We start from the raw sequence: 57,671 nt of genomic DNA, 5'->3' as shown, positions 1-57,671 counted from the left end.
GAGGACGTGAAATCTCTGCCTTACCTGAAACTGGAAGAAGGTTCTGCTGAATACGATTATCTGCACGCTCGCCGTCAAGCGCTGAAAGGCTATATGCCGAAGCGTCTGCCGAATTTCACTCAGGAGTTTGTGACTCCGGAGCTGGAAGAGTTCAAACCGCTGCTGGATGAACAGAAGCGTGATATCTCTTCAACTATGGCGTTTGTCCGTACCCTGAACATCCTGCTTAAGAACAAGCAAATCGGTAAAAACATCGTGCCGATCATTGCGGATGAAGCGCGTACCTTCGGTATGGAAGGTCTGTTCCGTCAGATTGGTATCTATAACCCGCACGGTCAGAACTACACACCTCAGGATAAAGACATCGTTTCTTACTACAAAGAAGCGACCTCTGGTCAGGTTCTGCAGGAAGGTATTAACGAGCTGGGTGCAATGTCATCCTGGGTGGCGGCAGCAACGTCATACAGTTCAAACGACGTGCCGATGATTCCGTTCTACATCTATTACTCTATGTTTGGTTTCCAACGTGTGGGTGATATGGCGTGGATGGCTGGTGACCAGCAAGCCCGTGGCTTCCTGCTGGGTGCGACAGCCGGTCGTACCACCCTGAACGGTGAAGGTCTGCAACACGAAGACGGTCACAGCCACATCATGGCTGGTACGATTCCGAACTGTATCTCTTATGACCCGACGTTTGCTTACGAAGTTGCTGTTATTACACAAGATGGTATTCGTCGTATGTACGGTGAACAGGAAAATGTTTTCTACTACCTGACACTGATGAACGAAAACTATGCAATGCCAGCGATGCCGGAAGGTGCTGAAGAAGGTATCCGTAAAGGTATCTACAAGCTGGAAACGTATGCAGCTCAAGAAGAGAAAGGCCAGAAAGTTCAGCTGCTGAGCTCAGGTACTATCATGAATGAAGTACGCAAGGCAGCTCAGATCCTGGCTGAAGAGTACGCTGTGACTTCTGATGTGTTCTCTGTCACCTCTTTCAACGAGCTGACTCGTGACGGTCAGGCGGCTGAGCGTTACAACATGCTGCATCCGGAAGCAGAAGAGCAGGTTCCTTACATTGCTCAGGTTCTGGGTAATGAGCCGACTATCGCTGCGACTGACTACATGAAGAACTACGCAGAGCAGGTACGTGCCTTTGTTCCTGCTGATTCTTATAAAGTTCTGGGTACTGATGGCTTTGGTCGTTCAGACAGCCGTGACAATCTGCGTCGTCACTTTGAAGTGAACGCTGGTTATGTTGTGGTAGCAACACTGAATGAACTGGCGAAACGTGGTGATATCGAAAAATCAGTAGTAACTGAAGCGATTAAGAAATTCGATATTGATACTGAAAAAATGAACCCGCTATACGCATAAGACGCAGACAGAGATAGGAAAACACAATGGCAATCGAAATTAAGGTACCTGATATCGGTGCGGATGAGGTTGAAGTTACTGAAATCCTTGTAAGCGTTGGCGACAAGGTTGAAGAAGAACAGTCTCTGATCACGGTAGAAGGCGATAAAGCTTCTATGGAAGTGCCTGCTTCCCAGGCAGGTATTGTAAAAGAAATTAAAGTTTCGGAAGGTGACACAGTTGCAACTGGTTCACTGATCATGATCTTTGAAGCAGAAGGTGGCGTGGCAGAAGCTGCGCCGGCTGCTGAAGCTCCGGCTCCTGCTGCTGCACCTGCAGCTCAGGCTGAAGCAAAAGAAGTTCACGTTCCTGATATCGGCGGTGATGAAGTTGAAGTCACTGAAATCATGGTGGCAGTCGGTGATACCGTTGAAGAAGAACAATCACTGATCACTGTTGAAGGTGACAAAGCTTCTATGGAAGTACCGGCACCATTCGCTGGTACGGTGAAAGAGATCAAAATCGCGTCCGGCGACAAAGTCTCTACCGGCTCGCTGATCATGGTATTTGAAGTAGCGGGCGCTGCTGGCGCGGCTCCAGCTCCTGTAGCAGAAGCACCTGTAGCGGCACCGGCAGCTGCGGCTGCTCAAGACGTTAACGTACCGGATATCGGTGGTGACGAAGTTGAAGTCACTGAAGTGATGGTTGCGGTTGGTGATACGGTTGAAGAAGAGCAGTCACTGATCACAGTAGAAGGCGATAAGGCTTCTATGGAAGTACCGGCACCATTTGCTGGTGTGGTTAAAGAAATCAAAGTTGCGGAAGGTGACAAGGTTTCTACCGGTTCACTGATTATGGTATTTGAAGTCGCGGGTGCAGCACCAGCTCCGGCGGCAGCACCAAAAGCGGAAGCTCCTAAAGCGGCAGCCGCTCCGGCAGCTCAATCTGCGGCACCAGCCGCTACCGGTGATTTCCAGGAAAACAACGAGTACGCTCATGCTTCTCCTGTTGTTCGCCGTCTGGCCCGTGAATTCGGCGTTAACCTTGCGAAAGTACGTGGTACTGGCCGTAAGAGCCGTATCCTGAAAGAAGACGTTCAGAACTTTGTGAAAGAAGCACTGAAACGCCTGGAATCTGGCGCAGCATCTGGTAAAGGCGACGGCAGCGCACTGGGTCTGCTTCCTTGGCCGAAGGTTGATTTCAGCAAGTTTGGTGATACAGAAGTTCAGCCACTGTCTCGTATCAAGAAAATTTCTGGTGCAAACCTGCACCGTAACTGGGTGATGATCCCTCATGTTACCCAGTGGGATAACGCAGACATCACTGAACTGGAAGCATTCCGTAAAGAGCAGAACGCTCTGGAAGCGAAGAAAGATTCTGGTATCAAGATCTCTCCGCTGGTATTTATCATGAAAGCGGCAGCGAAAGCGCTGGAAGCATTCCCTGCGTTTAACTCTTCACTGTCAGAAGATAATGAAAGCCTGATCCTGAAGAAATACGTGAATATCGGTATCGCGGTAGACACACCAAACGGTCTGGTTGTTCCTGTCTTTAAAGACGTGAACAAGAAAGGCATCTATGAGCTGTCAGAAGAGCTGGCTCAAGTGTCCAAGAAAGCTCGTGGCGGTAAACTGACGGCGGCGGATATGCAGGGCGGATGTTTCACTATCTCCAGCCTGGGCGGTATCGGTGGTACAGCCTTCACTCCGATTGTGAATGCACCTGAAGTGGGTATCCTTGGTGTGTCTAAGTCTGAGATGAAACCAGTCTGGAACGGCGCAGAATTCGTTCCACGTCTGATGCTACCGTTGTCTCTGTCGTATGACCACAGAGTGATTGACGGGGCTGAAGGGGCTCGCTTTATCAGCTATCTGAATGCTTGCCTGTCAGACATCCGTCGGCTGGTGATGTAACCAATATGCGAGGAGCCCGTTATTGCTGAAGTAATCAGATAAGCCGGGCTCCCAATGATGTATAGCTCACAGGCTGTCAGTGTTTGCTTTTCATTCCATGAACATGTTTGTAGACTGAAAAGACTGTTTGTATCTGATGAAATTGGAAAAGCTCTGATAGCCTGTCAGGGATAATGACTATAAGAGGTCACAATGAGCAAAGAAATTAAAGCACAGGTTGTGGTTCTTGGTGCCGGACCTGCGGGGTATTCCGCTGCATTCCGATGCGCAGACCTGGGTTTAGACACTGTTCTGATTGAGCGCTATAGCACGCTTGGTGGTGTTTGTCTGAATGTCGGCTGTATTCCTTCTAAGGCACTGTTGCACGTAGCAAAAGTGATTGAAGAAGCAAAGGCATTGGCAGAGCACGGTATTGTATTTGGTGAGCCAAGTACCGATATCGATAAAATTCGTCTGTGGAAAGAAAAAGTAATCACTCAACTGACTGGTGGTCTTGGCGGTATGGCTAAGATGCGTAAAGTTAATGTAGTGAATGGCTTTGGTAAATTTACCGGTCCTAACTCTATTGAAGTTAATGGCGAAGATGGTCCAACCGTAGTTAACTTCGATAACGCAATTGTCGCTGCTGGTTCTCGCCCGATTGAACTGCCGTTTATTCCGCATGAAGACCCTCGTATCTGGGATTCAACCGACGCGCTTGAACTGAAAGAAGTGCCGGGCAAGCTGCTTATCATGGGTGGTGGTATTATCGGTCTGGAAATGGGTACGGTATACCACGCTCTGGGCTCGCAAATCGACGTTGTTGAAATGTTCGATCAGGTGATCCCTGCTGCGGATAAAGATATCGTGAAAGCGTTTACTAAGCGTATCAAGAATAAGTTTAACCTTATGCTTGAGACCAAAGTAACGGCTGTTGAAGCGAAAGAAGACGGTATCTACGTGTCAATGGAAGGCAAGAAAGCGCCGGCAGAAGCGGAACGTTATGACGCTGTGCTTGTGGCTATCGGTCGTACCCCTAATGGTAAACTGATTGACGGTGAGAAGGCCGGTCTGGAAGTGGATGAGCGCGGCTTTATCAATGTTGATAAGCAGATGCGTACTAACATCCCACATATCTATGCTATCGGTGATATCGTTGGTCAGCCAATGCTGGCACACAAAGGTGTGCATGAAGGTCACGTTGCTGCAGAAGTTATTGCCGGTAAGAAACACTACTTCGATCCTAAAGTGATCCCATCAATTGCTTATACCGAGCCTGAAGTTGCATGGGTTGGTAAGACAGAGAAAGAAGCAAAAGCGGATGGTATCAACTATGAAGTGGCGACTTTCCCTTGGGCGGCATCGGGTCGTGCAATTGCTTCTGACTGCCCTGATGGTATGACCAAGCTTATCTTCGATAAGGAAACTCACCGTGTCATCGGTGGTGCGATTGTCGGCACCAACGGTGGTGAGCTATTAGGTGAAATCGGCCTGGCTATCGAAATGGGTTGTGACGCAGAAGATTTGGCTCTGACCATTCACGCTCACCCTACACTGCATGAATCTGTAGGCCTTGCTGCCGAAGTGTTTGAAGGGACAGTTACTGACCTGCCAAACCCTAAAGCGAAGAAAAAGTAGAACGAACGCATGTAAAAAGGCGATGGTGGTTACCATCGCCTTTGTTGCTTTTATATAGCTTCTTTAGTTACAGCCAATAACGTTGTTATCTTTCTGTATAAATACATAGCATATTGAGTATATTATCAGCTGATTCTTCCAGAGTTTTTCGATCATCCTCACGGTTTGCCTGAATATAAATAGCATAAGTGATGCCGTGGAACATCCGTGAAAGAGCCTCCGGATCTCTGTCCGGGCATATCTCTCCGGTATCTGTACCGCTTTTGAACAGGCTTTGAAGCAACAGTAAGTTGTTTTTGTTCAGAGAAATATAGAGAGGCCATACTTCATCGCGTGTCGATGCGCTCCATTCAAACCAGACTCTCAACCAGTGCGTATCCTGTTTCACCAGCTCAATGATCTGATGACAGATGGTATTCAGGTTGTCTTTCACTGAAATTGAAAGGTTAACCGTTTCACTCAGGAATCCTGAGAATTGCCGCGTGACGTGGTGCAGTACTTCGTCCACAAGATCTTCTCTGGTGGGAAAGTAGTTAAATACCGTTGCCACAGAAACTTGTGCAATTTCAGCAATATCCGCATGTCCACCACGCCCGATACCCTTACGGGCAAATACTTCGAGAGCGATTTCCATTAACTGCAGCTTGCGTTTTTGTGGGGAAAGCCTGGTTCTGGGGCGTTTTGTGATCATATCCATAATGAATTCCTTGCCAACAGGTTGTATTTGTAAATTGACGTATATTTGAATGTCAGGTCATTTAGCCTGATTATTTTTATGGTGCTATAACGTATAGCATTTATGAGTATACGGGTGCATATCATGAAGTCAATCTTTCTTATTTATAACTATCTCAGTTGTTATTCTCAAAAGGTAATAAGTATATCGTTCTGACACAGCCGAAAAAGTTAAGGTCAGGGCGTGGTTGGAATGATAGAATACCCACAAACGTTACAATGAGATTTGTAACTAAACCAACCGTAAGAATAGAAACGAGAGCAGTATGAAACACACCGTTGAAGTCATGATTTCTGAACAGGAAGTTCAGGATCGAGTTCGTCAGTTAGGGAAAGAGATTACCGAGTACTATCAGGGCTCTGATAACCTGGTGGTGGTTGGGCTGTTACGAGGTTCTTTCGTCTTTATGGCGGACCTGGTGCGCACTATTGAGTTAACGCATTGCGTTGATTTCATGACAGCTTCCAGCTATGGCAATAGCATGGAAAGCACCAGAGATGTACGCATTCTTAAAGACCTGGATGATGATATTCAGGGCAAAGATGTCCTGTTGGTTGAAGACATTATCGATACCGGTAATACCCTGAGTAAGGTCTGTGAAATCCTGTCAATTCGTGAACCAAACTCTATCCAGATCTGTACGCTTCTGGATAAGCCATCTCGTCGAGAAGTTGAGGTGGATGTGAAGTGGATTGGCTTCGAAATACCGGATGAATTTGTGGTCGGCGTGGGTATCGATTACGCACAAAAATACCGCCATTTGCCTTATATCGGCAAGGTTGTCCCTCAGGAATAATTGCCTTCAGGTCTTATTTTTGAGATAAAAAGAAAGGGTTGCATATCAGGCAACTCTTTTGTTATTTGGCTCTTGTTCTCCGTGGGAATGCATACCAGGCTTGATAACGAGGTGAAGCTAGAGACGAGATCGCTTCGCTTCTAGAAACTATAAAACCCAATAATTGATCCGAACTGGTAATTATTGGGTTTTTTGTATTCTCAAAGCGTAGCGCTCTGTATTCTCTTCTAGTCTCTAGTCTCTAGTCTCTAGTCTCTAGTCTCTAGTCTCTAGTCTCTAGTCTCTAGTCTCTAGTCTCTAGTCTCTAGTCTCTATGGCGTCACTTCGCCGTTGGTCATCTCATGGATAGCGTTACTGAATGCTTTTTCCAGTGATGCATTATCGTGACAGCGCATGCCCAGATCGACCAGCTTGCCGTTATCAATACCATAGATGACACCGTGGATATCGACTTTCTGTCCTCGCTCCCAGGCACTCTGCATAATCGTCGAGTTGCCTATATTATAAACCTGTTCAGCCACATTGATTTCACACAGCTTATTGCCACGCTGATCTTCGGGTAGCGTGTTCAGCCATTTACGGTGTTTCAGGAACAGATCCCGGATGTGCAGCAGCCAGTTATTGATTAACCCTAACTGAGGGTTATCAATCGCTGCATTTACACCGCCGCATCCATAGTGACCACATACGATGATGTGTTTTACCTTAAGGACATCAACCGCATACTGAACAACGGAAAGGCAGTTCAAATCAGTATGGATAACCTGATTCGCTACGTTACGGTGAACAAATAGCTCACCGGAATTCAGACCCGTTAAAAGTTCTGCCGGAACCCGGCTGTCAGAACAGCCTATCCAGAGATAATCCGGACTCTGTCTATTGACCAGTCTTGAGAAATACTCAGGACTTTCCTCTATCATTCTGTCAGACCAAGCTGCATTTTTTTCTAATAGCTCTACAATATCTGGCATGTTTTTCCCCTCTGATTTCAGCCCACTATACCTGAGCTATGAGAATTGTTCTCCTCTTTATTGAGCATTTAATACCCGCAGAGTGACTGGTCAGATTTGTGTGGTTTTAATGCCCTTAATTCATGGGTGGTTATTTGGTGACCAAACATATCTTAGTGCCCAAGTGTTGTATTTCTCGTCTGTCACCCCCATGTTAATCAGTATGTCTTAATATAAAGAATCAATTATGTACGCACTGGAAATCGACAATTTAAAGAAAACTTATGCCGGTGGAGTCAAAGCTGTTAAAGGCATTAGCCTGACGGTAGAAAAGGGGGATTTCTACGCTCTTCTAGGGCCTAACGGGGCTGGAAAATCGACGACTATCGGTGTTATCGCCTCGCTGGTTAATAAAAGCTCCGGAACGGTGCGGGTATTTGGTCACGACATTGATACTGAGCTTGAAAGAGCTAAGCTGGAGCTTGGCCTGGTACCACAAGAGTTTAATTTCAGCATGTTTGAGACGGTAGAACAGATCGTTTTACAACAGGCTGGCTTTTACGGCGTACCAAGAGATCTTGCAAAGGAAAGGGCCAAAAAATACCTATCTAAGCTGGATCTGTGGGAGAAGCGAAGCGCTCGGGCTCGTGAGCTGTCCGGAGGAATGAAACGTCGCCTGATGATCGCCCGGGCACTGATGCATGAGCCGAAAATCCTGATCCTGGATGAGCCGACCGCTGGAGTGGATATCGAATTGCGTCGTTCTATGTGGGATTTTCTTCGGGAGATCAATCTTCAGGGCGTGACCATTATTCTTACCACCCACTATTTGGAAGAAGCGGAAATGCTTTGTCGCAATATTGGCATCATCAATAGTGGTGAGTTGATCGAGAATACGTCGATGAAATCGCTACTGAATAAGCTTCAGGTGGAAACGTTTATCCTGGATCTTGAACCTGGGATCGCCATCCCCGATCTGCCGGCTATACAAGATCTGGCAGGGGTTAACAGGGTGCTGACCAGTAACGGTTCTCTGGAGATCGAGCTGGAAAAAAGTCAGGGACTCAACGGAGTGTTTGCCCAGCTTAGTCAGCAGGGAGTCAGGGTGCTTTCTATGCGGAACAAGGCTAACCGACTGGAAGAATTGTTTGTCAGCATCGTTCAGGAGCAGAGAGAAAAATAATTATGATGTATAGCGTATATTGGACGGCATTTAAAAGTCTGGTTCTGAAAGAGATCAATCGGTTTACCCGTATTTGGGTGCAGACATTGGTTCCGCCTGCGATCACCATGACTCTGTACTTTATTATCTTCGGCAACCTTATCGGCTCACGCATCGGTCAGATGGAAGGGTTTTCCTACATGGAATATATTGTTCCGGGTCTGATCATGATGTCAGTGATTACCAACTCGTATTCTAATGTGGCGTCTTCTTTCTTTAGTGCCAAAATGCACAGAAGTATTGAAGAACTGATGGTCGCCCCTGTACCGCACTATGTGATTATCTGGGGATATGTCATGGGTGGCGTTGCCAGGGGGCTCGCGGTTGGCACTATGGTCACGGTAGTGTCACTGTTTTTTGTGGATTTGAATGTCCATCACTGGCTGGTGATTCTGGGGACGGTCTTCTGTACTTCGGTCGTCTTTGCTCTGGGGGGGTTGATCAACTCGATCTTTGCCAAGACATTCGACGATATTTCTATTGTACCGACGTTCGTGCTGACGCCGCTGACGTATCTTGGGGGGGTATTCTACTCTCTGAATCTGCTGCCTGAATTTTGGCAGGGGGTATCCAAAATCAACCCTATTGTGTATATGGTAAATGCGTTCCGTTATGGGTTTCTGGGTGTCTCTGATGTAAGCATTACGACGTCGTTCAGTGTATTGCTGGTGTTTATCGCTGGGTTATACGGTGTTGCGCACTATATGGTGTCGAGAGGGATAGGGCTGAGAACCTAAACAAGCACAGAAAAGCGACCAGATCGCTTCGCAGCCAGAAACGATAAAACCCAATAACTAAGCCGATAGGGAAGTTATTGGGTTTTTTGTACTCTTAAAGCGTAGCGCTCTGTATTCTCTTCTAGTCTCTAGTCTCTAGTCTCTAGTCTCTAGTCTCTAGTCTCTAGTCTCTAGTCTCTAGTCTCTAGTCTCTAGTCTCTAGTCTCAGAGCTTTCCTGCTCTGCTTCCACTTCCTGATGCACATGCAGATCAACAACCAGGTTATCGATCAGCCTGACACTGCCAAGAAACGCAGACACAAGGATCACGGCCTGAGTGGATATTTCAGACAGCGGAAGCAGGGTTCTGGCGTCGCGAATAAAGATCTCATCCGGTTCGATGTCGGCCGCTCTCAACTGATCACTGGCATCTTCAAGCAATGAGTTGTAATCATTTTTGCCGCTGCGGATCTGACTGCTGATCCAGCGCATCGTCCGGGCAAGCACCGGAGCACGTTGACGTTCATCCATGGTCAGACGACCATTGCGTGAACTCATGGCCAGGCCATCCATTTCGCGAACCGTCGGTACCCCAATGATCTCAATATCCATATTCAGATCGGTCACCATCTGGCGGATAAGAGCCAACTGCTGATAATCTTTTTCACCGAAGCAGGCGACGTCCGGCTGAACGATGTTGAACAGTTTGCTGACTACGGTGGATACACCACGGAAGTGACCGGGACGAGAAGCACCCTCCAGCATATATGAGATACCCGGAACCTCGACAAACGTCTGTTTATCTGCGCCCTCCGGATACATCAGTTCCGGTGTAGGCGTGAAGACAAAGTTTACCCCTTCACCGTTCAGCTTAGCCAGATCATCCTCAAGGGTACGAGGGTAGTTGTTCAGGTCATCAGCCCGGTCAAACTGCATTGGGTTGACAAAAATACTGACCACCACTACATCGGCATTCTCAAAGGCCTTTCGTACCAGGGTTAAATGACCTTCGTGCAGGTTTCCCATGGTCGGTACAAATGCGACAGTCCGTCCTTCACGTCGTATCTGTTTCAGCTGTTCTCGGAGAAGCGAAATTTCTGCAAAAGTCTGCATGGGGTATCCTTACGCAATAGTATGCTCTGAACCAGGGAAAGCACCACTTTCAACCTGTTCAATATAATTTGCAACCGCTTTACGGATGTCGCCGGTTTCAGCCAGGAAGTTTTTGGAGAATTTCGGCATGTAGTTAGCGGAAATACCAAACATGTCATGCATAACCAGGATCTGGCCATCGGTGGCGTTACCCGCACCGATTCCGATAACCGGAATATCTAAAGCTTCAGTGATTGTTTGTGCCAGAGCCGCAGGTACACACTCCAGAACCACAACCTGAGCACCGGCATTTTGCAGTGCCAGCGCATCTTTCAGCATTTGTTCGCCCTGCTCCTGCTCACGACCCTGCACGCGATAACCGCCGAAAATATTCACGGATTGCGGAGTCAGGCCAAGGTGGGCACAAACTGGCACAGCACGGTCTGTCAGCATTTTCACGGTATCCACCAGCCATTCGCCACCTTCGACTTTGACCATATTGGCACCAGCCTGCATAATTTTAGCGGCGTTGGCACAAGCCTGTTCAGGGGTCGTACAGCTCATAAACGGCATATCCGACATCAGCAGGCTGTTCGGGCTGCCAGCTCGAACACAAGCGGTGTGGTAAGCAATATCTTCTACTGTGACAGGCAAAGTATCGGTTCGTCCCTGCAGAACCATTCCCAAAGAGTCGCCAACCAGAAGAACCGGCATATCTTGTTCTTCGAAAAGCTGGGCAAAGCTTGCGTCATAAGCGGTGACGGAAGCAAACTTACGACCTTCCTGTTTCCAGCGCATCAGGTCGTTAATTGTTATTTTTTTCATCATTTTTTCCTTATCAGGAGTTGGCTATGATTGCCAGATTCTGAGACCATTACGATCGACTTTTTTCAGCAGATCCTGTAGCTCAGTCCCATCCGGGAGTGATAAATTTGGTGCGATTTCAGCAAGCGGATAGAGCACAAATTCCCGCTCTTTCATTCCGTAGTGAGGAATGGTTAATCGCTCTGAATCGAGCACCTCATTGCCGAAAAGAAGAATATCCAGATCCAGGGTTCTTGGTCCCCAGCGCTCTTCTTTACGGACACGCCCCTGTTCCTGTTCGATAGCTTGTGTGCAGTCAAGCAGCTGCAGCGGCGTTAATTCTGTTTGTATGCAGACAACGGCATTGATGTAATCAGGTTGGTCCTGTGGCCCCATAGGGGTACTGCTATACAGGGAAGATGTCTGCATAAACTCTGATTTTGGCAGTGTTTTTAGCGATTCTATCGCCAGTTTTGCCTGACTGACAGGATCAGACATATTACTGCCGACAGCGATATAAGCGATGGTCATGGAGTTCTTCCTTTTATCTGATTTGCTAACCTAATTCCGCTCGTTCCCACGCTCCTGCGTGGGAATGCATACCGGGCCTAACGTTATTGGGCCGATTTCTTCTTATTGCGGTAATTTCTGCGTCGGCGCTGACCAGGGTTACTTTGCCCCAGATCGTTAATCATCGCCTGACGCATATTACGTCCGGCATTCTGGAAGGTTCTCCACCATTTCGCCAGCTCGGCAACGTCGCCCTGTTCTACTTCTCCACGCATTTCCAGGAAGTCAAAACCGGCGCGGAACTTATTCAGCTCCATCAGACGGGAGGCGCGTTTACCGTTGCGGCGTGGCAGACGCAGCTGCAATTGCCAGATTTCACGGATGGTCGCAGTATGGCGACGAGGAATAGCAATGCTTTTGACCTGCTTGTCCAGAACAATATTACTTGCTTCCATAATGGCATCGTAATAGCTGAAATGGCGGTGCTCCATCAATTGACGGGCCTGTTTCTCCAGCGGATACCAAAGCAGGGCGGCAAACATAAAGGCCGGGTTGATCCGTTTGCCGTCATTGATTCTGCGGTCGGTCGACGCCAGGGCCAGCTCGATGACCTTTTCGGTCTGAGAGTGGCCTTCTTCAGTAAATTCTTCTGCAACCTGAGGAAACAGTTTACTGAACAGATCATATTCACGCAGCAGATGGTAAGTCTTCAGTCCCTGACCGGATTGCAGTAGCTTTAACGATTCTTCAAACAGACGGGCGGCCGGAATGTCTTCCAGCAGGTGAGCCAGAGGCCGGATAGGAGCCGCAGTGTTTTCAGCTATCGTCATATCCAGTTTGGCGGCAAAGCGTACAGCACGTAGCATTCTTACCGGATCTTCACGGTAACGAGTCTCCGGGTCGCCAATCAGACGGATGACACCACTGTTAAGGTCTTCAATACCACCGGCATAATCGTGGATACTGTAGTCTGCGATATTGTAATACATCGCATTGATGGTGAAATCGCGACGCTCTGCGTCTTCATCGACGCTGCCATAGACGTTGTCCCTTAGCAGCATACCTTCGTCCGACTGAGCCGACACGTTTTTTGCCGGCTCCTGATGATGTCCGCGGAAGGTGGCAACCTCGATAATGTCACGGCCGAACATGATATGCGCCAGGCGGAACCGGCGTCCGATAAGGCGGCAGTTACGGAACAGGTGTTTTATCTGCTCTGGCGTAGCATTGGTCGCAATATCAAAGTCTTTTGGCTGTTTATCGAGTAGCAGATCGCGTACGCCACCGCCCACAAGGAAGGCGTCGTAACCTGCGTTATGCAACCGGTAAAGAACTTTCAGCGCATTATCACTGATGTCCTGTCGGGAAATATGATGCTTTTGGCGCTCAATAATATTCAATTTAATCTCTGTCTGTGTATCTTTGCTGGCATGTTGACTTTTTTCTGTGGAAACCAGCCGGCGGCAAAAGCTGACAACTTGACTAAAAATAGCCCACCTCACGTTTTGTATGTGCCACTAATTTTGCTGGATTAATGGCCAGTAACTATAAATCGCGGCTAATAATAGCTCACAGAGCACCATTTGAGAATGGTGATGTTATTTCTGTAGCGAATGGGAGTAAATCCTGAGACCAGTTCCGGCACCCCCAGTCGATGATTTCTTCTGTATTTCCACCCCTGATATCATCCGGCAGAGTAAAGCCGAGAAACTCCATTGCCCTGATAAGCGTAGGCGTTGGATGTTGCAGGTCTATGGCCGTTGCGTGATTCTGCTTAGAGAGTTTATACCCTTGTTTGTCCACCGCCAGAGGCAGGTGCAGATAACTGACTGGCGTGACATTTAACTGGTGATACAGGCTTAGTTGCCGGCCTGTCGGTTCTATCAGATCGGCACCACGGACGACCTGAGTAATACCCTGTTCAATATCATCCAGAACCACAGCCAGGTTGTAAGCGAACAGACCATCACGGCGTTTAATGATAAAGTCTTCCTCAGCCAGAGCCGACGGAATTACAATGGTGCCGTGTTTTTCATCCTTAAACTGATAGGTTGCATGGGTCATCTTAATTCTGACCGCAGAGCCATCTGCCTCGGTAATGGATGCATCCCGGCACGTGCCCGGGTAATAGCCACCTGCGGCTTTGATTTGCTTACGGGTACAACGGCAGTAGTAGGCAACCTTGTCATCCAGCCACTGTTGAATTTGTGCCTGATAGGCATTATGGCGCTGGCTCTGATACATCACCTCACCATCCCAGTAGAGCGCATAGGCTTCTAACTGCCGCAAAATGGTATCTGCGGCACCGGGCATTTCCCTTGGCGGATCGAGATCTTCCATTCGCACCCGCCAGATTCCTTGCCGGGATTTAGCCTGGAAATAGCTGCCTAGTGCAGCAATGAGGGAGCCGAAATGGAGTGGCCCGGAGGGGGATGGAGCGAAACGGCCAATGTACTTCATAACGTCTGTTTTTGAGCTGAATGAAAAACAAAAGGGAGCCTAAGCTCCCTTTCGACTTATTGGTAATCTTAACAGAGTAATGACACGGGTATTAACCCTGCATTTGTCTCTCTTTCATTTCCGCCAGTGTCTTACAGTCGATACAAAGATCAGCTGTTGGACGGGCCTCAAGGCGACGCAGACCAATTTCAACACCACAAGATTCACAGAACCCGAACTCATCTTCTTTAATTTTGTTCAGTGTCTTTTCAATCTTTTTGATCAGACGGCGTTCGCGATCCCGGTTACGCAGCTCCAGACTAAACTCTTCTTCCTGTGAAGCACGGTCAACCGGATCAGGGAAGTTTGCTGCCTCGTCCTGCATATGGTGTACAGTTCGATCCACCTCTTCCATGAGCTGGCTGCGCCACGCTTCTAAAATCTTAGTAAAGTGAGCTCGCTGCTCAGGAGACATATACTCCTCACCAGGTTTTTCCTGATACGGCTCAACACCTGCAATGGCTAGAATGCCTAGCGTTTTTTTCTTCGATTCTGGCATACAGCATCTCCTACTTACACCTGATTTTAACTGTTATGCAGCTAATTTAAGGCGAGTATCTATAGCAGAAAGAATTGTCGGTGGCAATCACTGATTTTATTGGCTTGCATTCATTGTGAACATGACACCATTTTTGTCTTATTGTTGCTGTTTTTCAGAGTAATCATCTAAAAATGCAATTTTGGAGACCAAATGTAATTCACTGTCTGAAATGTCTGCCTTATAACAGAAAACCTCCACTCCCGCTTCTTCTGCCTGTTTTAGTAATTGGGAATATAAAGCATCTATATGGTATGCGGTAGAGACTTTTTCAATGCCTGTATGTAAAACAACAAATAAAAGTATAGCTCTGTTCCCGGAATTCACCATCTCAGTGAGTTCCCTAAGGTGTTTTTGTCCCCGGGTCGTGACGGCATCCGGGAAATAGCCCATGCCGTTTTCCCCCGCCAGCGTAACGCTTTTGACCTCAACAAAGCAGTCAGGCGCGCCGGCGGACGACAAACAGATATCAATCCGGCTGTTTTCTTTACCGTATTTTACTTCGGTGCGGAGCGTGTCATAACCGGATAGCTCTTGTATCACACCGGACTGAATTGCCTCGACAGCTAACTGGTTGGCCCGGATGGTATTCACGCAGATCTGTTCACCTGATGGGGGCTGACTCAACTCCCAGCTGTGCGGGTATTTGCGCTTCGGGTTGTCGGAGGTGGAATACCAGACCGTATTGCCGGGATCGGCACAGCCGGTCATGGCACCGGTGTTGGCGCAGTGTATGGTGGTTACGCTGCCGTCCGGCAGTTCGATATCGGCCAGAAAGCGCTTATAGCGCTTAATCAGAGTGGCACGCTGTAAAGGTGGATTGAAGTGCATAGCTTTACAATTCTTTTTATGAAAATAGGTATGTACAATAGTTATTAATTTGTATTCGTACCATAAGGTTATTCCATTGTCACAGCCTAGTTCGCCATTATCTGGTTCACCACAAGCCGTTTCCCAGCTTCCTATCCAGAATGTCCTCTCTGAGTTATTACATGGTGTGGCTGAGTCAGGCCAGTTGATTCTGAAAGCGGCTCCGGGAGCGGGTAAATCGACGTATTTCCCGTTGCAGTTGCTGAAACAGAATATTATCGGCGGCAAGATCATCATGCTGGAGCCCCGCAGGCTGGCGGCACGTAATATCGCCACCTATCTGGCGAAACAGCTTGGGGAAAAAGTCGGACAGAGCGTCGGCTTCCGGGTGCGGGGCGAAAATAAAGTGAGTAGCCAGACGCGGCTGGAAATTGTGACCGAAGGGATCATGACCCGGATGATTCAGAGCGATCCCGAACTGGATGGTGTAGAACTGCTGATCTTCGACGAATTTCACGAACGCAGCATCCATGCGGATACGGCACTGGCGCTGAGCCTTGAAGTGCAGGAAGCCCTGCGTGATGACCTGAAGCTGGTGGTGATGTCTGCCACACTGGACAGCGAAGCCCTGCAGTCATTACTGCCAGAGGCGGTGTATATTGAGTCGGAAGGGCGGGCGTATCCGGTTGAACACCGTTACACACCCATGTCAGCGAATGAAAGGCTTGTTCCGGCAATGGCAAAGCAGATCCGCCACCTGATGCGTACCGAGACCGGCTCGCTGCTGGCGTTTTTACCGGGCACTGCGGATATCCGGCGGCTGGCAGAGCAATTGGACGATCTGGATAACGATATCGATGTGTGTCCGCTGTACGGACAACTCAGTTTTTCTCAGCAGGAAAAGGCGATAGCACCGGCGGACAAGGGCCGGAGAAAAATCGTGCTGGCGACGAATATCGCGGAAACCTCACTGACGATTGAAGGGATCCGCATAGTGGTGGACAGCGGACTGGAAAAGGTGGCTAAGTTTGATCTGCGTACCGGTATTACCAAATTGGATCAGGTGCGGGTAGCCCGCTCTTCCGCCGAGCAACGGGCCGGACGGGCCGGACGCCTGGAAGAAGGGATATGCGTACGCCTGTACAGTGAAAGCCAGCTTAATCAGCAGCCCGTGGTTCCGGAACCGGAAATTCTGCATTCTGATCTTTCTTCGCTGGTTCTGGAGTTGGCTCAGTGGGGGGCTTCGGCCGATGATCTTTGCTGGCTGGATACACCGCCAGAAGCCGCCCTGAATCAAGGGGGCGCGCTACTGGAAACATTAGGACTGGTGACAGCAAAGGGTCAGCTAACCGATAAGGGGCATCAGGCGCATCAGTTGGGCATCGAGCCTCGTCTTTCTGCCATGTTGCTGGAAGCGGAACATACCGGTGGTGAGGCATGGCTTAGTACTGCTCTGGCCTTGGTACCACTGCTGGAAGAGCCTGAGCGGGGCATTACCGATATTACCCATGCCCTTTATCGACTGAAGCAGGGGAATGCTCAGAAGCAGGCTCGTTTGCTCCAGCGAGCCAGTACATTGGCACGCAAGCTGGGTAGCGGATTTGAATTGCAGCAGGCGAGTGAATCCCTTGCCGGGGTCTGTCTGGCTCTCGCCTTTCCGGACAGAGTTGCTCAGCGGCGCAGTCAGCAACAGGGCCGGTTTGTGCTTGCCAACGGTCATGGCGGCATGATAGCGGACGATGAACCACTGTCCGACAGTGACTATATCGTGGCTATTGACCTGATGCGTACCGGGCAGGATGCCAGCCGGATCTTTCTGGCGGCCGGGCTGGATATTGAACGGCTTCAAAAGCACGCTCCTGACTTGTTTATGACACAGGAAGTAGCCGATTGGGATGAAAATAAAGGGAGACTGATCGCAGAAAAGCAGATTCGCATTGGTAGCATCATTGTCGAAAGAGAGCTCATGCCTGAACCGGGGAAAGAGCAGATGGCTGCTGCTCTGCTGACCTATATCCGGCGTAAGGGGCTGCAGGTTCTGAACTGGAATGAAGGCAGTAAGGCTTTACTGGAAAGGGTGCGCTGCGGGGCCGAATGGTTACCGGATAAGGCGTGGCCGGACGTCACGGAGCTGGCACTGATGGATAACCTGGAGTTATGGCTGGAGCCCTATATGACCGGAGTCAGAAATGCGAAGGGGCTGACTGGTATTGATCTTTGTGCGGCGCTGAGTGCGTATCTGGGATGGCCGCTGAATCAGGAAATTGATCAGCTGTTACCGGTGCGCTACAAAGTACCAAGCGGTTCTGAGAAAAAGATCCGTTACCAGGCCGGACAGGAACCGGTACTATCGGTGCGCATGCAGGAAATGTTTGGTGAACCTACGTCGCCTGTTATTGCTGACGGCAGAAAGAAAATTGTTCTGGAGCTGCTTTCTCCGGCGCAGCGTCCATTACAGGTAACCTCTGATCTGGCTGGTTTCTGGGCCGGAGCTTACAAAGAGGTGCAGAAAGAGATGAAAGGCCGTTATCCCAAGCACCCATGGCCAGACAACCCGGCAGAGCATGTGGCGACCACAAAAACCAAGCGGCAGCTGAATAAATAGGAAGGCAGAGCAGCATAACCATGAGCAGTAAAAAAGCAGCAGAAAAAAAACAGCCGACAAAGCGAAAGGCTCCTGCCAGAAAAAAAACATCGTCTGGCAGAAAAGCGCCTGCGCGTACAAGCAGTGCCAGAAAAAGAACCAAACCGTCGGCCAAAAAGCCGCAAAAACCCGGCTGGCTGCGCCGGTTATGGAGTTTTGGCTGGAAGCTGGCACTGACGGTGTTTGCTGTCATGGTCTTTATTGGAATTTATCTGGATACCAGCGTCAGAGCGAAATTTGACGGCCAGATCTTTGACCTGCCTACGGTGGTGTATGCCCGGGTGCTGACGCTTTCCCCCGGAATGGATCTCACGGTTGAGGAGATGCGTAAGGAACTGGATGTACTCAACTACCGGAAAGTCCGTAACCCCCGTCGTCCGGGAGAATATTCGTCTTCATCCACCAAGATAGAGCTGATCCGCCGACCGTTTGAGTTTGAAGATGGCCCCGAACCTGACCGGCATGTGATGCTCTATTTTGATAGCTCCGGTCTGCAACGGATTCGTTCCCTGGAAAAAGAGGCTAATCTGGGCTTTCTGCGCATTGAGCCTAAGATGTTGGGCATGCTGGAAAAAGATGTTGATGAAACCCGGCTCTACCTGCGTCGTGAGCAGTTTCCGGAGTTTCTGGTAGATGCCTTGCTGGTGACCGAAGACCGGGACTTTTATCAACATGACGGTGTGTCGCCTCTGGCGATTCTGCGTGCTTTGGCAGCAAATATTAAGGCCGGCAGGACGGTGCAGGGCGGCAGTACACTGACCCAGCAACTGGCGAAAAATCTGTTTCTGAGCCGGGAGCGAACCTTATGGCGGAAGATCCGTGAAGCCTATATTGCTCTGATCCTTGATTACCGTTACAGCAAAGATCGCATACTGGAAGCCTATCTGAACGAAGTGTATCTGGGCAATAGTGGCGGTCAGTCTGTGCATGGTTTTGGCCTGGCTTCCCGCCTCTATTTTGGTCAGCCGCTTCAGGAGCTGAGGATTGATCAGTTGGCTCTGCTGGTGGGGATGGTGAAAGGGCCGTCTTACTATAATCCGGTTCGCCATCCGGAACGGGCCAAAGAACGGCGGGATCTGGTACTGCGCTTGTTGATGCAGCAGGAGACTTTGAGCGCATCTCAGTATCAGCAGGCCGTTAGCCGGGATCTGGATATTCAGGATCATCCGCGGATTGCCAGCCGTCAGCCTGCGTATTTTCAGCAACTGAAAAATGAACTGCAGCAGAAAGTAGGCAGCCGTTTTCATGCTGATTCCGGACTGAGGCTCTTTACTACGCTGGATCCGGTATCACAGGCGATGCTGGAAAAAGCCATCATGACCAAAGTTCCGGAGCTAGAAAAGACCAGTGGTAAAGGCTTGGAAGCCGCAGCGGTTGCAGTTGATCGCACCACCGGAGAAATCCGGGCGATGGTCGGTGGTAAGCGGACTGGCTATGATGGCTTTAACCGGGCGCTGAATGCCAGCCGGCCGATTGGTTCTCTGGTTAAGCCCGCAGTGTATATGACGGCGTTATCGCATCCGGATCAGTATACGCTGGCGACGACTCTGACCGATAATCCGATCACCCTGAAAGGCAGCAAAGGAAGTGTCTGGTCACCAAAGAATTATGATCGCCGATACCGGGGAGACGTTCCGTTGTATCTGGCTTTAGCAAAATCGCTGAATGTGCCGACCGTCAAACTGGGTATGAAACTGGGTATCCCACAAGTCACCAACACACTGGAAGCGCTGGGAATAAAGCGTGATGAGATCCGCATGGTGCCGTCTATGTTCCTTGGCACTTTTTCCCTGACGCCGTATCAGGTATCACAGATGTTTCAGACCGTAACCAACTCAGGAAAACGGGCACCGCTTTCAGCATTGAGAATGGTCAAAGATATGGATGGCAATGTGCTGTACCAGTCCATGCCTAAAATGACCCCGACGGTCGATGAGCAGGCCGCATGGCTGACCACCTACGCCATGAAGCGAGTGGTGGTGGAAGGAAGCGGACGTTACCTGCAAAGCCGTTTCGGCTGGGCGGCTCTGGCTGGAAAAACAGGTACCACCAGTGACAGCCGTGACAGCTGGTTTGTCGGTGTTGATGGAAGAGAGGTGGTGACGACCTGGCTGGGTAAAGATAACAACCAGCCGATACATCTGACGGGGGCCAGCGGGGCACTCAGAGTGTATGCGAAGTATCTTGAGTTCCGAACGCCACAGCGTCTGAGCCTGCCATGGCCTCAGGGGATTAAAACACTTGGATTTGAAAAGCAGAGCAACGGGGCCCTGAAACTGGATTGCGACAGTGAGTTCAGATTGCCGGTCTGGGATAAAAACGGGACGATGCAGAAAGCGTGTGAAAGTAGCCCGGGACGGTGGCTGAAGAATTTGTTTGGGCTGTAGATATGAGACATCAACAAGGGATAGACGATTAGGTGAAGATAATACTGTATTGGACCGGACTATTTCTGCTGTTCTTTACATGCACTATTGGTGCAAAAGAGCTAACCGTTAAACAGCCGGAAATGGCGGCACAGTCCCGTCCTGAAATTGCGGTTGTACTGGCCGGTGGCGGAGCAAAAGGGGCCGCGCATGCCGGAGTGCTTAAGGCTCTGGAAGAGATGTATATTCCCGTCGATATTATTACCGGTACCAGTATGGGGGCGTATATTGGGGGCCTGTATGCCACCGGGATGAGCGCCGATGAAATCGGGGTGTTGATCAATACTGTCGACTGGAACAGCGGGTATGTTGACCGGGTGGGTCGAGGTGATCGTCGGGTGCGGGATAAGGCCTATGAGGATTACTATCAGATCATAACCGATCTGGGGATCAGCATGGGAGAAATTCGTTCACCTAAAGGAATGGTTCAGGGACAGGGAATGATGCATATTCTGCGCGAAACGTCCGGGAACCTGCCGCGCTTCAGCTCTTTTGATAACCTTGCGATTCCTTATCGTGCAGTGGCAACGGATATCGTTAAGCTGGAAGAGGTGGTGCTGGATAAAGGGCTGCTGACCGATGCCATGATGGCCAGTATGTCGGTACCGGGTGCTCTGCCTCCGTATGAACTGGATGGCCGGTTACTGGTGGATGGAGGCGTCACCAACAATATGCCGGTCGGACTGGCCAAAGAGATGGGGGCGGATGCCGTTATTGCGGTGGATATCAGTACCGATTACTTCGATAAAGATGAAGTAACCGATTTAGTGACCGTTGCCGGGCAAATCTCTAATTACATGGTGCGACGTACCACCAATGCTCAGGCCGATCTGTTGACAGATAGCGATGTATTGTTGATCCCTGAGGTCGGTAATATGGAAACTACCGAATTTGACCGGCTGGAGGAGGCATACCGGCGAGGCTACGATGTTGCGCTGACGATGCGTGACACATTACAGCGCTATTCCGTTTCTGCTCAGCAATATCAGCAGTACCTGGATGAAAAAGAAGACCGTCGCCGCATATTACGTTACGGGGATGAGCAGGTGGTTGATTTAATTACCATCAACAATCACTCGCACTACAGCGACGAGCTTATTCAGGAAAGACTGGGCCTGGAAGTCGGAAACCGGTACAGCACAGAAGAGCTGGAGTCATCAGTGCAGGCTTTATATGCTTTGGATCGATTTGAGAGGATCTTTTATCACTATCAGAAACAGGCTGAACAGACAGAGCTGGTCATCGATGTTTACGAAAAAGAATGGGGGCCGAACTACGTTAATCTTCGTTTTTATCTGGAGGATGATTTTGATACAGAAAGTCAGTATGCGCTTGGGATATCAAGTAACTTTACGGGGCTGAATAGTGTTGGCGGCGAGCTGAAAGTGAACCTGGAGTTAGGGACGGATCGCCGGGCGTCAGTAGAGTGGTTCTCTCCTTCTTTTTTCACCCGTAAGTTATTCAGTACACTTGAGGTAAGCTACCAGAACGATAATAAACGGATATCGGTTGAAGGATTTGATGCCGCAACACCTCTGGATAGTACCGAAAACTATCTGGACATTACTTATAAAGACGTAGAAGCTGAAGCCACCATAGGCGTACAGCCAGAGTTGTGGACAGATGCCCGGTTTGGTTTGCGTTATACCGATGGTAGTGCAGAGTTGTCGACCATCCCATCAATGGGCGATATGAATTATACCCGTCAAGGGGCTTTCATCAGCTATCGTCTGGATACATTGGATGATTATAGCTTTCCAAGTCGTGGTGGTTATCTGAATCTGGAATACCTGGTTTCTGATGATACGGTTTCAGGGGCAGAGAGTAGCTCGGATTTGCTGACGGATCAAAATGGGTATGACGATGAATTTGTGCATGAAATTACCGCTATCGCTCGTGGAGCCTACAGTCTTGACCGACATACATTAGTGGGACACGCGGAATATGGTGTGGTGGAAGGTAAAAGTGATGACAACCCGCCGATCCGGCCAAAAGAGCTGGGCGGTTTTTTACGCCTGTCCGGGATCCCGAGAAACAGCCTGACAGGCCAGAACCTGCTGTTCGGCAGTCTGGTGTATACCTACAAATGGTTTGACAATGATTTTGGGCTGTTTACCACGCCGGTATATCTCGGGGCTTCAATGGAATATGGTGGTGTCTGGTCGGATAATAGTGTGTCGGTTTCAGAGGCTCCACTGTATTCGGCCGGATCGATATTCGTCGGTATTCGTTCACCTATTGGTCCGGTAATACTGGCTGCTGGCTCCACGGAGCATCACTTTAATTCGTTATATTTTATTGTCGGACAGACGTTTTAAGTTTTTGCAGGAACAGAATATGAATGAGAATAACATTCTGCTGGAGCAGTTCATCAATACAATCTGGTTGGAAAAAGGGCTGTCGCAGAATACAAAAGATTCTTACCATCACGATCTGAAACGACTGGTCGAGTGGCTGGAAAAGCAATCTCTGACCTTTTTAACCGCTAGCATGGAAGACTTGCAGAATTATCAGGCCTGGCTGGTGGAAAAAGAGTACAAACAGACCTCCAGGGCCAGAATGCTATCGGCTATCCGGGCACTATTTCAGTATATGACCCGGGAAAAGATCCGCAGTGATGATCCCAGTGCTTTACTTATCAGCCCCAAGCTGCCGAAACGATTACCCAAAGATCTGACGGAAGAGCAGGTAGACGCTCTGCTTGATGCGCCTGACTGTCACAACCCAATAGAACTGCGGGACAAAGCCATGCTGGAGTTGTTGTATGCCACCGGGCTGCGGGTGACGGAACTGGTGAGCCTGACCATGGAAAACCTGAGCCTGCGTCAGGGTGTGGTTCGTGTTATCGGTAAAGGTTCTAAAGAACGTCTGGTGCCTATCGGCGAAAATGCCATTGAGTGGATTGAAACTTTTTTGCATGAAGGGCGGTCTGATCTGTTAGGGGAGCAGACTTCCGATGTTATCTTCCCCAGCCGCCGTGCAAGGGCCATGACCCGGCAAACGTTCTGGCACCGCATTAAACATTATGCGACTATTGCTGGTATTGATGCGGATGCATTGTCACCGCATGTGCTAAGACACGCTTTTGCAACGCATTTGCTTAATCATGGCGCGGACCTAAGGGTTGTGCAGATGCTGCTAGGACACAGTGACTTATCCACGACTCAAATCTATACTCATGTTGCGACTGAGCGACTGAAACACATTCATAAGGAGCATCACCCCAGAGCGTAATCCCGTTTATGTATTGGTTCTGGACGTAGTTGCATAAAGTTAAGGTGAAATGATGAATCTGGTAAGGACGATGTTTACTCTTCTGTTTGCTGGTCTTCTGACCGCAGGAGCACAGGCTGAGAGCTCTGATTTTGATAAGGCAGAGCTGACCAGGCACTTTGCCTCTCTGGGGGTGGCCGTTGAGGATGTTCAATCATCCACGCTGGAAGGGCTGGTGGAAGTGAAAACCAGTCAAGGGGTGTTGTTTGCCAGTCCTGATGGTAAGCAGTTTATTGCCGGTACCCTGTACGCTCAGGCTGAAAACGGCAACTATGTCGATGTGCTGGCTGAACGTCAGGCTCCAATCAATGCCGCTAAAATCGAAGCCATTAAAGATGAGCTGATTGTCTATAAAGCGGACAATGAGAAGTTTGTAGTGACGGTATTTACGGATACCAGTTGTGGTTATTGTGTCCGGCTGCACCAGCAGATGCAGGGCTATAATGATTTAGGGATCACTATCCGCTATGCGGCCTATCCTCGTCAGGGGCCACAAAGCAAGCCAGCCGAAGATCTGGCTCAGATCTGGTGTGCGGATGATCAACAAAAAGCGATGGATGATGCCGATCTGAAACGTAGCTTTATTAAGGATAGTGAGAACATTGCCCAGTGTCGCCAAATGGTATCTGAGCATTATCAGCTAGGTCGTGAGTTGGACATTACTGGAACACCGGCGATCTTTACCCCGGCCGGTAAAATTATCGGCGGCTACCTGCCACCGGACAAACTGTATCAGCGTTTGATACAAATGTAATTTTTTGAGATAGAAGAGACTAGAAACTAGATCGCTTCGCTGCTAGAGGCTATAAAACATGAATTTAGCCCTCGTTCCCCGTGGGAATGCATACAGGGCTTAACAATGGGTAATGCACGGAATAAGGCCATGTTTGACCTCATCTATGCATTCCCACGCATGAGCATGGGAACGAGTGAGAATACTTAAAAAGTAAGATGCTTTTCTGTACTCTGAAAGCGAAGCGTTCTGTATTCTCTCTAGTCTCTAGTCTTATTCACAACCCACTATAAAATATAAGAAAACCATGATCGAAATAACCCGCCGTTCCGACGTTGACCTCTCCCTGCTCCCGGATAACATTCCGCCACTGTTAAAACGTATCTATATCAGCCGGGGGATCTCCGACATTAGCCAACTACAGCGTGGGGCGAAAGGGTTACTGCCTTTCCAGAAACTGTGGGGGATCGAGAAAGCGGTAGAGCTGCTGTTTGACGCGATCTGCCAGAACCAACGCATTATCGTGGTGGGGGATTTTGATGCTGACGGGGCGACCAGTTCAGCCTTGTCTGTGCTGGCATTGCGCGCGCTTGGCAGCGGTAATGTGGACTATCTGGTGCCGAACCGCTTTGAGGACGGGTACGGGTTAAGTCCGGAAGTCGTTGAGCAGGCGATAGGCATGGGCGCGGAAGTGATCATGACCGTGGATAATGGCGTGTCATCCATTGAAGGCGTTCGTCTGGCAAAAGAAAAAGGGCTGAAAGTCATCGTTACGGATCACCACCTGCCGGGCAGCGTGCTGCCAGAGGCGGATGCCATGGTTAATCCAAACCTGAACGAATGTGGTTTTCCGTCCAAAGCACTGGCCGGAGTCGGTGTTGCCTTTTATCTGATGCTGGCGCTGCGGGCGACGATGCGTGACAAGGGCTTCTTTGCTCAAAACGGTACATCGGAGCCTAATCTTGCAGAACTGCTGGATCTGGTCGCGCTGGGAACGGTAGCTGATGTCGTCGCACTGGATGAAAATAACCGTATTCTGGTGCATCAGGGATTACAACGCATTCGTGCCGGTAAGGGCAGACCGGGCATTCAGGCTCTGATTGAAGTCTCAAAACGTTCGGCTCAGCGGATGGTGGCGGCCGATTTTGGTTTTGCATTAGGGCCGCGCATAAATGCGGCTGGGCGTCTGGATGATATGTCGTTTGGGGTCGAACTGCTGATGTGTAATAACATTCATGCCGCCCGACGTATGGCGAGCGAGCTGGATGGTCTGAATCAGACCCGTAAAGAGATCGAAGAGGGCATGAAGCAGGAGGCCATCGCATTCTGTGAACGTCTGCAGTTTGGTGATACCTCTGCTTTACCCTATGGGCTGGTTTTGTTTCAGCGTGACTGGCACCAGGGGGTGATTGGTATTCTGGCTTCGCGGATCAAAGATCAGTTTCACCGTCCGGTGATCGCTTTTGCAGACGGCGGAGATGGCCTGATCAAAGGTTCATGCCGATCGGTTCCGGGACTGCATATGCGTGATACTCTGGATATCGTCGATAAACAGCACCCGGGAATGATCCTGAAATTTGGCGGTCATGCTATGGCTGCCGGCCTGACGATCGCAGAAAAAGATCGGGAGCGGTTTTCTCAGGCTTTTGATCTGTCAGTACGTGAACAACTGAATGAAAGTGCGCTGAAAGGCGTGATTTTGTCTGATGGCGAACTGCAGCCGGAAGAGCTGTCTATGCATACCGCGCAACTGCTGCGTGATTCAGGCCCGTGGGGACAGGCCTTTCCGGAACCGTTGTTCGATGGCGAGTTCAAAATACTGCATCAGAAACTGGTGGGAGAAAAACACCTGAAGCTGATGGTCGAGCCCTTATTTAAAGGTCTTCCGACCAATATTACGCTGGATGCGATCAAGTTCAATATTGACCTGCGCCGCTGGCCGGATGCTTCTGTCAAAACAGCCCATATCGCCTATCGGCTGGATATTAATGAATTCCGCGGGAATCAGTCACTGCAGTTGATGGTTGAGCATATTGAGGCGAAATGAAATTTGAAGAGACTCCCTCGTTCCCACGCGGGAGCATGGGAACGAGAGTATAATTAACCGCATTTACACTCGATTTCTGTCACATTTTTCAGTAGAATCCCCCGGTCAAATTTTACTCATACACATAACTGTAATTGACATCAATAATTGCAGAGAAATGTATCAACCTAATATTGAGCAAACATGTTTGAAATCAATCCTATCAAAAACCGCCTGCAGGACGTGTCAGAACGCACGAATGTCCTGAGGGGGTACCTTTGACTATGACGCCAAAAAAGAGCGTCTTGAAGAAGTAAACGCAGAACTGGAACAACCGGATGTATGGAACGAGCCTGAGCGTGCACAAGCGCTGGGTAAAGAGCGAGCCTCTCTGGAAGCGATCGTAGAAACCATCGATCAGCTGGATCAGGGCGTGGACGATGTGGAAGGTTTGCTGGAGCTTGCTATCGAAGCTGAAGATCAGGAAACCTTTGACGAAATTGATCCGGAACTTGCTGAGCTGGAAGCCAAGCTTGAAAAGCTGGAATTTCGCCGTATGTTCTCAGGTGATCACGATGCGTCCGACTGTTATATCGATCTACAGTCAGGCTCCGGTGGTACCGAAGCTCAGGACTGGACCTCTATGATGCTGCGCATGTACCTGCGCTGGGCGGAAGCAAAAGGCTTCAAAACTGAGGTTATCGAAGTATCCGAAGGTGATGTTGCCGGCCTGAAATCCGCCACGGTTCGTATTGCGGGCGAATACGCATACGGCTGGCTGCGTACTGAAACCGGTGTACACCGTCTGGTGCGTAAATCACCGTTTGACTCAGGCGGTCGCCGCCATACATCATTTGCTTCTGCGTTTATTTATCCAGAGATTGATGACAATATTGCTATCGATATTAATCCGTCTGATTTACGTATCGACGTATACCGTGCATCGGGTGCGGGTGGTCAGCACGTAAACACCACGGAATCTGCGGTACGTATTACTCACCTTCCAACGAATATCGTGGTTCAGTGTCAGAATGACCGTTCGCAGCACAAGAACAAAGATCAGGCGATGAAACAGCTTCGTGCGAAGCTATTTGAGTTTGAACTGCAAAAGCAGAATGCAGAGAAGCAGGCGAACGAAGATGCCAAGTCGGATATCGGCTGGGGAAGTCAGATCCGCTCATACGTACTGGACGATTCCCGCATCAAAGATTTACGCACCGGCGTAGAAAACCGCAATACTCAGGCGGTACTGGACGGTGACTTAGACAAATTTATCGAAGCCAGCCTGAAATCAGGGCTGTAAAGCGCACAGAAAGGTAAAAAACACAATGACTGAACAGGTTCAACAACCAGAAGTAAACGCTCAGGAAGAAAACAAACTGATTGCCGAGCGCCGTGCGAAACTGGATCACATCCGTCAGGGCTGTAAAGCCAACGGTCACCCAAATGATTTCCGCCGCGACAGTCTGGCGTGCGATCTTCAGGCTGAATTTGGTGAAAAGACCAAAGAAGAGCTGGAAGAGCTGAATCATATCGTTGCTATTGCCGGTCGTATTATGGCAAAACGTGGTCCATTCCTGGTGATTCAGGAAGTATCTGGTCGAATTCAGGCATACGCTGCAAAAGCGGTACAGAAAGAGCTTAAAGAGAAATACCACGGTCTGGATATCGGTGACATCATCGGTGTAAAAGGTGCGCTGCATAAATCTGGTAAGGGTGATCTGTATGTCAACATGGACGAATACGTTCTGCTGACGAAAGCGCTGCGTCCGCTTCCGGAAAAATTCCACGGTCTGACTGACCAGGAAATGCGTTACCGTCAGCGTTATGTTGATCTGATTGTGAACGAAGAATCTCGTAACACATTCATCATCCGCTCTAAGCTGGTGTCTGCTATCCGTAACTTTATGACGGCGAAGCAGTTCCTTGAAGTTGAAACGCCGATGATGCACGTGATCCCTGGTGGTGCGACAGCGCGTCCGTTTATCACTCACCACAACGCGCTGGGTATTGATATGTACCTGCGTGTGGCTCCGGAGCTGTATCTGAAGCGTCTGACTGTGGGTGGCTTCGAGCGCGTATTCGAAATCAACCGTAACTTCCGTAACGAAGGTCTGTCTCCTCGTCATAACCCAGAATTCACTATGATGGAATTCTATATGTCGTATGCAGATTACAACGATCTGATGGACCTGACAGAAGAGATGATGCGTACGGTCTCAATGGAAGTGCTGGGCTCAACAGCAATGCCTTACGGTGATGAGACGGTTGATTTCGGTGGCACTTATCCTCGCATGAGCATGCTGGATGCGATCAAGCAATACAACCCTGGTAATGAGTTAGCTCAGGCTCTGGATTATGATAAGGCACAAGATCGTGAGTATCTGGTTAAGCTGGCTGAATCGGTAAACATGGAAATCGAAGGTTTCTGGACCCGTGGCCAACTGCTTGAAGAGATCTTCGGTGAAACTGCTGAGCCTAAGCTGATCCAGCCTACCTTTATCACTGAGTACCCGGCAGAGATTTCTCCGCTGGCTCGTCGTAACGATGATAATCCGTTTATCACTGACCGTTTCGAGTTCTTCATCGGTGGTCGTGAAGTGGGTAACGGCTTCTCAGAGCTGAACGATGCAGAAGATCAGGATGCACGCTTTAAAGCACAGGTTGAAGCAAAAGACGCTGGCGATGATGAAGCGATGTACTACGATGCAGACTACATCCGCGCACTTGAGCACGGCCTGCCGCCAACAGCTGGTCAGGGTATCGGTATCGACCGTCTGGTAATGCTGTTCGCTAACGCGCAAACCATCCGCGACGTTATCCTGTTCCCGGCGATGCGCCCGCAGGGTTAATCTCGTCCTAAAAGAACCGCTTTAAATTTTAAGCCACCGTTAGTTTAAACTAACGGTGGCTTTTTATTATTTCCCAGCGTAAAACAGAAGGTACTCTTCCAGGTGCCGATGAAGATATTCATCGTCATGGTTACCGCGGTTAAAATGGTAATTAACCTGATATCCATGGCTCTTTAATGTTTTATATAACAATTCAGAGCCTTCATAAAAACGAAAACTGTCGTTATCGCCGCAGTCTAAATAAATGTCCAATCCGGATAGATTGTTATTATTCGCAAGGGCGATAGGGTCTCTTTGCTTTCGTGTTTTGTCATCAGGATAAACCCATGAAGTAAATTCTTTATTGGATGATTCAAGAAGCACGGCTGGCATATGACCACCAGCTTTAGAAAACAGGTGCGGATGGTTAAATGCGGTATTAAGTGCTGCGAATCCCCCCATGGAGGCACCGCCAATAAACCGGCCTGTTTTTTGGGGAATCGTTCGGAAGTTTGTATCGATAAAGGGGATCACTTCTTTTAACAGGTAGTCTGAATACATGCCTTTATAGACAGCTTCTTTGGGATCATCCCCTTTTACTTCAGGTTGAACCGAAGAATTTATTCCAAAGCTGTTATCTATTTGAGGAGCAACGATTAGCAGCGGAGAGATTTTTTCCTGAGATATCAGTTCCTGTGCCAAAACATCTAACCCTAGGTTTGGCATAAAGCCCTGATAGTTGTTTGAGTAGCCGTGCAGAATATACAGTACCGGGTAGCGATCTTTTTCATTGTATTCGTCTGGTACAAAGAGATTAATATTCATCTCTTTATTGAGTTTTTGACTGATGAAACTCAAGGTTTTCAGCATAGAAGCTCCTTATATATTCTATGTGTGCTTGTTTTTTATAGCCGGAGGGGGAGGGGAATTACCCCTCCAATTCTTGAGGTGTCATAATTATTGTTGTTCAAATTTGCTGGAGAAGAACAACATTTGGTAGGCGATAGCATTATTCCAGTAATCCCAGGTGTGTGCTCCCGGGCGTTCTGTATAGTCATGGGCGACTTTATATGCATTCAAAATACTGTGTAGTTCTCGATTGTCCTCAATAAAAAAGTCATCAGTGCCACAATCCAGTGCGAGGTTAATTCCGCTTAAAAATTTATGTGCACTGTGTTTAATCGCTTTTCTTTCCCAGAACGACTTATTCTGAACTGGATCGCCGAATACCTTTTCCAGTCCCCAGTTATATGAGAAGTTAGCGGGATTGACGCCACCACTGATACTACCGGCATTACCAAAGGTTTCTGTGTTCATCAGGCTGATATTTAGGGCACCGTAACCTCCCATACTTAAGCCGGTAATAGCACGATATGATCTGTCTGCCTTGGTTGAGTAGTGTTGGTCTATGTAGCCGACAACATCTTTAGCGATATAGCTCTGGTAATTAGAGCCTTCTAGCACAGGACTATCGATATACCACTTATCGTAGTCGCCATCAGGCATCACCAGTATCACATTGTGAATATCGGCCTGTTCTGCTATTGATGTTCTTTTTGTCCAGTCGGTTTGATTTCCACTCCATCCATGCAGAACATAAACAACAGGATACTGTCTCTTTTGGCTATAGCCATCGGGCAAAACTACGATCGCTTTATGGTCTTTTTGTATGGCATTACTATCAATAGTTATGGTTTCTGCTTGATAGGCATTAGCGGCACTGCAAAATACCATAGTAAGTAAAGCAATTATCGAATGTTTCATGGGCACCTCTTCCTTTTATTGGTTTATGTGTATACATGAAAACACTGATAGCTCCGGCTCACTTGTCATATCCGCTCTGATAGTGCCGCTATTTGCTCAGCCAGATAAAAATGTGAGTCTATACGCATAGGAAGAATAAAAACTATGACACACTCCATCTAGAACCACTCCATCTAGAACCTTGAACTCTAATGTCGAACCATGATGAAAAGTCCTGTATTTGAACAACTTACGATTCCAGAAGGTTGTAGTCTGAATTGCAAGGTATTTTCAGGTGACGCCTTCTATTGTCCGATCCACTCTCATCCGGAGTATGAAGTTGTGTTTATCTCTCAGGGAGAGGTCCACTATATTGTCGGAGACAGAAAAAGTGTGCTGTCTGAGAATGAACTGTTACTTGCCGGACCAAACCTTCCGCACGGATTTTATAGCTCGGGTAATGGCCGGAGGTTTACTTCTAACTATATTCATCTCCAGGAAAACTTACTGGAAAGACTGCATAGGCAGTTTCCGGAGTTTTACCTGATGGATAAGGTGAGTGACTGGTTTAAGCGAGGTACAGTATTTCATCTGGATCCGGAAGGGGCAGAGCTATATAACAACATATTTAGCCATAAACATGAAACACGTTTAATGTCGTTGCTTACCTTCTTGCTGTACCTTAATCGGCAAGTTCCGGTGTGCAGCCTGACACAGAACTATCATCCTGACTCAAACAAGCTGGCTGAGTCGTTCATCAGGTGTATCATGATGAATGCGCAATCTCCCCTTTCTCTTCCAGACATGGCATCCCAAATGAATATGTCTGTTGCCACTTTTACCCGAGTGTTCAAAAAGCATTTTAGTGTGAGTTACATAGAGTTTGTGACGGGGTTGAAAGTTGAGCAGGCATGCCATTTACTTGTTTATTCATCTTATGCGGTTACCCGTATTGCTTTGGAAGCGGGGTTTACATCTGTGTCTCAATTTAATAAGAAGTTTAAAGAGAAAGTTGGTGTTTCACCCAGTCAGTATCGAAAAGAGTGGCTGAGTATACACCTATCACATACCCGCTCATCTGGCTCCTGGGATATTGGAACCAGTTGCTAATGTTACTCATAAGAGGCACCGAGTTCCCTACATTGAAGAGTGTGTTAACCAGAAACCAGGCCGCTTCGCTGCCAGAGGCTATAAATCATGGAACCAGCGATACTCGTTCCCCACGCAGGGGCATGGGGAAGAGGTGTATGCAAAATAAGATGCTTTTCTGTATTATCCAAGCGAAGCGCTTTGTATTCTCTTCTTGTCTCTTGTCTCTTGTCTCTTGTCTCTTGTCTCTTGTCTCTTGTCTCTTGTCTCTTGTCTCTTGTCTCTAGTCGATGAAAATTTCCCCGCACCCCTTGCAAAATCCCCCCATAAGAGTAAAATTCCGGGGCTTTAAATTGGCACGAGACCCCAGACTGTTTTTTTGATGAAGCGGTTATTGGGGTTAATTTTATTATTGAGAAAGCAAAGAGGACGATATGGTAACCATTCGTTTGGCACGTCACGGCGCTAAAAAGCGTCCATTTTATCAAATCGTAGTAGCAGACAGCCGCTTCGCAGCTACTGGTCGCTACATCGAGAAAGTAGGTTTCTTCAACCCTACAGCTAAAGGTCAGGAAGAAGGTCTGCGTCTAGACCTGGATCGCGTTAACCACTGGGTTGGTGAAGGTGCATCTCTGTCTGATCGTGTTGCTAAGCTAGTTAAAGACGCTCAAAAAGCGGCTTAATTATTAGTAGCAAGCAAATACGTATGTCAGTAGAAGGAAAAGAGACAATGAGTGAGCAAAACGAAAAAGTTGTCGTAGGCAAGTTTGGTGCTTCTTACGGTATTCGTGGCTGGCTTAAAGTTATTTCTTATACCGACAATGCTGAAAACATTTTTGATTACAGCCCCTGGTACATAAACCAGAAAGGCGAATGGGTTGAGTACAAGGTAGAAAGCTGGAAGCGCCATAACAAAAGTATGGTTGCGAAACTGGAAGGTCTGGATGTTCGTGAAGATGCCCACCTTCTGACCAATTTCGACATTGCGATTAACCCGGACTCACTACCGGAGCTGTCAGAAGATGAATTCTACTGGCGTGAATTGTTCGGAATGAATGTTGTCACAACGAAAGGTTATAACCTTGGTGAAGTGGTCGACATGCTGGAAACAGGTTCCAACGATGTTTTAGTAGTGAAAGCGAATCTGAAAGATGCTTTTGGCAAGAAGGAACGGTTGATACCGTACCTTGAAGAGCAAGTGATCATACAAGTTGATCGCGAAGCTCAACGGATCGAAGTTGACTGGGATCCTGGATTTTAACTCCCGGTAAGGATACAGAACAGATGTGGATTGGTGTAATTAGCCTGTTTCCTGACATGTTCCGTTCGGTTACCGATTTTGGAGTTACCGGTCAGGCGGTAAAAAAAGGTCTTTTGTCGGTTGAGTCATGGAATCCTCGTGATTTCACGCACGACAAACATCGAACTGTCGATGACAGACCTTACGGTGGTGGCCCCGGAATGCTAATGATGGTTCAGCCTTTGCGCGATGCCATTCATGCAGCCAGACAAGCCTCACCGGGAAAGACGAAAGTGATTTACCTTTCTCCTCAGGGTCGGAAACTCGACCAGGCTGGAGTCGAGGAGTTGGCAACCAATGAGAACCTGCTTCTTATTTGTGGCCGCTACGAAGGGGTAGATGAGCGCATCATTCAGTCTGAGGTTGACGAAGAATGGTCAATCGGAGACTTTGTGATGACAGGCGGCGAGCTGCCGGCCATGACGCTGATAGACTCGGTGTCCCGGTTTATTCCGGGTGTACTGGGTGATTTTGCTTCGGCGGAAGAAGATTCTTTTGCTAATGGTCTGTTAGATTGTCCGCATTACACGCGTCCTGAAGTGCTGGACGGAAAAGAGGTACCGGCGGTACTGAAATCCGGAAATCATAAGGACATTCGTCGCTGGCGGTTAAAAGAATCGCTGGGCCGAACCTGGCTAAGAAGACCAGAGCTCCTGGAAAACCTAGCTCTGACTGACGAACAGGAACAATTACTGGCTGAGTTCATTAAAGAGACTAAGGTCTCGGTAAATCAGACCAAGTAACCTATTTAATTTAGTATCAGTTTATTCTAGGAATTGAAAAAATGAGTAACATCATCAAAGCTCTTGAGCAAGAGCAAATGAAACAAGACCTTCCTAAATTCAGCGCAGGTGACACTGTTGTTGTTCAGGTTAAGGTAAAAGAAGGTGACCGTGAGCGTCTACAGGCTTTTGAAGGCGTTGTAATCGCTGTACGTAACCGTGGTCTGCATTCTGCTTTCACTGTTCGTAAGATCTCTAACGGTGAAGGTGTTGAACGTACGTTCCAAACTCACTCTCCAATGGTTGATAGCATCGAAGTTAAACGCCGCGGTGCAGTACGTCGTGCCAAGCTGTACTACCTACGTGAGCGTTCTGGTAAGTCTGCTCGTATCAAAGAGAAACTTGCTAAGAAGTAATGCTAAACCAAGCATTCTCATATTGAAAAACGGGTTCCGAATGGAACCCGTTTTTTTATCTTCTGAAAGGTTTTAGAATACAGAGCGGTCGCAGGCTCCCTTTGAGAGTACAGAAAATCAGAGACTAGAAACTAGACCGCTACGCTGCTAGAGGCTATAAAACCCGAATATAGAAATATTCAGAAGGTTTTCTGTATTCTCAAAGCGAAGCGCTCTGTATTCTTTATCTAGTCTCTAGTCTCTAGTCTCTAGTCTCTAGTCTCTAGTCTCTAGTCTCGAGCAATAACAAACAGGATCAAACCAATGCCATCACCTAAAAAAACAGTCGTAAAATGCCCAACCTGTCAGAAAGAAGTCGTATGGGGACAGGAAAGCCCGTTTCGCCCATTCTGCAGCAAAAAATGTCAGATGATCGATTTCGGTGAGTGGGCGGACGAAGAAAAGTCTATTCCGGGTGCGCCGGATATGTCCGATTCAGACGGCTGGTCTGAAGACTGTTAATCAGAATACAGAGCGGTCGCAGGCTCCCTTATAGATTACAGAAAAGCAGAGTCTAGATCGCTGCGCTGCTAGAGACTATAAAACATTTCTCGTACACTCGTTCCCCACGGTCTCCCGTGGGAATGCATACCGGGAGGTAATCGTTAGGTAATGCGGAATAAGACTATGTTTTGGCTTACTGATGCATTCCCACGCAGGAGCATGGGAACGAGGGAGAGTACAGGAAACTAGAACGCTCCGCTTCTAGAAACTATAAAAGAAAAATCTTTTCTCAAATCTGTATTCTCAAAGCGAAGCGCTCTGTATTCTTTCTCTAGTCTCTAGTCTCTAGTCTCTAGTCTCTAGTCTCTAGTCTCTAGTCTCTAGTCTCTAGTCTCTAGTCTCTAGTCTCTAGTCTCTAGTCTCAACAACATACCGCCAGATCAAACTCTACATCCTGACTGTATGCCTGCCCGGTTTCGAACGACATAAACTTAATCGCAAAACGGTTTTTATGCCCTGAGATCATCGGGAATACCCCATGCTCCATAGGAAAGGATAAACGCAGGATACTGGCACCCTCTGCTTCACTCTGATAGAAACCTTTGCGGGCAATTTGTGGTTTGGCGTATCCGGTTTCACGGCAAAGCTTTAGCCACAACGTCAGAGACTCAGATAACGAATTCAGGGTATCCATCCAGGCTTTGGCATTGCGGATACGCTGCTCAACTGGCTGGTGATTCCAGTAGTGGAGAGCGGGCAGATCAAAACAACAGGTTCCGCCGGGCAGATTAAAGCGCTGGCGGATGGAGCTTAAAAAGCGGTCTTCTTTTAACGTTTTACCGAAACGCTCATCAGCCATCAGCTTCTTGTGTGTAGTGTCAATTTCATTCAGGATAGACTGTAGTTTTTCCTGATCGACACCATCTACATTCAGCCAGTTCTTATAGGTAAGCCTTTGCTTTTCCAGATCTTTAGCCAGCTCTGGTTTCAACTGGATCTGCTCAAAAATTTCCAGAAGATCAAAGATAGAGCGAAAAAACTGTTGATACTTCAGGCTGTCAGAGAAGTCTGCGGAATGATGCATCTGCCTCAGTAGTGATTCTACTCTGAGATAGGTGCGGGCTTTTTCGTTTAATGGGTGCTCAAATTTATGGATAGTCATTCCGGCGGCCTTTCCGCACTCCTTCAGGTTGATTCTGTTTATATTGGCGGCAGATATATCAGCAGCAAAGTGTAAGGTATTGCTGATGCAACTGCATTACCTGAGGTAAAACTTCATCGCAGACATCCGTATGGATGATGTCATCTGCATATTTAAGCCGCTCATCTCTGCTGACCTGTGACGCCAGAATGGACTCCACCTGCTCACGGGAAACTTTGTCTCTCTGCATGGTTCGGGTGATTTGAGTCTCTTCACTGACATCAATCACTAAAATCCGGTCCGTCATAGATTGTAGCTGGTTTTCAACCAACAGGGGAACAACCAATAATGCATAAGGGCTGGTGACTTTAGCCAAATCTTTCTGCATTTTGTCACGGATCATTGGATGCAGTAAAGCATTCAGCCAGCTCTTTTCTGTCACATTTGTGAAAATTTTCTCTCTTAGTTTGGCTCGGTTTAAGTGACCTTGTGAGGTGAGAATGTCATAGCCAAAATGCTCTGTTATTGCCTTAAGCCCCTGACTACCGGGTGCAACGACTTCCCGGGCAATAATATCGGCATCTACAATATCAATTCCGAAATGGTCGTGAAATAAATTCGCCACCGTGGTCTTGCCGCTGGCAATACCACCTGTCAGCCCAATAATCAGGGGCTGCTTACCTGAAGACATATTAGATCCCTAATACCGAAGAAAAGTACCAATTAATGATGTCATTACCCCAAAGCAGGGTAACCCAGCCTGCAATGGCCAGATAAGGCCCGAAAGGAAATTGCTTGTCGATACCTTTCTTTTGCAACCGAAGCTGGATGATACCAAAGATCAGACCGACCAGAGAAGAGAGAAGAATAATGATAGGTAGCGATTGCCAGCCAAGCCAGGCTCCAAGCGCGGCCAGCAGTTTAAAGTCTCCGTAACCCATACCTTCTTTGCCGGTAAGCAGCTTAAACAGCCAGTATAAGCTCCAGAGACAGAGGTAACCGGCCATAGCGCCGATCACGGCACTATCTAATGATACGGGCGATATCCCGAACACAGCCAGGGCAATGCCTCCCCACATAAGTGGGAGGGTGAGTTGATCCGGAAGCAGCATGGTATCCAGATCGATAAAAGTGGCGGCAATCAGATAGAAGGTAAAAAACAGCAGAGCGACAGAGAAATAACTGAACCCAAGCTTGAAAGCCAGCGTGGTACACATTGCTGCGGTCAACGCTTCAATCAGAGGATAACGTATACTGATTGATGTTTTACAGTTATGGCATTTGCCTCTGAGCATCAGCCAACTGAGAACCGGAATATTATCGATAACCCGGATAGGCGTATTGCATTTCGGGCAGCGAGAGCCCGGCCTGCTTAGGTTAAAGGGAGTGGAATCCAGTTGGATGTTCAGTTCAGGAAAGGTTTCTGCACAGTCGTGTTTCCATTCTTTCTCCATCATTACCGGAAGCCGGTAGATCACGACATTCAGAAAGCTACCGACGACAAGGCCAAAGATGCTGGCCAGACAAGGAAACAGCCAGGGAAACTGGGTAAACACTTCCGGGTTAAAGGATTCCATTCAATTCTCTGTTAAAGTAATAGGGTGGTTAAAGCAATGGCAGGCATTTTACCCTAATACACTCATTAAGTTAAAGATTGGCAGATACATGGAGACGACCAGCCCGCCCACAACCACACCCAGAAAGACGATGATCAGTGGCTCCAGAATCTTGCCCAGATTATCGACAGTATTATCGACCTCAAATTCATAGATGGCTGCGACTTTGTTTAGCATGTCATCCAGATTTCCGGATTCTTCGCCTATCATGACCATTTGCAGTACCATTTCCGGAAAAGCCTGAGTTTGGCGCATGGCAATATACATAGGCATGCCAGAGGCGGTATCTTTATGGACCTGATCAATCGCGACTTCATAGTGCAGGTTACCGGCGGTTTTCGCCGTCGTTTTCAGGCTGCTAAGCAGGGGAATACCGGCACTGAAGCTGGTGGAGAGAGTCCGGCTGAACTTTGCGATAGAGGCTTTAGAGAGTACACCGCCAATCACGGGAATTTTCAGAGCCATTTTGCTGGTTTTTAGCCGGAAATCAAATGAGACTTTACGCATGTACCGTACACCGAAGTAAGTACCTGCTCCTGTAATAGCCAATAGCAGTGTGTAGGCCTGAATCCAGTGCGACAGCTTGAGTACTTGTCGGGTAAACCAGGGGAGTTCGGCACCGAAGCCTTTGAACATGGTCTCAAACTCCGGGATAACCATGGTCAGCATCATATAAGAGACCCCAAGCGCAACCAGTACCACCATCGATGGATAGATAAGGGCTTTGACTACTTTGGATCTCAATTCTTCGCTTTTTTCCCGGTAGGTTGCCAGCCGGTCAAATACCTCAGGCAGATTACCAGACTGCTCACCGGTGGCGACCAGATCCGTATACAAACCATCAAAATGGTGACTGGCTGTACGCATAGTTTTAGACAGGGGAGTCCCGGCTTCCACCCCTCTGACTATTTGCATCAGAATGGATTTCATTTCAGCTTTTTTATGGTTATCACTCACCAGCTTTAAAGCCTGTATGAGAGGAACGCCAGTTAGCAGCATGGTGGCCATCTGACGGGTCAGCAAAGTAATGTCTTTACCTTTAACGCGATTACTTATCTTATCCAGAAAGGAAACACTGCTTTTCGTAATCTTCTTAACCTGAATATGCTGATCGGAAAGGGTGCTTCTGACTTCAATTTCAGTCAGTGCCAGAGTTTGTCCGGAGACACGCTTACCGGAACTGTTTACTCCTTTCCAGCGGAAGTTCTTTAGCTGGGGAGCATTTTTTGATGATAAAGAAATAGCTGCTTGCATCGTACTTCCTATAGTTATTAAAAATACAAAACCCTCTGTAACTCTTCGTAGCTGGTTATGCCCTGTTTAAGCTTTTGAACGCCGGACTCTTTCAGTGTCCTCATTCCCAGCTTTCTGGCGATATATTCAATTTCTGTAATCGTTGCCCCCTTGATGATGGCATTTGCCAGCCGGTTATCGAACTGCATGACTTCGTAGATACCGGTACGTCCAGAGTAGCCGCCAGTACACTCGGTACAGCCTGCTTTATTCGCTTTGAATACGGTATCATCCGGTTTTATTTTCAGGTTTTCCTGCAGTATCGGCGTCAGTGGATCCGGCAGTTTACAGTGTGGACATAAGCGCCTTGCCAGACGTTGCGCGATGATCAGGCTAAGCGATGAAGCCAGATTAAAAGGCGCAATGCCCATATTGCCGAGGCGTACTACAGTTTCTGCCGCGGAATTAGTATGCAGAGTCGACAGCACCAGGTGTCCGGTTTGCGCTGCTTTGACGGCGATTTCTGCGGTTTCAAGATCGCGGATTTCCCCAACCATCACCACATCCGGATCCTGACGCAGAAACGATCGCAGCGCTTCGGCAAAACCAAAGCCTATTTTGCTGCGAACCTGCACCTGATTAATGCCGGACAAGTTGATCTCTACCGGATCTTCGGCGGTGGAGATATTGCGTTCGGGTGTATTCAGAATCCGCAGGCCGGTATAAAGGGAGACGGTTTTACCGCTACCGGTCGGGCCGGTCATCAGGATCATACCCTGCGGCTTTTTCAGTGCGTTCAGATAGAGGGATTTCTGTTTCTCACTATATCCAAGTTTATCGATATCCAGATTGGCAGCACTGCTGTCCAGCAAACGCAATACGACTTTCTCTCCCCATAGTGTGGGTAAAGTCGATACCCGCATATCGATAGCAGTATCGACATTCAGACGCAATTTTATTCGTCCGTCCTGTGGCAGACGACGTTCAGCAATATCCAGCTTGGAGAGAATTTTGATCCGGGCGGCCAGTCTGCGGCCTAAATGGTTAGCCGGTTGCTGGGTTTCCACCAGAATACCGTCACAGCGCAGACGTATCCGGTAGATATCTTCGTAAGGCTCGAAATGAATATCGGATGCCCCTTTACGTACAGCATCCAGCAGTACCTGATTAATAAACCGGCTGACCGGAGCTTCGTCTTTACTCAGATCTTCCGTTTCTTCAATTTCATCATCGGAAACCTGAACGAGGCTGGCAAGTTCATCTTCGCTTATATCTTTGCCGGATTTTGTGTCGCTGTTACCTACGCTTTTGCCATACAACCTGCGAATAGCCGCAGAAATGGATTTAAACTCTGCCAGTACCAGCTCAACCTGCAACCCGGTAGCAAAGCGAAAATCCGCCTCTACCTGAGCGTCGGTCGGGTCACAAATTGCAATGGTCAGTGTGCTGTTGGCATTGGCTATTGGCAGGGCGACATACTGACTAATTAGCTCTCGCAGCCCCAGCTTCTGACAGGTGGAGGCGTAATCAAACTGGCCGATATCCGTCAAGGGCATACCGAAAATACGGCTGATATGCTGCGCTAACTCAGTATGCTCAAACAGCCCAAGGGAAATCAAGGCAGCCGGAACCGGCTGCCTTTCGCTTTCCACCAGAGCTATCACATCCTGTTCCTGCGCCGGGCTAATCAGCTCAGCCTGACGCAGAATAGCGGTTAGGTTGGTGTGCATAGTGGTTATCTACTGATATTAACAACCCTTTAGGTCTTCACCTGTATCATGGGAACACGACCAACCAGTAGTACTTTTAGTTATCGTTACTTTTTTACCATTTATAGAGGATGCGGTGCCAAAGGTAAACTCGACTGAACCTGTTGCATCTGTTCCTGTTAGGCTAAGAGTACCAAGTTTATTCATACCAGCTGTAGCTCCGACAGCAGCGAGGGTTGTGGGAAATGCCCCTGTCTCCTGAATTTTCATATCAATATTGGTTAATAGTGAGCGGGCTGTACTTAATCCAACAGATGCTTCCGATTTTTTTACATAATTTTGATAAGCAGGAATAGCAATAGCGGATAAAACACCAATAATCGCCACCACAATCATCAATTCAATCAGGGAAAAGCCCTGCTGCTTTTTATTTCGTTTCATAATATCTCCATAATCCTAGGTAGATGGACAGTTGTTAACTGACTAACGGAGAGTAAAAAATTAAATAAAAACAGAGAATAAGCAGTGGGAGGGGACGCGACTGAGTCGGCGGGAAATTTAAAGTTATTGCATATTGTTTCAGAGGGGTGCGAGGGGGAACAGAACGTGAAGCGCTTCCCCTCGTTCCTCACGGTCTTCCGTGGGAATGCATACTGGGTTTAATGGCAATACGGTAATACACAGATTCTTCATGATTCACAGTATGAAATCAAATCCATCTTTGCCTCAAGTAGGCATTCCCAAGCAGGAGCATGGGAATGAGAGTAAAGGTGTTGCATAGCGAGGGTGAAGTTTTGCGAGAGAGGTTAAAGAGAACAGAATACAGAGCGGACGCAAGCCCCTTAAGAACACAGAAAAGCAAGCTTAAGCCTTTCTGCATATTATTTCAGAGGGTTGCGAGGGAGAACAGAACGTGAAGCGCTTCCCCTCGTTCCTCACGGTCTTCCGTGGGAATGCATACCGGGTTTAATGGCAATACGATAATACACAGACTCTTCATGATTCATAATTCACAGTATGAAATCAAATCCATTTTTGCCTCAAGTAGGCATTCCCACGCAGGAGCATGGGAACGATAGTAGAGACTATAAAAGAGCATGGAGTTGGCTTTTATAGTCTCTAGTTTCTAGAAGCGTAGCGGTCTAGCTTCTTACTGCACCTTCCGCGTATACCACGGACTTCTGCCATCTGTCACACTAAACAGTTCATATTGACGATTCAGCATTTGCCCACCGTCGCGAGTCAATGGCTGCCAGTCGAATTTGGCCCGGCTGGTACTTGGTTTCACGGTCAGAATATCGAACGGAATCGAGATATAGAACCCTTTGGTAAAGCTGCCTTCACCGAATTCATCTGCAGACAGGTCTGATTTGCTGGCGTATACCCCGGCGATCATGCCGGAATTAAACTGCTTGGAAAAATCAGCTCTGACACCTCTGTCCTGACCAAGGAACTGGCCCACACCGACTTTAAACAGGGTGTTTCTCAGCAGAGACCATTGCGGCATATAGTAAGCGGTAATAAAGCCGGTCTGGCCTTTATCCAGTACCCGCGCGGCACAGTGAACGGTATAGGCTCCATCACAGCCGCCATCGAATTCGTTGTACTCTTCGGTATATACGCCGAACCAGCTGTCCGGATCGCGCTGGGCGATCAGGTTGGCATCCATCCCCAACGCCCAGTTGCTGTTTTCCGGGCGGTAAAGCACTTCACCACCGACACCGGCGAACATACTTTCCAGATAGCCGCCGTAAGCCTGCATATAGAAATCATCACTGAGCTGATCCATCCAGGTCAGTTGCAAACGCCCCATACGTACCGGATTATCATGCACATAAGCACGGAACAGGGTTCTTACCCTTGGCACGGCAAAGTTGCTGATATGCGGGGAATCTTCGACATAATTAAATTTGTCGTAGTTATCTGCCAGGTTAAAGGTGACAGAACCAGTAAGCTCGAGATTTTGAGCCAGGCGGTAACTGGCTTTGGTATTTAAGCCGACAGAATAGAAGTAGAAACTTTCCGGGCCACCAAAGCTTTGGGACAGATAAGGCTCAATACCATAATCCAGAGCTTCCTGATTTGAGGCGATGGTCTGCTCACTACTACGGTCTATCTGGTCGCTGCTTAGCTTCGCATCATCCAGTTTTGCACCCAGATATCCATTGTTGGCGAACTGGTCAAACTTATCTGCGTCATAGCTGGCTGAGGTGATCTCCATATCATGGCTGGTTTCCACAAAGGTGTAGGTTTTTACACTATCCGGACGGTTTTGCGACAGCAATAGTGCTGCACGCTTCTGGGCAGTGTCATCGTCCCGGTATTTAACTTGTTCACCTTTTACTGTGATATTTTCACCATTGGTCAGAATTTCAGCCTGATTATAGCCGGCGTTACTGCCAAGCTGTGTGGCGACTGTTTCCCAGTCAGGATTTGCAGAGTTTGCTTTTGGTGCATATTCCGCTTCCGGCTCATCTCGCCATACCTGAGTGATATCGTTAAAGTTAGTATTGATGGTTACGCCAAAAGTCAGGGTATCGCCCCGCTCATAGCTCAACCGTAGATCAGCCCATTTTTGCATTTTATACAGAATGCCAACGTTCCACGGGGTGTGCTGAGGCATGTCCGTTGCGCCATTCGTGACTGGAAAATCACTGCTGTAGTCATTGCCATCGTATTCCAGCTTCAGGCGCAGGGGCTGATATGGCGTCTGATATTCAATACCACCAAAAATTGCGCTGTTGCCTTTAAACCAGCGATCCGGCTTGACAGTACCAACGTTATCAATAGGGCCGGTATCACGAATACAATATTTTTCATTTTTACTACAAAGAGGATTGGTTATATTTCCACTTTGGCCAATATATCCCCATCCAAGCCCTAATGTTAAATCAAGATTACCAAAGCGTTTTGTAGCGGCAATAAACTCACCATCAAACAGCCCTGTTCCACCTATATCACGGATACCAATAGAAGTTTCTGGCATCCAGTTATTTTCCTCGAGAAAGCGTACCTTAAAATCGATACCTTTATCAGTATATTCAGTATCACCACTATATGAAGAATTGCTGCTGTACATCATATCTTGTACAAGGGTGTAGCGAAGGGTGGTTTCAAGCCATGGCATTAGTTGAAGAGATATAGTGTAATGATTATATTCATCATTAAACGTCCCTCCCAGCATAAATTCACCTTCGGCAGCCATACGGCCACTCGGCATCTGCATCAGACCGATACCACCAAAGTCGGTCTGGGAAGGGTGTAGCGTTGCTGGGCGAAACGGAGCGTTATCCTCGTAAGGGGCACGTTCGTCGATATTATCCGCCTGAACCGAGGTTGCTGTCACCGGAGCTGAAGAAATACCAATCAGGCTGATAAGCACCGCATTAGCAATCACTGACCGTTTAAAGAGTGGAGATTCAGAAGTCTGTTGATACGACATTATTCAGCATCCTTGTCTGTCAGTGGTGTCTGGTAACGTAGCAAATCAGCGATATCCTGATTCAGATGTTCAAATTCATCAGGCAGAGAATCGAAGCCGATATAAATTGTCGCTCCCGGAGCAATAAAAACAGGTTTGGTATTCCAGTAGGCATTATCGGCTGTGATTAGAGCACCGTCCGGCTGAATAACAAATACAAGCTGTGTGTCTGAGTTTTCCGGCAGAGCGGCCTGCTCCAGATACTGATCAATGGTGCCGTGCTCGATCATATCAACCGGGTACCAGCTGTTTTGCGTGCCAAAGATTCTGACTTTATTGACTCGTGGTGACGTCAGCAGCGTGTACTGACCGGAAAGCAACGGGTTATCTTCATTTTTTAACCGGACATGGTCGTTATCCAGCGGAATAAAGTGCCGGAAATTAAACTGCGCTTTTTGCAGGGCGTTAATCAGAAGGTGTGCCTTATGACTGGAGTCTTTATCGTTAGCGGCCAGAGTTTGTAGCTGATGAATGGCGGCTTTCTTTTTCTCGTCAATATCAGCGTTGTTAGATGGCTCTATAAACTGAGCTGCTAACCAGAATGGCATCGCTTGTGGTTGTTGTAACTTTAGGTTTTGTGTATCAGTGAGCACTTGATCTAACCGGACTGGCTGGGCATAGTTCAGGCTAATTTCCATATCCGGCAGTGTTACGCTCAATGACTCTCCGGCATTTACCGGGGCAGAGGTCAAAGTGCTAAACAGGACAGCGGTTGCAGAGAAAAAGACAGTAGGAATAAATGTTATTAACTGGCGAATCATACGTTACCCTGCGAATGGCTTTAGAATAGTCATGGTAATGGCCGGCATATTCGGGCCCAGATGCTGAATGGATTTCACGACCTGATGCGTCTGTTTATCCAGCCAGAAGTGATTGATATAGCGGCTGTCGAGTGCGGGAAAAGAGACGGTTTCCTGGTAGTGCAGTACGTCTTTCTTCCAGGCATCGGACTGGATCACTTCATCGGCAATAAACTGCCAGTGAAGTTTTGCGTGGTAGCCATAGCGATAGTTAGGCTGCCAGTCAAAGGTGGCTTCCCAGCGGTAATCACCCGGTTTTTTCCCTAACAGGCTAAGGGGATCTCTAAATTTATTATCCGGAATGGCTCCGGCTAAGTTGTTCTCCAGCAGACCAACTGTTTTTACCATTCGACCGTTTTCGGTCACTATCATTGCCCTGTCTGAAGATACCCACTTTAACTGAGTCTGATAGCTGTCATGTGGGGCGGGCTCAGGAAAGGCCAGCACCATAAAAATCTGAGAGCCGTCTTCACCGATAGTGACATAAGTACTGGCCCATGGAAGGGCAGAGATATCGGTTGAGGCTTTATTGACGTCGTCAAAGCCAAAGAGTGCTTCTTTAAAGGTGGCATTGGTAGCCTGAAATTTCTGGGTACACCCCAGTAAAATCGTGCTACATAGCGCAATAATCAGGTAGTTATATTTATTCATTGTGGTTAAAAATCAGAGAATAATGAGTTGAGTGTAACCTTATTACTGAGAAAAAAGCTACCGGCAAACTAGAAGTAAAAAATGTTCCTGGCAAAAAACGTTAACCGAAAAAAAACCACCGACTTTCGCCGGTGGCTTTTGCTGTCAGCTCAGACTTAGCCTGCAGTGCCGTCAGTCGTTGTACCTGTTGTACCGTCACCAGAGTCTGCAGCAGCAGCGACAGCAGCAGCCGTTGCTGCAGCCACAGTAGCAGCGGTCGCAGCAGCAGTACCAGCAGCAGCACCAGCAGCAGCACCAGCAGTACCAGCAGCAGTACCAGCAGCAGTACCAGCAGCAGTTGTACCCGCAGTCGCGCCAGCAGTAGTACCTGCTGTTGTACCCGCAGTGGTGCCAGCTGTTGTACCTGCAGTACTACCAGCCGTTGTGCCGGCTGTACCACTTGCAGAACCACCTGCAGCACCACCGCTCGCTTCCGTACCAGTAGGACTTGGAGCTGCGATAGCTGCGCTAGCAAACATAGCCAGAACTAGAGTAGCTAAAGTTTTTTTCATGATTTTTCCTTTTTTAAAACATCGATGTTTTACGCCAACCAAACGTTAGCCCGATCAATATACCAAAACATTTGAATAATGATAAACCACTTAAGTGAATATTTTTTTAACAAATGATTTATTTATTTATGACATTGAGATGAAACGGTTGAAACACTCTTGTCGTAAATCTAAGACCATGGTAGCTTACTCATCCAGAAAAATTAAAAAGAATTCAGATTACAGAACGCTTCGCTTTGAGAGTGCAGAGTGCAGAAATCCCTATGAATTTCTGTATCCTTCAGGACGCTTGCGTCCGCTCTGTATTCTCTGGGCACTAGGCCGATATATCTGAAAATTCTGTAGTTAAATAACATCACGCTGCGAAGGAATGCGTAACAACTTCCGGGCGGTAGCGTGCCTGAACGACAGTGGCTTATGAATGGTTTCATTTAGATGGTCCGTACTTGCTGAAATTGTTAACAAATGAAAACATTCCAGAATATATCCAAACTAAAGAAAACAGTAAGCGGATCAAACCGCTTATCTCCTCATTTATTATCAGTTTCTATTGCGATAGCAACGCTAAGTACGACTTTTACAACAGAAGCTTCCCCCTGGCTTGAAACCCATGATCCTTTCCTCCGTTCTGATCTGCTCGCATTGTCTGATGCAGGTTTGCTGAACTCTCCGGTTAACCACTATCCACTTCGCTGGTCTATGATTGGCGATGAGCTGGATATCGTACACCAAAATAATCAAAACCAGGTCAGTAACGAGCTGGAGCGAGCTGCGAGCCATCTGCATTATGCGCTTGCTTCTGCTGAATATGGCCGGGGCAACCGGGCCTTAAAAGCCGTGTGTGGTTCTGAAACGCCTGTAGCATCCGGTTTTGGCCAGTACAGCAAAAATGAATGGGGAGCGACTGCCAGCTATGAAAGCATGCGGAATAGCTTTGCATTCCGGGTCACGACGGGCTATGCCAAATACGGCGAAGATGAAGATTTTCTCTGGAACGACAGCTACCTGGCGCTGAATGCCGGAAAATGGCTGTTTTCCGTTGGTAGTATCGACCGCTGGTGGGGACAGGGCTGGCAACATAATTTGATTTTAGGCTCGTTTGCGCGTTCTAATCCAGACCTGAGTGTTAGCTATATCGGCTCAAATACCATATTAGGTAACTGGGGTGCTGAAGCGATTATCGGCCTGCCTGATGATGCTTCAACTGATAAACCTTCAACTAACAAACACAGTGCCTTTCGTCTGGCTTCTAAGCCGGTCTCATTTTTTGAGTACGGCCTGACATACCAAAGCTGGTTTGATGGCTCTGAATTCTCTGACGGAGATAAACAGACTTCATTGGATGCGAAACTCACGTTGCCTGCTTTCGATAAGATTTATCACTCGGTATACGGTGAGCTGGCATCGAGTGCTAATTCATTTGAACCGGTAGCATGGCTGTTGGGCTGGAGCGGCCAGTTTGACTTCGCAGGACAGACTATCCGTCTGGTACTGGAAAAACAGGATTCAACCAGCGAAAAAGATCCGCAAAGCTGGGAGAACAACCAATACCCGTCCTATTCCGACGGCGCAGCTAAAACTACTTACGAACTGGATAACAGCATTTCCGCTGCACTTTATCTGCAACTGCAAAACGATCACAGCCTGAGCCTGATCGCGCAGGAATCAGAACAGAACAACAAAACGGTTAAGACCCTGCAGGTCAGTTATCGTCTGCCAGCCTTAGCCGGTATGCTCCACTTCGGAGCAGGAAGAACAGACAACGAAACCAACAAGGATGAGACAAATATCTGGACAGGATATGAGTTTCGGTTTTAATAATTGAGAGCGCTTCGCTTAAGAATACAGAACGGTCGCAAGCTCCTTTACAGAATACAGAAATTCATTTGGTTTTCTGTATTCTGTACTCTCAAAGTGAAGCGCTCTGTATTCTTCCTAGTCTCAAATAAATTTCATGAAAACAGTAACCAATTCAACCATGCAAACTATCTTAAAAAAACGACTACTTACCCTCGCCGTAACGGGCTTGTTCACCTCTGGTGCACTAGCTTTTACCCCTACGGCGGCGCAGATTGCACAGTTTAAGCAGCTACCGAAAGCACAACAGGAAGCGCTGGCTGCTCAGTATGGGGTTGATATTTCCGTATTAACTGGTGGTTCACCTGCAACGGAGGCCAAACAAGAAGCACCGAAGCAGCCGGTCAGAGCGCATAAAGCAGCCGCGACTGAGAAAGAAATACAGTATACCGCGAATACGCGAGGCAGTGGCGGGCTTAAACCGTTTGGTTATGATGTACTTGCGGGTAAGCCGATGGGGTTTACCCCGGTAGATAACTTGCCGGTGCCGCTGGACTACACCATGGCTCCGGGCGATGAAATTGAAGTGCAGCTTTACGGCAAGACCAACCAGGAATACTCACTGGTGATTGACCGGGAAGGCAAAGTGAACTTTCCGGAATTTGGCCCGGTAGCCGTAGCGGGGCAGACGTTTGCAGAGATGCGTCAGCAACTGACTGCTCTGGTTGAACAGAAAGTGATTGGTGTGGACGTGGTTGTCTCTATGGGCTCTATGCGCACCATGCAGGTCTATATTGTGGGTGAATCGCAGCAGCCGGGAGCTTATAACGTTAACGGTTTAACCTCTGTCACTCAGGCTTTGATCGCCAGTGGTGGTATTAAACAAACCGGTAGCTTGCGTAATATCCAGTTGAAACGTAACGGCAAAGTCATTTCGACACTGGATATGTATGATCTGCTGGTCAAAGGCGATTCTTCTAGTGATATCCGTCTGTTGGCGGGCGATACCCTGTTTATCCCGACCAAGACTTCCAGCGTGAGCATTAATGGAGAAGTACTGCGCCCGGCGATCTATGAACTGGATAGCCGGACTACGATTTCAGAACTATTAGGTCTTGCAGGGGGCTTGTTACCACAGGCGTACCTTTCTAAGGTGAGCGTTCAGCGTGCTACTCTGGATGGAGTAAGGCAGTTAACCTTGGATTTGACCAAACGTCAGGACCGTCAGTTTGTAGTAAAGTCCGGCGATAAAATCAGTATTGACCGCGCATCAGAGAATCTGAAAGATGCAGTGGCACTGCGTGGTGAAGTGGTTCGTCAAGGTACTCTTAGTTTTATATCCGGCATGAAAGTCAGTGATGTAATTACTTCGGTGGATAATGATCTGAAACCAAGCGCGGATCTGCAGTACGCTCTGGTGGTTCGTGAAGTGAATGATCAACATGATATTGAAGTGCTGCAGTTTAACTTAGGAACAGCACTGTCTCATCCCGGATCATCCGATAACCTGACTCTGCAGGAGAGGGATCAGATTTTTGTATTCGATAATGGCCTGGATACAGATTATTGGTATGGTAACTATCGTTATTCCAAAGGTACAGTACAAGCCAAAGCAGCTCAGAAACCAGTTCAGGAAGAGGTAACTCATCTTGATAGCGAAACTGGCGCAGTTATTTCTGAAAACAGAGCGGTAACCGTGCTTGAGAATAATCAGAAAACCAAAAGCGATGAAGAGCTGGTGAAAGTTGCCAGCCGACAAGAACTGCTGAAGCCAATTGTGGAACGCTTGAAAGCGCAGGCCACACTGGATAATCCGGCCAAGCTGATTGAAATCTCCGGTGCAGTAAAATTCCCTGGGGTTTATCCATTAGCTCGGGATAAAGATATCGAAAAGGTCATCGAAGCGGCTGGTGGATTAAGTGAAAACGCCTATCTGACTCAGGCTGAAATCACACGTCGCATGCGTACGGAAGAGTCTTTCCATGTCACTCAGATCCCGTTTTCACTGAATAAAGTAATGAAAGGTAACGTTGAGGTCGATATTCACCCGCAGGATAATATCGTAATTAAAACTCAGCCAAACTGGCAGCAGGATATGTCTATTGAGCTACAGGGAGAGGTGGTGTTCCCGGGTCGTTATACCTTCCAGCGTGGCGAAACACTACAGGATATTATTGAACGTGCGGGTGGCCTGACAGAGTACGCTTACCCGCAAGGTGCGGTACTGAGTCGTGAGCGGCTAAAACGGCAGGAGCAGGAGCGTCTGAAGCTGCTTAATATGCAGCTGAAACAGGAAATTGCCAGCCTGGCTCTGCGTCGTCAGACGTCATCGGCAACCTATACCGCTCAGCCTAGTGAGGCATTAGAAGTCACTAAAGAGCTAACCACAGCAGAAGCCATTGGCCGTCTGGTGATTGACCTGCCTCAGGCATTGGAAGGCGACAATATTTCGAATGTGATGTTGGAAAAGGGTGATAAGCTGTATATCCCGGCACTCAACCCAACCGTCTCCATTATGGGGGAAGTGCAGTTCGCTTCAAACCACACATTCCGCCCGGAAATGACGGTAGAAGATTACTTAGCTTCAGCGGGCGGCACCAAAAAGCAAGCTGATACAGACCGAATCTACGTAGTAAGAGCTGACGGCTCCGTCATGCTGCCAAACAATTCATACTGGTTCAGCCGTAAACAGAAACCACTGCAACCTGGCGATACCATCATAGTGCCAATCGACACCGATTACCTGGATGGCCTAAGCACCATGAGCACCGCCACCCAAATGCTCTACCAAATCGGCGTAGCCTGGAATGCGGTTAAGGACTAAGTCTTTTTGGTTGGTCGCATAATACGGTTCAGTATTTTGTTCGGATAACCTTTATTTATATTCTGACTGCTTTGAGGATGAAGGTAGGAGGACTGAGGGGGTAAATAATTAACTCTTTTAGTCCTTTGACCTTTATCGATAAGGTTATGTACGGAGTAGAGTCAGGGCAAGATTATGAAAACCCCTTATCGAATAAGGGCTCAGGCTTAATGAGATTTTGATAAAAAGTACCGTCAATCACTCAAAAATGCAAATCAAACAAGGATCGATTTGACGATCTAAACCGGCTGTGATCATATGCTGATTTTTGCAGTAATGAACCAGCAACCATGAACGGATTAAGCCTTTTGGACCATATTTCAGTTATTCAAGATCCACGACAAGCCTGGAAAGTCGAGCATACCTTGTCGGACATAATTTTCCTGACGATTGCGGCCGTTATTGCTGGTGCCGAAGGCTGGGAAGATATTCAGGATTTTGGTGAAGATAACCTTGAGTGGCTTCAGAAGTATGGTGATTTTGACAATGGTGTTCCGGTTCATGACACCATTGCCAGGGTGATGAATCTGATTTCAGCAAAACAGCTTCAAAAGAGTTTTGCAGCTTGGATGAAAGATTGTCATGAGGCGACAGGTGGCGACGTCGTTGCCATTGACGGAAAGACGATTCGAGGGACTTACGACAAGAACAAACGTAGCGGTGCTATCCATATGGTCAGCGCTTTTAGTGCTGAAAATCAGGTGGTTCTTGGACAGGTCAAAACAGCAGAAAAGTCGAATGAGATCACCGCGATACCAGAGCTTTTGAAATTATTAGAGCTGCGTGGATGCCTTGTCAGCATTGATGCGATGGGCTGTCAGAAGGATATTGCTCAGCAAATCGTCGATAAAAGCGCGGACTATCTTTTAGCGGTAAAAGGTAATCAGAAAAAGCTCGAAGAGGCGATGGGAAAGGTATTTAACTCAAGTATGCTGAATAGCTATGAGGGTGATAAATACAGTATTCAGGAAAAAGGTCATGGTCGAACAGAGACTCGACTTGCTTTAGTCAGTCATAACCCTTCTGAATTGGGTGATATTGAGTTTGACTGGCCGGAATTAAAAACACTGGGTGTCGTTGTTTCAGTGAGACAAGAAGGTAATAAGCCAGCAGAAACGATGACAATCAGACATTACATCAGTTCTGCGGAGTTAAGTGCTCAGGAACTACTAGAGAAGTCCAGAGCGCACTGGAGCATAGAGGTTCAAATGCACTGGCGACTTGATGTAGGTATGAACGAAGATAGCTGTCGGATCCAGCGAGAACAAGCGGGTGAAAATCTGGCGGTATTCCGGCATATTGCTTTAAACTTGCTTACAGAAGAAAAAACATTTAAAGCGGGGATAAAGCGGAAGCAGAAGAAGGCGAACAGAAGTAACGCCTATCTTTCTCAAGTCCTTGCAGGGCAAGGGGCTTCGTAATCTTGCCCTGGGAGTAGAGTAATGAGGTTTGAACACTTAGATGTCTGGAAAAGAGCTAGTAGACTAAGTTGCGATATTTATATCCTGACTAAGAACCTTAAAGACTATGGATTTAAGGACCAGATCACGAGAGCTGGTCTGTCAGTGCCTTCCAATATCGCTGAAGGTGAGGAACGGGAAAGTACAAAAGAGAAAATCCGTTTTTTTAATTATGCGACAGCTTCTATTGCTGAAGTTATTACGCAGTTATATATCGGTATAGAGATTAACTATCTGGATGCCAAAAAATCACAAGAGCTGGTCAAAGAAGCTAAACAGATATTCGGAATGTTGAAAGGCCTGATAAGGGCAAAAAAAATGAGAATATCTGAAGAAGAAGCAAAATATTGAACTGCTCTTAAACCATACATTAGTTTAGAAGGTAAAGGGCCAAATATAATTAATTATTTATTTATCCCCTTAATCCTTCAACCTTAACCCTAGAAAACACCCATGAGCAAGCAAATCCCAGAACAACATTATCAGTACCCATATCCTCCACAGCCTATGGCCGCGTCTGACGATGAAATCGACGTAAAAGAACTCTTCCTCGCTTTTTGGAAAGGAAAGTGGATCATCCTTTTAACCACCATCATCTTTGCCGCTGGCGGCGTGTTCTACGCGCGATCCCTTCCAAACATCTACAAAGCGGAAGCGGTACTAGCTCCAGCCCAAGAAAGTGGTAAATCTGGTCTTGCCAGTATGGCAGCGCAATTTGGTGGTTTGGCTTCTCTGGCAGGGATTAATATTGGCGGTAGTGGGACAGACAATACGGCAATGGCATTGGCTATCCTACAGTCTCGAAAATTTATTAATGCCTTTATCAATAAGCATGATTTATTGGTGCCATTAATGGCTGCAAAGCAGTGGAATGCTGAGTCGAATAAATTGGTTATCGACTCTGAAGTATACAATTCCAGCACACAGGAGTGGGTCAGGGAAGTTGAGCCAGGCCAATCACCAACGCCAACAGATTGGGAAGCATATAGGGTCTTTAAGGAAGAAATCCTGTCGATTGAAGAAGCAAAAGATTCTGGTTTAGTTATATTCTCTGTCAATCATTATTCACCTGAAATTGCCCAACAGTGGGTGACTTGGTTGGTAGGAGACCTGAACGCTTGGATGAAGGATAATTCTCTTGCTAAAACCAAGCGTAATATAGGCTATTTGGAGCAGCAACTAGAGAAAACAAAGATTGCGGATATGCGTTCAGTATTTTACCAGCTTATTGAAGAGCAAACTAAAAACTTGATGCTTGCTGAAGTAGAGGAAGAGTTTGTATTCCAGACGGTTGATCCTGCAGTAATCCCGGAAGAGAAAGCAATGCCTAGGCGTGCGTTAATATGTTTTGTGGTTACTCTGTTTGGAGGTATGTTAGGGGTTGTAGTAGTAATGATCCGTTTTGCGTTTCGTAATTAGAAGAAGATGGTCAAAATCTAATTAGCTTCCCTATCAAAAGGAGCTTGTATTTTAGTAACCTGTTCATAAATTGGCCTTATTTAAAAGGGTTATGTTAATTGTATAGTATATCCCCATGATTGAAAAATTATTAAAAAAATCAACTTCCTTATTATTAGGTACAGGAAGTACAGCCTTAGCAAACCTTATTACGGTCCCCTTACTAATAAGCGCTTGGGGAATGGCTGATTATGGTTCACAAGTAACGATTTTAGCACTCACAATGGTGTTTATGACACTATTTAATTTTCAGCCTTGGCAAGGTGTGATTGTCAAGTGGTATAATGAGTCAGAAAGTGAAAAGAATAAATTATTATCTTTTACTATCCATTTAGATTTGATTACAGCGATTTCAGGTTCAGTATTACTTTTCATACTTGCTCCTGTATTGGCTGGATTTATGAATCTGGATGATTCCTGTGTTAATATTATCAAGTCGTATTCTGTTATAATATTTATGGGGCAAGTTGGGTTTTCTACAGTAATATTAAGAATTACTGAAAACTTTAAAAAGCAAGCTTTGTGTCAAATATCTTATTCTATATCAAGAGTACTAATTGCTATATACATTACAGCTTATGACGTTGATTTTTATATCGGCGCACAGCTTCTAATAATACCGTATGTAATACAAAATATGCTATTTTGGATCTATGCCATAGCTATTTCTCATGAGTTTAAATATAAATTCAATGTTTTCAAATTAAGTATTGATTGCGAGCTTTTAAAATATAGCGCGTGGGTGAACTTTAAAGCAATATTGGATTTGCCAATAAATCATATAGATAAATTATTAATAAGCATGCATTTAGGTACTGAATCAACAGCTGTATATGATTTATTGAAAAAAGGAGGGCAAATATTTGCAATGGTAGCTCAGTCAGTATCTCAAGTATCTTTCCCGTACTTCTCTAAATTGATTAGTGAAGGAAGAAAAAAAGATGCATATTCTGAAAGTCTAAAAATTCCTAAAAAAGTCATATTACCGGTAGTCACCTTAATATTGCTGTCTTTGGTTTTAAATTACACTGATAGCTATAATTCGTTTTGCATTAAGGGAGTTGTAGTGGATACAGATATTCTTTTAATGTATTTTTGTTTAATGTTATTGTCAAATTCATTTATTTTCATACATGTGTTATTTATGTCTATGGGATATATTAAAAAAGATGTGGCTATAATGATTGTTGCAAGTTTTGTTTATTTGCTTTTATTGAATATATTAATTTCGGTTACTCAGTTATCTGGAGTTATCTTTTCGCTTTTTGTTCAAATAGCTATTGTTGTAACCTGTAAAGTATTAATACTGAAAAAGGAAATGATATGACACATATATTATTTCTAAATATAAAAGATACACCGAAGACTTTGAAAGAATTAAACGAATCTGGTGGATCAGGAACGATATCCTCAATGCTCTATACTGCTAGAGGTCTAACAAAGCGCGGGTATTCAATATCCATTCTTTACAAGAATACAGCAGAATTAAAAGAAGATGGAATAACGTATTATTCTCTTGGGGATGAGGGAGTGAAAGCAACAATAGAAGCAATAAATCCGGATGTTTTAGTTGTGGTTGGTCATTCCGGAGATGTTCTATTTGATGAAAGACTAACAGAAAGAAAAATAGTTTATTGGGCTCATAATTGGTTAGATGTCAATAAATATAAAAAAGCATTTGTTAATAAATATATAGATGAATTTGTTTTTGTTAGTGACTATCACAGAATTACAAGCTTACTATCATTTAGATTCCCCTTATCACTATATAAGAAGTCTCATACCATATTAAATCCTTTAAATCTAAATTTAATAAAACGAAAAATGGATTATAAAAGCAATATACCACTAAATATTGCTTTTATTGGCTATCCATCAAAACACAAGGGTTTTTTAGAAGTATGTCAAGTTATACATAAACTAGTAGCAGAAAAGCATGATGTGGTTTTGAATGTCTATGGTGATTCAAAATTATATGGTGATAGCCCTAATGATTTGTTTGCACATGATATAGTCAGATCTCTAGTTGACAGAGGTTTTATTAGTATAAAAGGTACGTTAGGTAGAGCGACTCTTTATGATCAGCTTGTGACAAATGACATCGTTATTTCAGGATTAACAGCATCAGAAACATTTTGTGTGTCTTTAGCTGAGGCTCAGGCTGCTGGTGTACCCGTTCTTAGCCTGGACAGAGGTGGGCAGATTTCTTTTATAACGAATGATAGTGGATATTTGGTTTCAAATACAAATGAAGCAGTAGATGTGATTAAACAATTTTCAAGGTTATCTGAAAATGAAAAAGTTAGGCTAGGGGAAAAAGGTATAGTAAATACAAGAAAATTATCTCAAGATAATATTTCTGCTGACTGGGATATGTTTTTAAAAGAAGTGAAAATTGGTAAGAAATTTAATATTTTTAGTTATTTAAAAGATATTAAACATGCACTATTTTGGAAGTTTAAAGAGGTTTTTAAATAATGTCTCATAAATACGTTATTACCACGGGATGGTGGTGTGGTGAAAAAACAGAATTAAACAAATTACGTGTTGAGTATGGGGCATCAGAAATTAGAAGCGTAAGTTTTTTTGATAAATGGTTCGCTGCTATAGATAAATATACAAATCCTATAAAAATACTTGTAGTAGATTCTGCTTCTCCAACTCTACCTAATTTACCCGAAGATAAAAGAATTGAACTTTTAAGTGTAGATGAAAATAGCGGTCATTCCACTAGCCATAAAGGTAAGTATGCTGGTGTTACTCGGGCTCATATTGCGGGAATGGTATATGCAATTTCATGTGAAGCCGATTATTGGGTCTATGTAGAACAAGACGCACTTGTATATGGTAATGATATAATTGAATATGCTATCTCATCTAATTCAAGCAAGGATTTCATTTTTGGCAATGGTGATGGAACAGGTCAGCCAATGCAACAATCCTTAATGATAATAAAAACTGCAGCAATTCCTGATTTTTTGAGACGTTTAACTAACATTAAGTCAAGAGACGCAATTATCAGCCCTGAAACTAAATTTGCCATAGCATCGTCTCGTGTTTTGTCATTTTTGCCCGAATTCATTTTTTATCAAAATGATGGTTCTAGTTTTTATCATAAAGTTATTAATAAATTTAGAAAATACTTATTTATCTTATTTAAAGGTTATACTGATTTACCTTATGGGTATGGTCGGCAAAGACCAATAAATTTTGATAGTAAAAGGTTTTATTTTCAACATGGCTCTCAAGAAGAATTAGATGCATATGACGAGATTGATAAATGAAAGTACTCCATTTAGTTCCTGATTTTTCTGTCATATCAGAAACTTTCATTTATGATTTAGTTTTTGATTTGGAATCAATGGGAATAGATAATTATATCTATACAACATGTAGAGTGAATGAGAAAGAAAGGCCATTTCCTAAAGTTTATGACGCAAAAACCGGATATAGTGACTTTTATAGTAAAGTTGTCAGAAATATCAATAGAAGAGTGTTTAAAAAATTTAACAGATTTAAAAAAGAAAAGTTGATTGATTTAGTTAACGAATTAGATGTTGATGTTGTTCATTCGCATTTTAATTATTTTTTTGAAGACATTATCAATCTTGTTAATTCTGGATATAAAAAGAAAGTTATTATTTCTGCGCATGGGACAGATGTGCTT

Annotated in this window: 50 protein-coding genes (2 of these 50 running past the window's edge); 29 read left to right on the top strand and 21 right to left on the bottom strand. The window is 46.7% G+C overall.

What is annotated here, in order from left to right; all coding sequences use genetic code 11:
- From aceE to lpdA, 3 genes are all read left to right on the top strand, one after another.
- Window positions 1-1,377: the 3' portion of a pyruvate dehydrogenase (acetyl-transferring), homodimeric type gene (aceE, locus tag DI392_RS05705; protein ID WP_109318935.1), read on the top strand. The gene continues 1,296 nt to the left of window position 1, outside the view; 1,377 of the gene's 2,673 nt are visible here — the last part of the coding sequence; its start codon lies off the left edge, out of view; it ends in the stop codon at window positions 1,375-1,377.
- A 26-nt stretch (window positions 1,378-1,403) separates the two neighbouring features.
- Complete coding sequence (gene aceF / locus DI392_RS05700; RefSeq protein ID WP_109318934.1) at window positions 1,404-3,269, top strand: pyruvate dehydrogenase complex dihydrolipoyllysine-residue acetyltransferase; 1,866 nt, start codon at window positions 1,404-1,406, stop codon at window positions 3,267-3,269.
- Between the two features lie 192 nt (window positions 3,270-3,461).
- Window positions 3,462-4,886, top strand: coding sequence for a dihydrolipoyl dehydrogenase (gene lpdA / locus DI392_RS05695; RefSeq protein WP_109318933.1), 1,425 nt, complete (start codon window positions 3,462-3,464; stop codon window positions 4,884-4,886).
- Window positions 4,887-4,971: 85 nt separating this feature from the next.
- Here the strand turns inward: lpdA and DI392_RS05690 are convergent, their stop codons facing one another.
- Window positions 4,972-5,583 (bottom strand): TetR/AcrR family transcriptional regulator, encoded by a 612-nt coding sequence (locus tag DI392_RS05690; protein WP_109318932.1) that lies wholly within the window; start codon window positions 5,581-5,583, stop codon window positions 4,972-4,974.
- A 304-nt stretch (window positions 5,584-5,887) separates the two neighbouring features.
- On the opposite strand from DI392_RS05690, the gene hpt reads away from it, so the two are divergent.
- Window positions 5,888-6,418 (top strand): hypoxanthine phosphoribosyltransferase, encoded by a 531-nt coding sequence (gene hpt, locus DI392_RS05685; protein ID WP_109318931.1) that lies wholly within the window; start codon window positions 5,888-5,890, stop codon window positions 6,416-6,418.
- Window positions 6,419-6,729: 311 nt separating this feature from the next.
- Here the strand turns inward: hpt and can are convergent, their stop codons facing one another.
- Entirely contained in the window at window positions 6,730-7,389 is a 660-nt protein-coding gene (gene can / locus DI392_RS05680) for a carbonate dehydratase (RefSeq protein ID WP_109318930.1), read from the bottom strand.
- A gap of 226 nt (window positions 7,390-7,615) precedes the next feature.
- Between can and DI392_RS05675 the strand changes: the two genes are divergently transcribed.
- Window positions 7,616-8,551, top strand: coding sequence for an ABC transporter ATP-binding protein (locus DI392_RS05675; protein WP_109318929.1), 936 nt, complete (start codon window positions 7,616-7,618; stop codon window positions 8,549-8,551).
- 5 nt (window positions 8,552-8,556) lie between these two features.
- Window positions 8,557-9,327 (top strand): ABC transporter permease, encoded by a 771-nt coding sequence (locus DI392_RS05670; RefSeq protein WP_109319036.1) that lies wholly within the window; start codon window positions 8,557-8,559, stop codon window positions 9,325-9,327.
- 191 nt (window positions 9,328-9,518) lie between these two features.
- Here DI392_RS05670 and panC read toward each other — a convergent pair whose 3' ends face one another.
- The 7 genes from panC to sfsA all read right to left on the bottom strand — a co-directional run bounded on the left by panC (window position 9,519) and on the right by sfsA (window position 15,579).
- Entirely contained in the window at window positions 9,519-10,418 is a 900-nt protein-coding gene (gene panC / locus DI392_RS05665) for a pantoate--beta-alanine ligase (protein ID WP_109318928.1), read from the bottom strand.
- Between the two features lie 9 nt (window positions 10,419-10,427).
- Complete coding sequence (gene panB / locus DI392_RS05660; RefSeq protein WP_109318927.1) at window positions 10,428-11,222, bottom strand: 3-methyl-2-oxobutanoate hydroxymethyltransferase; 795 nt, start codon at window positions 11,220-11,222, stop codon at window positions 10,428-10,430.
- Between the two features lie 24 nt (window positions 11,223-11,246).
- On the bottom strand, window positions 11,247-11,732 hold the full coding sequence (folK, locus tag DI392_RS05655; RefSeq protein WP_109318926.1) for a 2-amino-4-hydroxy-6-hydroxymethyldihydropteridine diphosphokinase: 486 nt from the start codon (window positions 11,730-11,732) through the stop codon (window positions 11,247-11,249).
- An 83-nt stretch (window positions 11,733-11,815) separates the two neighbouring features.
- Window positions 11,816-13,168 carry a polynucleotide adenylyltransferase PcnB gene (gene pcnB / locus DI392_RS05650; RefSeq protein ID WP_109319035.1) on the bottom strand — a complete coding sequence of 451 codons (1,353 nt, stop codon included), beginning with the start codon at window positions 13,166-13,168 and terminating at the stop codon, window positions 11,816-11,818.
- A 112-nt stretch (window positions 13,169-13,280) separates the two neighbouring features.
- Window positions 13,281-14,171 carry a tRNA glutamyl-Q(34) synthetase GluQRS gene (gene gluQRS, locus DI392_RS05645; RefSeq protein ID WP_109318925.1) on the bottom strand — a complete coding sequence of 297 codons (891 nt, stop codon included), beginning with the start codon at window positions 14,169-14,171 and terminating at the stop codon, window positions 13,281-13,283.
- 91 nt (window positions 14,172-14,262) lie between these two features.
- Entirely contained in the window at window positions 14,263-14,709 is a 447-nt protein-coding gene (gene dksA / locus DI392_RS05640; protein ID WP_109318924.1) for an RNA polymerase-binding protein DksA, read from the bottom strand.
- A gap of 138 nt (window positions 14,710-14,847) precedes the next feature.
- A complete protein-coding gene (gene sfsA / locus DI392_RS05635; protein ID WP_109318923.1) occupies window positions 14,848-15,579 on the bottom strand; it encodes a DNA/RNA nuclease SfsA in 732 nt (243 codons plus the stop codon).
- Window positions 15,580-15,655: 76 nt separating this feature from the next.
- Here sfsA and hrpB point away from each other — a divergent pair, with 76 nt between their 5' ends.
- From hrpB to lysS, 8 genes are all read left to right on the top strand, one after another.
- The gene (hrpB, locus tag DI392_RS05630; RefSeq protein WP_281259819.1) at window positions 15,656-18,163 is read left to right on the top strand and encodes an ATP-dependent helicase HrpB; all 2,508 of its coding nucleotides are present in this window, start codon (window positions 15,656-15,658) and stop codon (window positions 18,161-18,163) included.
- Window positions 18,164-18,183: 20 nt separating this feature from the next.
- Entirely contained in the window at window positions 18,184-20,589 is a 2,406-nt protein-coding gene (gene mrcB, locus DI392_RS05625) for a penicillin-binding protein 1B (RefSeq protein ID WP_109318921.1), read from the top strand.
- A gap of 122 nt (window positions 20,590-20,711) precedes the next feature.
- The gene (locus tag DI392_RS05620) at window positions 20,712-22,946 is read left to right on the top strand and encodes a patatin-like phospholipase family protein (protein ID WP_109319034.1); all 2,235 of its coding nucleotides are present in this window, start codon (window positions 20,712-20,714) and stop codon (window positions 22,944-22,946) included.
- A 19-nt stretch (window positions 22,947-22,965) separates the two neighbouring features.
- On the top strand, window positions 22,966-23,862 hold the full coding sequence (gene xerD, locus DI392_RS05615) for a site-specific tyrosine recombinase XerD (RefSeq protein ID WP_109318920.1): 897 nt from the start codon (window positions 22,966-22,968) through the stop codon (window positions 23,860-23,862).
- A 52-nt stretch (window positions 23,863-23,914) separates the two neighbouring features.
- Window positions 23,915-24,655: a thioredoxin fold domain-containing protein gene (locus tag DI392_RS05610; protein ID WP_109318919.1), complete on the top strand. Its 741-nt coding sequence runs from the start codon at window positions 23,915-23,917 to the stop codon at window positions 24,653-24,655.
- 286 nt (window positions 24,656-24,941) lie between these two features.
- A complete protein-coding gene (recJ, locus tag DI392_RS05605; protein ID WP_109318918.1) occupies window positions 24,942-26,681 on the top strand; it encodes a single-stranded-DNA-specific exonuclease RecJ in 1,740 nt (579 codons plus the stop codon).
- 183 nt (window positions 26,682-26,864) lie between these two features.
- Window positions 26,865-27,963, top strand: a protein-coding gene (prfB, locus tag DI392_RS05600) for a peptide chain release factor 2 (RefSeq protein WP_109318917.1) whose coding sequence is annotated in 2 segments (ribosomal slippage) — window positions 26,865-26,939 and window positions 26,941-27,963 — 1,098 coding nt in all. Because the reading frame shifts where the segments join, the coding sequence is not laid out codon by codon here.
- Between the two features lie 25 nt (window positions 27,964-27,988).
- Window positions 27,989-29,512 (top strand): lysine--tRNA ligase, encoded by a 1,524-nt coding sequence (gene lysS, locus DI392_RS05595; protein WP_109318916.1) that lies wholly within the window; start codon window positions 27,989-27,991, stop codon window positions 29,510-29,512.
- A 66-nt stretch (window positions 29,513-29,578) separates the two neighbouring features.
- Here lysS and DI392_RS05590 read toward each other — a convergent pair whose 3' ends face one another.
- Together DI392_RS05590 and DI392_RS05585 are read right to left on the bottom strand one after the other, a co-directional pair.
- Window positions 29,579-30,361: an alpha/beta hydrolase gene (locus tag DI392_RS05590; RefSeq protein ID WP_109318915.1), complete on the bottom strand. Its 783-nt coding sequence runs from the start codon at window positions 30,359-30,361 to the stop codon at window positions 29,579-29,581.
- 87 nt (window positions 30,362-30,448) lie between these two features.
- A complete protein-coding gene (locus DI392_RS05585; protein WP_109318914.1) occupies window positions 30,449-31,255 on the bottom strand; it encodes an alpha/beta hydrolase in 807 nt (268 codons plus the stop codon).
- A 201-nt stretch (window positions 31,256-31,456) separates the two neighbouring features.
- On the opposite strand from DI392_RS05585, the gene DI392_RS05580 reads away from it, so the two are divergent.
- From DI392_RS05580 to yacG, 6 genes are all read left to right on the top strand, one after another.
- Window positions 31,457-32,344, top strand: a complete 888-nt coding sequence (locus tag DI392_RS05580) for an AraC family transcriptional regulator (protein WP_109318913.1) — start codon at window positions 31,457-31,459, stop codon at window positions 32,342-32,344.
- A 413-nt stretch (window positions 32,345-32,757) separates the two neighbouring features.
- Window positions 32,758-33,006: a 30S ribosomal protein S16 gene (gene rpsP, locus DI392_RS05575; RefSeq protein ID WP_109318912.1), complete on the top strand. Its 249-nt coding sequence runs from the start codon at window positions 32,758-32,760 to the stop codon at window positions 33,004-33,006.
- Between the two features lie 23 nt (window positions 33,007-33,029).
- A complete protein-coding gene (gene rimM, locus DI392_RS05570) occupies window positions 33,030-33,584 on the top strand; it encodes a ribosome maturation factor RimM (protein ID WP_109318911.1) in 555 nt (184 codons plus the stop codon).
- Between the two features lie 23 nt (window positions 33,585-33,607).
- The gene (trmD, locus tag DI392_RS05565) at window positions 33,608-34,366 is read left to right on the top strand and encodes a tRNA (guanosine(37)-N1)-methyltransferase TrmD (protein WP_109318910.1); all 759 of its coding nucleotides are present in this window, start codon (window positions 33,608-33,610) and stop codon (window positions 34,364-34,366) included.
- A 41-nt stretch (window positions 34,367-34,407) separates the two neighbouring features.
- Window positions 34,408-34,761, top strand: a complete 354-nt coding sequence (rplS, locus tag DI392_RS05560; RefSeq protein WP_109318909.1) for a 50S ribosomal protein L19 — start codon at window positions 34,408-34,410, stop codon at window positions 34,759-34,761.
- Window positions 34,762-35,064: 303 nt separating this feature from the next.
- Complete coding sequence (gene yacG / locus DI392_RS05555; protein WP_109318908.1) at window positions 35,065-35,262, top strand: DNA gyrase inhibitor YacG; 198 nt, start codon at window positions 35,065-35,067, stop codon at window positions 35,260-35,262.
- 403 nt (window positions 35,263-35,665) lie between these two features.
- Here yacG and zapD read toward each other — a convergent pair whose 3' ends face one another.
- From zapD to DI392_RS19565, 10 genes are all read right to left on the bottom strand, one after another.
- Window positions 35,666-36,406: a cell division protein ZapD gene (gene zapD, locus DI392_RS05550; RefSeq protein ID WP_109318907.1), complete on the bottom strand. Its 741-nt coding sequence runs from the start codon at window positions 36,404-36,406 to the stop codon at window positions 35,666-35,668.
- Window positions 36,407-36,464: 58 nt separating this feature from the next.
- Complete coding sequence (gene coaE, locus DI392_RS05545; RefSeq protein ID WP_109318906.1) at window positions 36,465-37,076, bottom strand: dephospho-CoA kinase; 612 nt, start codon at window positions 37,074-37,076, stop codon at window positions 36,465-36,467.
- Between the two features lies 1 nt (window position 37,077).
- Entirely contained in the window at window positions 37,078-37,962 is an 885-nt protein-coding gene (locus DI392_RS05540) for a prepilin peptidase (RefSeq protein WP_109318905.1), read from the bottom strand.
- A 48-nt stretch (window positions 37,963-38,010) separates the two neighbouring features.
- Complete coding sequence (locus tag DI392_RS05535) at window positions 38,011-39,255, bottom strand: type II secretion system F family protein (RefSeq protein WP_109318904.1); 1,245 nt, start codon at window positions 39,253-39,255, stop codon at window positions 38,011-38,013.
- 17 nt (window positions 39,256-39,272) lie between these two features.
- Window positions 39,273-40,964 carry a type IV-A pilus assembly ATPase PilB gene (pilB, locus tag DI392_RS05530; RefSeq protein ID WP_109318903.1) on the bottom strand — a complete coding sequence of 564 codons (1,692 nt, stop codon included), beginning with the start codon at window positions 40,962-40,964 and terminating at the stop codon, window positions 39,273-39,275.
- A gap of 18 nt (window positions 40,965-40,982) precedes the next feature.
- Complete coding sequence (locus DI392_RS05525) at window positions 40,983-41,384, bottom strand: pilin (protein WP_109318902.1); 402 nt, start codon at window positions 41,382-41,384, stop codon at window positions 40,983-40,985.
- Window positions 41,385-42,093: 709 nt separating this feature from the next.
- The gene (locus DI392_RS05520; RefSeq protein ID WP_109318901.1) at window positions 42,094-44,385 is read right to left on the bottom strand and encodes a YjbH domain-containing protein; all 2,292 of its coding nucleotides are present in this window, start codon (window positions 44,383-44,385) and stop codon (window positions 42,094-42,096) included.
- Window positions 44,385-45,185 carry a capsule biosynthesis GfcC family protein gene (locus DI392_RS05515; protein ID WP_109318900.1) on the bottom strand — a complete coding sequence of 267 codons (801 nt, stop codon included), beginning with the start codon at window positions 45,183-45,185 and terminating at the stop codon, window positions 44,385-44,387. Before DI392_RS05515 ends, DI392_RS05520 begins: the two co-directional genes overlap by 1 nt.
- Before the next feature lie 3 nt (window positions 45,186-45,188).
- A complete protein-coding gene (locus tag DI392_RS05510) occupies window positions 45,189-45,875 on the bottom strand; it encodes a YjbF family lipoprotein (protein ID WP_109318899.1) in 687 nt (228 codons plus the stop codon).
- 100 nt (window positions 45,876-45,975) lie between these two features.
- The gene (locus tag DI392_RS19565) at window positions 45,976-46,338 is read right to left on the bottom strand and encodes a hypothetical protein (protein ID WP_181388364.1); all 363 of its coding nucleotides are present in this window, start codon (window positions 46,336-46,338) and stop codon (window positions 45,976-45,978) included.
- 553 nt (window positions 46,339-46,891) lie between these two features.
- Between DI392_RS19565 and DI392_RS05500 the strand changes: the two genes are divergently transcribed.
- From DI392_RS05500 to DI392_RS05460, 9 genes are all read left to right on the top strand, one after another.
- Window positions 46,892-48,244, top strand: a complete 1,353-nt coding sequence (locus DI392_RS05500) for a capsule assembly Wzi family protein (protein WP_109318898.1) — start codon at window positions 46,892-46,894, stop codon at window positions 48,242-48,244.
- 160 nt (window positions 48,245-48,404) lie between these two features.
- The gene (locus DI392_RS05495; RefSeq protein ID WP_109318897.1) at window positions 48,405-51,047 is read left to right on the top strand and encodes an SLBB domain-containing protein; all 2,643 of its coding nucleotides are present in this window, start codon (window positions 48,405-48,407) and stop codon (window positions 51,045-51,047) included.
- Window positions 51,048-51,376: 329 nt separating this feature from the next.
- A complete protein-coding gene (locus DI392_RS05490; protein ID WP_109318880.1) occupies window positions 51,377-52,507 on the top strand; it encodes an ISAs1 family transposase in 1,131 nt (376 codons plus the stop codon).
- A gap of 21 nt (window positions 52,508-52,528) precedes the next feature.
- The gene (locus DI392_RS05485; protein ID WP_109318896.1) at window positions 52,529-52,897 is read left to right on the top strand and encodes a four helix bundle protein; all 369 of its coding nucleotides are present in this window, start codon (window positions 52,529-52,531) and stop codon (window positions 52,895-52,897) included.
- A gap of 102 nt (window positions 52,898-52,999) precedes the next feature.
- The gene (locus DI392_RS05480; protein ID WP_109318895.1) at window positions 53,000-53,965 is read left to right on the top strand and encodes a Wzz/FepE/Etk N-terminal domain-containing protein; all 966 of its coding nucleotides are present in this window, start codon (window positions 53,000-53,002) and stop codon (window positions 53,963-53,965) included.
- Window positions 53,966-54,080: 115 nt separating this feature from the next.
- Window positions 54,081-55,331 (top strand): lipopolysaccharide biosynthesis protein, encoded by a 1,251-nt coding sequence (locus DI392_RS05475; RefSeq protein WP_109318894.1) that lies wholly within the window; start codon window positions 54,081-54,083, stop codon window positions 55,329-55,331.
- On the top strand, window positions 55,328-56,482 hold the full coding sequence (locus DI392_RS05470; protein ID WP_109318893.1) for a glycosyltransferase family 4 protein: 1,155 nt from the start codon (window positions 55,328-55,330) through the stop codon (window positions 56,480-56,482). The genes DI392_RS05475 and DI392_RS05470 overlap by 4 nt, the downstream gene beginning before the upstream one ends.
- Complete coding sequence (locus DI392_RS05465; protein ID WP_109318892.1) at window positions 56,482-57,288, top strand: hypothetical protein; 807 nt, start codon at window positions 56,482-56,484, stop codon at window positions 57,286-57,288. The genes DI392_RS05470 and DI392_RS05465 overlap by 1 nt, the downstream gene beginning before the upstream one ends.
- Window positions 57,285-57,671 carry the beginning of a glycosyltransferase family 4 protein gene (locus DI392_RS05460; protein ID WP_109318891.1) on the top strand. The gene runs 768 nt beyond the window's last position, so 387 of the gene's 1,155 nt are visible here — the first part of the coding sequence; it begins with the start codon at window positions 57,285-57,287; its stop codon lies beyond the right edge, outside the window. The genes DI392_RS05465 and DI392_RS05460 overlap by 4 nt, the downstream gene beginning before the upstream one ends.

It is taken from the genome of Vibrio albus (genome assembly GCF_003144035.1).
Lineage (GTDB): Bacteria > Pseudomonadota > Gammaproteobacteria > Enterobacterales > Vibrionaceae > Vibrio > Vibrio albus.
The sequence above is the reverse complement of the archived record's forward strand: the minus strand, read 5'-3'. Positions and strand labels throughout refer to the sequence as shown.

Excerpts from the sequence above, each read along its gene's own strand:
- panB (WP_109318927.1), bottom strand. The coding sequence starts at position 11,222 with ATGAAAAAAATAACAATTAACGACCTGATGCGCTGGAAACAGGAAGGT.
- DI392_RS05690 (WP_109318932.1), bottom strand. The coding sequence starts at position 5,583 with ATGGATATGATCACAAAACGCCCCAGAACCAGGCTTTCCCCACAAAAA.
- DI392_RS05590 (WP_109318915.1), bottom strand. The coding sequence starts at position 30,361 with ATGCTGAAAACCTTGAGTTTCATCAGTCAAAAACTCAATAAAGAGATG.
- DI392_RS05495 (WP_109318897.1), top strand. The coding sequence starts at position 48,405 with ATGCAAACTATCTTAAAAAAACGACTACTTACCCTCGCCGTAACGGGC.
- DI392_RS05520 (WP_109318901.1), bottom strand. The coding sequence starts at position 44,385 with ATGTCGTATCAACAGACTTCTGAATCTCCACTCTTTAAACGGTCAGTG.
- mrcB (WP_109318921.1), top strand. The coding sequence starts at position 18,184 with ATGAGCAGTAAAAAAGCAGCAGAAAAAAAACAGCCGACAAAGCGAAAG.
- DI392_RS05610 (WP_109318919.1), top strand. The coding sequence starts at position 23,915 with ATGAATCTGGTAAGGACGATGTTTACTCTTCTGTTTGCTGGTCTTCTG.
- zapD (WP_109318907.1), bottom strand. The coding sequence starts at position 36,406 with ATGACTATCCATAAATTTGAGCACCCATTAAACGAAAAAGCCCGCACC.
- lpdA (WP_109318933.1), top strand. The coding sequence starts at position 3,462 with ATGAGCAAAGAAATTAAAGCACAGGTTGTGGTTCTTGGTGCCGGACCT.
- hpt (WP_109318931.1), top strand. The coding sequence starts at position 5,888 with ATGAAACACACCGTTGAAGTCATGATTTCTGAACAGGAAGTTCAGGAT.
- DI392_RS05540 (WP_109318905.1), bottom strand. The coding sequence starts at position 37,962 with ATGGAATCCTTTAACCCGGAAGTGTTTACCCAGTTTCCCTGGCTGTTT.
- yacG (WP_109318908.1), top strand. The coding sequence starts at position 35,065 with ATGCCATCACCTAAAAAAACAGTCGTAAAATGCCCAACCTGTCAGAAA.
- panC (WP_109318928.1), bottom strand. The coding sequence starts at position 10,418 with ATGCAGACTTTTGCAGAAATTTCGCTTCTCCGAGAACAGCTGAAACAG.
- DI392_RS05675 (WP_109318929.1), top strand. The coding sequence starts at position 7,616 with ATGTACGCACTGGAAATCGACAATTTAAAGAAAACTTATGCCGGTGGA.
- gluQRS (WP_109318925.1), bottom strand. The coding sequence starts at position 14,171 with ATGAAGTACATTGGCCGTTTCGCTCCATCCCCCTCCGGGCCACTCCAT.
- DI392_RS05585 (WP_109318914.1), bottom strand. The coding sequence starts at position 31,255 with ATGAAACATTCGATAATTGCTTTACTTACTATGGTATTTTGCAGTGCC.
- DI392_RS05465 (WP_109318892.1), top strand. The coding sequence starts at position 56,482 with ATGTCTCATAAATACGTTATTACCACGGGATGGTGGTGTGGTGAAAAA.
- DI392_RS05490 (WP_109318880.1), top strand. The coding sequence starts at position 51,377 with ATGAACGGATTAAGCCTTTTGGACCATATTTCAGTTATTCAAGATCCA.
- recJ (WP_109318918.1), top strand. The coding sequence starts at position 24,942 with ATGATCGAAATAACCCGCCGTTCCGACGTTGACCTCTCCCTGCTCCCG.
- DI392_RS05510 (WP_109318899.1), bottom strand. The coding sequence starts at position 45,875 with ATGAATAAATATAACTACCTGATTATTGCGCTATGTAGCACGATTTTA.
- DI392_RS05535 (WP_109318904.1), bottom strand. The coding sequence starts at position 39,255 with ATGCAAGCAGCTATTTCTTTATCATCAAAAAATGCTCCCCAGCTAAAG.
- DI392_RS05515 (WP_109318900.1), bottom strand. The coding sequence starts at position 45,185 with ATGATTCGCCAGTTAATAACATTTATTCCTACTGTCTTTTTCTCTGCA.
- dksA (WP_109318924.1), bottom strand. The coding sequence starts at position 14,709 with ATGCCAGAATCGAAGAAAAAAACGCTAGGCATTCTAGCCATTGCAGGT.
- coaE (WP_109318906.1), bottom strand. The coding sequence starts at position 37,076 with ATGTCTTCAGGTAAGCAGCCCCTGATTATTGGGCTGACAGGTGGTATT.
- DI392_RS05500 (WP_109318898.1), top strand. The coding sequence starts at position 46,892 with ATGAAAACATTCCAGAATATATCCAAACTAAAGAAAACAGTAAGCGGA.
- DI392_RS05620 (WP_109319034.1), top strand. The coding sequence starts at position 20,712 with ATGGCGGCACAGTCCCGTCCTGAAATTGCGGTTGTACTGGCCGGTGGC.
- lysS (WP_109318916.1), top strand. The coding sequence starts at position 27,989 with ATGACTGAACAGGTTCAACAACCAGAAGTAAACGCTCAGGAAGAAAAC.
- DI392_RS05475 (WP_109318894.1), top strand. The coding sequence starts at position 54,081 with ATGATTGAAAAATTATTAAAAAAATCAACTTCCTTATTATTAGGTACA.
- DI392_RS05525 (WP_109318902.1), bottom strand. The coding sequence starts at position 41,384 with ATGAAACGAAATAAAAAGCAGCAGGGCTTTTCCCTGATTGAATTGATG.
- xerD (WP_109318920.1), top strand. The coding sequence starts at position 22,966 with ATGAATGAGAATAACATTCTGCTGGAGCAGTTCATCAATACAATCTGG.
- rplS (WP_109318909.1), top strand. The coding sequence starts at position 34,408 with ATGAGTAACATCATCAAAGCTCTTGAGCAAGAGCAAATGAAACAAGAC.
- aceF (WP_109318934.1), top strand. The coding sequence starts at position 1,404 with ATGGCAATCGAAATTAAGGTACCTGATATCGGTGCGGATGAGGTTGAA.
- rimM (WP_109318911.1), top strand. The coding sequence starts at position 33,030 with ATGTCAGTAGAAGGAAAAGAGACAATGAGTGAGCAAAACGAAAAAGTT.
- DI392_RS05580 (WP_109318913.1), top strand. The coding sequence starts at position 31,457 with ATGATGAAAAGTCCTGTATTTGAACAACTTACGATTCCAGAAGGTTGT.
- rpsP (WP_109318912.1), top strand. The coding sequence starts at position 32,758 with ATGGTAACCATTCGTTTGGCACGTCACGGCGCTAAAAAGCGTCCATTT.
- DI392_RS05485 (WP_109318896.1), top strand. The coding sequence starts at position 52,529 with ATGAGGTTTGAACACTTAGATGTCTGGAAAAGAGCTAGTAGACTAAGT.
- sfsA (WP_109318923.1), bottom strand. The coding sequence starts at position 15,579 with ATGCACTTCAATCCACCTTTACAGCGTGCCACTCTGATTAAGCGCTAT.
- trmD (WP_109318910.1), top strand. The coding sequence starts at position 33,608 with ATGTGGATTGGTGTAATTAGCCTGTTTCCTGACATGTTCCGTTCGGTT.
- pilB (WP_109318903.1), bottom strand. The coding sequence starts at position 40,964 with ATGCACACCAACCTAACCGCTATTCTGCGTCAGGCTGAGCTGATTAGC.
- DI392_RS05480 (WP_109318895.1), top strand. The coding sequence starts at position 53,000 with ATGAGCAAGCAAATCCCAGAACAACATTATCAGTACCCATATCCTCCA.
- DI392_RS05470 (WP_109318893.1), top strand. The coding sequence starts at position 55,328 with ATGACACATATATTATTTCTAAATATAAAAGATACACCGAAGACTTTG.
- folK (WP_109318926.1), bottom strand. The coding sequence starts at position 11,732 with ATGACCATCGCTTATATCGCTGTCGGCAGTAATATGTCTGATCCTGTC.
- can (WP_109318930.1), bottom strand. The coding sequence starts at position 7,389 with ATGCCAGATATTGTAGAGCTATTAGAAAAAAATGCAGCTTGGTCTGAC.
- DI392_RS05670 (WP_109319036.1), top strand. The coding sequence starts at position 8,557 with ATGTATAGCGTATATTGGACGGCATTTAAAAGTCTGGTTCTGAAAGAG.